This is a genomic window from Kitasatospora sp. NPDC093558, assembly GCF_040683475.1.
Lineage (GTDB): Bacteria > Actinomycetota > Actinomycetes > Streptomycetales > Streptomycetaceae > Kitasatospora.
Map to the genome: position 1 here is coordinate 1 of NZ_JBFBDY010000009.1, position 46,670 is coordinate 46,670.

General features: G+C 72.3%; 45 protein-coding genes and 1 riboswitch. Of the genes, 5 read left to right on the top strand and 40 right to left on the bottom strand.

The window, feature by feature from the left end; all coding sequences use genetic code 11:
• From AB0O00_RS02105 to pyrR, 16 genes are all read right to left on the bottom strand, one after another.
• On the bottom strand, positions 1-881 hold an 881-nt coding region (locus AB0O00_RS02105), incomplete at its 3' end, for an adenosylhomocysteinase (RefSeq protein ID WP_363648131.1).
• The gene (metF, locus tag AB0O00_RS02110; RefSeq protein ID WP_363648133.1) at positions 862-1,770 is read right to left on the bottom strand and encodes a methylenetetrahydrofolate reductase [NAD(P)H]; all 909 of its coding nucleotides are present in this window, start codon (positions 1,768-1,770) and stop codon (positions 862-864) included. The genes metF and AB0O00_RS02105, both read right to left, overlap by 20 nt.
• Entirely contained in the window at positions 1,767-5,255 is a 3,489-nt protein-coding gene (gene metH, locus AB0O00_RS02115) for a methionine synthase (protein WP_363648135.1), read from the bottom strand. The genes metF and metH overlap by 4 nt, the downstream gene beginning before the upstream one ends.
• Positions 5,256-5,303: 48 nt before the next feature.
• Complete coding sequence (gene metK, locus AB0O00_RS02120; protein ID WP_363648137.1) at positions 5,304-6,512, bottom strand: methionine adenosyltransferase; 1,209 nt, start codon at positions 6,510-6,512, stop codon at positions 5,304-5,306.
• Between the two features lie 157 nt (positions 6,513-6,669).
• Positions 6,670-7,929, bottom strand: a complete 1,260-nt coding sequence (gene coaBC, locus AB0O00_RS02125) for a bifunctional phosphopantothenoylcysteine decarboxylase/phosphopantothenate--cysteine ligase CoaBC (protein WP_363648139.1) — start codon at positions 7,927-7,929, stop codon at positions 6,670-6,672.
• Positions 7,930-8,100: 171 nt separating this feature from the next.
• Positions 8,101-8,367, bottom strand: a complete 267-nt coding sequence (rpoZ, locus tag AB0O00_RS02130) for a DNA-directed RNA polymerase subunit omega (RefSeq protein WP_045692880.1) — start codon at positions 8,365-8,367, stop codon at positions 8,101-8,103.
• A 37-nt stretch (positions 8,368-8,404) separates the two neighbouring features.
• Entirely contained in the window at positions 8,405-8,962 is a 558-nt protein-coding gene (gene gmk / locus AB0O00_RS02135) for a guanylate kinase (RefSeq protein ID WP_363648142.1), read from the bottom strand.
• Between the two features lie 49 nt (positions 8,963-9,011).
• Positions 9,012-9,338, bottom strand: a complete 327-nt coding sequence (gene mihF / locus AB0O00_RS02140; protein WP_030056187.1) for an integration host factor, actinobacterial type — start codon at positions 9,336-9,338, stop codon at positions 9,012-9,014.
• A 376-nt stretch (positions 9,339-9,714) separates the two neighbouring features.
• Positions 9,715-10,548 carry an orotidine-5'-phosphate decarboxylase gene (gene pyrF, locus AB0O00_RS02145; RefSeq protein ID WP_363648144.1) on the bottom strand — a complete coding sequence of 278 codons (834 nt, stop codon included), beginning with the start codon at positions 10,546-10,548 and terminating at the stop codon, positions 9,715-9,717.
• 35 nt (positions 10,549-10,583) lie between these two features.
• Positions 10,584-11,687: a quinone-dependent dihydroorotate dehydrogenase gene (locus AB0O00_RS02150; RefSeq protein ID WP_363648146.1), complete on the bottom strand. Its 1,104-nt coding sequence runs from the start codon at positions 11,685-11,687 to the stop codon at positions 10,584-10,586.
• Between the two features lie 137 nt (positions 11,688-11,824).
• On the bottom strand, positions 11,825-15,133 hold the full coding sequence (gene carB, locus AB0O00_RS02155; protein ID WP_363648149.1) for a carbamoyl-phosphate synthase large subunit: 3,309 nt from the start codon (positions 15,131-15,133) through the stop codon (positions 11,825-11,827).
• On the bottom strand, positions 15,126-16,310 hold the full coding sequence (carA, locus tag AB0O00_RS02160; RefSeq protein WP_363648151.1) for a glutamine-hydrolyzing carbamoyl-phosphate synthase small subunit: 1,185 nt from the start codon (positions 16,308-16,310) through the stop codon (positions 15,126-15,128). Before carA ends, carB begins: the two co-directional genes overlap by 8 nt.
• Entirely contained in the window at positions 16,307-16,891 is a 585-nt protein-coding gene (locus AB0O00_RS02165) for a hypothetical protein (RefSeq protein WP_363648153.1), read from the bottom strand. The genes carA and AB0O00_RS02165 overlap by 4 nt, the downstream gene beginning before the upstream one ends.
• The gene (locus AB0O00_RS02170) at positions 16,888-18,192 is read right to left on the bottom strand and encodes a dihydroorotase (protein WP_363648155.1); all 1,305 of its coding nucleotides are present in this window, start codon (positions 18,190-18,192) and stop codon (positions 16,888-16,890) included. Before AB0O00_RS02170 ends, AB0O00_RS02165 begins: the two co-directional genes overlap by 4 nt.
• Positions 18,189-19,178: an aspartate carbamoyltransferase catalytic subunit gene (locus AB0O00_RS02175; protein ID WP_363648157.1), complete on the bottom strand. Its 990-nt coding sequence runs from the start codon at positions 19,176-19,178 to the stop codon at positions 18,189-18,191. Before AB0O00_RS02175 ends, AB0O00_RS02170 begins: the two co-directional genes overlap by 4 nt.
• 7 nt (positions 19,179-19,185) lie before the next feature.
• Positions 19,186-19,797 (bottom strand): bifunctional pyr operon transcriptional regulator/uracil phosphoribosyltransferase PyrR, encoded by a 612-nt coding sequence (gene pyrR / locus AB0O00_RS02180; protein WP_363648159.1) that lies wholly within the window; start codon positions 19,795-19,797, stop codon positions 19,186-19,188.
• A gap of 329 nt (positions 19,798-20,126) precedes the next feature.
• Here pyrR and AB0O00_RS02185 point away from each other — a divergent pair, with 329 nt between their 5' ends.
• Positions 20,127-20,630, top strand: coding sequence for a transcriptional regulator (locus AB0O00_RS02185; RefSeq protein WP_329930432.1), 504 nt, complete (start codon positions 20,127-20,129; stop codon positions 20,628-20,630).
• A gap of 126 nt (positions 20,631-20,756) precedes the next feature.
• On the opposite strand, the gene AB0O00_RS02190 is transcribed toward AB0O00_RS02185, so the two are convergent.
• From AB0O00_RS02190 to rpmB, 10 genes are all read right to left on the bottom strand, one after another.
• The gene (locus AB0O00_RS02190; protein ID WP_363648161.1) at positions 20,757-21,722 is read right to left on the bottom strand and encodes a hypothetical protein; all 966 of its coding nucleotides are present in this window, start codon (positions 21,720-21,722) and stop codon (positions 20,757-20,759) included.
• A gap of 191 nt (positions 21,723-21,913) precedes the next feature.
• Positions 21,914-22,741: a thioesterase family protein gene (locus AB0O00_RS02195; RefSeq protein WP_363648163.1), complete on the bottom strand. Its 828-nt coding sequence runs from the start codon at positions 22,739-22,741 to the stop codon at positions 21,914-21,916.
• 168 nt (positions 22,742-22,909) lie between these two features.
• Positions 22,910-23,347 (bottom strand): transcription antitermination factor NusB, encoded by a 438-nt coding sequence (gene nusB / locus AB0O00_RS02200; protein ID WP_363648165.1) that lies wholly within the window; start codon positions 23,345-23,347, stop codon positions 22,910-22,912.
• A 4-nt stretch (positions 23,348-23,351) separates the two neighbouring features.
• The gene (efp, locus tag AB0O00_RS02205; RefSeq protein WP_363648167.1) at positions 23,352-23,915 is read right to left on the bottom strand and encodes an elongation factor P; all 564 of its coding nucleotides are present in this window, start codon (positions 23,913-23,915) and stop codon (positions 23,352-23,354) included.
• Positions 23,916-23,990: 75 nt separating this feature from the next.
• Entirely contained in the window at positions 23,991-25,097 is a 1,107-nt protein-coding gene (locus AB0O00_RS02210) for an aminopeptidase P family protein (RefSeq protein ID WP_363648169.1), read from the bottom strand.
• 93 nt (positions 25,098-25,190) lie between these two features.
• On the bottom strand, positions 25,191-25,364 hold the full coding sequence (rpmF, locus tag AB0O00_RS02215) for a 50S ribosomal protein L32 (RefSeq protein WP_363648171.1): 174 nt from the start codon (positions 25,362-25,364) through the stop codon (positions 25,191-25,193).
• 9 nt (positions 25,365-25,373) lie between these two features.
• Positions 25,374-25,601 (bottom strand): 30S ribosomal protein S18, encoded by a 228-nt coding sequence (gene rpsR, locus AB0O00_RS02220; protein WP_363648173.1) that lies wholly within the window; start codon positions 25,599-25,601, stop codon positions 25,374-25,376.
• Positions 25,602-25,613: 12 nt separating this feature from the next.
• Positions 25,614-26,789, bottom strand: a complete 1,176-nt coding sequence (locus tag AB0O00_RS02225) for a GTP-binding protein (RefSeq protein ID WP_363648175.1) — start codon at positions 26,787-26,789, stop codon at positions 25,614-25,616.
• Positions 26,786-27,091 carry a 30S ribosomal protein S14 gene (gene rpsN / locus AB0O00_RS02230; protein WP_363648177.1) on the bottom strand — a complete coding sequence of 102 codons (306 nt, stop codon included), beginning with the start codon at positions 27,089-27,091 and terminating at the stop codon, positions 26,786-26,788. The genes AB0O00_RS02225 and rpsN overlap by 4 nt, the downstream gene beginning before the upstream one ends.
• The gene (gene rpmB, locus AB0O00_RS02235; protein WP_363648179.1) at positions 27,091-27,327 is read right to left on the bottom strand and encodes a 50S ribosomal protein L28; all 237 of its coding nucleotides are present in this window, start codon (positions 27,325-27,327) and stop codon (positions 27,091-27,093) included. Before rpmB ends, rpsN begins: the two co-directional genes overlap by 1 nt.
• A gap of 131 nt (positions 27,328-27,458) precedes the next feature.
• On the opposite strand from rpmB, the gene rpmG reads away from it, so the two are divergent.
• Both rpmG and AB0O00_RS02245 read left to right on the top strand, forming a co-directional pair.
• Positions 27,459-27,623, top strand: a complete 165-nt coding sequence (gene rpmG, locus AB0O00_RS02240) for a 50S ribosomal protein L33 (RefSeq protein WP_363648209.1) — start codon at positions 27,459-27,461, stop codon at positions 27,621-27,623.
• A gap of 24 nt (positions 27,624-27,647) precedes the next feature.
• Complete coding sequence (locus tag AB0O00_RS02245) at positions 27,648-27,899, top strand: type B 50S ribosomal protein L31 (RefSeq protein WP_363648181.1); 252 nt, start codon at positions 27,648-27,650, stop codon at positions 27,897-27,899.
• A gap of 84 nt (positions 27,900-27,983) precedes the next feature.
• Here the strand turns inward: AB0O00_RS02245 and AB0O00_RS02250 are convergent, their stop codons facing one another.
• Complete coding sequence (locus AB0O00_RS02250; protein ID WP_363648183.1) at positions 27,984-29,093, bottom strand: HoxN/HupN/NixA family nickel/cobalt transporter; 1,110 nt, start codon at positions 29,091-29,093, stop codon at positions 27,984-27,986.
• Between the two features lie 31 nt (positions 29,094-29,124).
• Positions 29,125-29,317: riboswitch (cobalamin riboswitch) on the bottom strand.
• Between the two features lie 81 nt (positions 29,318-29,398).
• Here AB0O00_RS02250 and AB0O00_RS02255 point away from each other — a divergent pair.
• Together AB0O00_RS02255 and AB0O00_RS02260 are read left to right on the top strand one after the other, a co-directional pair.
• Positions 29,399-29,803, top strand: coding sequence for a metalloregulator ArsR/SmtB family transcription factor (locus AB0O00_RS02255; RefSeq protein ID WP_363648185.1), 405 nt, complete (start codon positions 29,399-29,401; stop codon positions 29,801-29,803).
• A 55-nt stretch (positions 29,804-29,858) separates the two neighbouring features.
• Complete coding sequence (locus tag AB0O00_RS02260) at positions 29,859-31,532, top strand: hypothetical protein (protein WP_363648187.1); 1,674 nt, start codon at positions 29,859-29,861, stop codon at positions 31,530-31,532.
• On the opposite strand, the gene AB0O00_RS02265 is transcribed toward AB0O00_RS02260, so the two are convergent.
• From AB0O00_RS02265 to AB0O00_RS02325, 13 genes are all read right to left on the bottom strand, one after another.
• Positions 31,529-33,523 (bottom strand): AAA family ATPase, encoded by a 1,995-nt coding sequence (locus tag AB0O00_RS02265; RefSeq protein ID WP_363648189.1) that lies wholly within the window; start codon positions 33,521-33,523, stop codon positions 31,529-31,531. The genes AB0O00_RS02260 and AB0O00_RS02265 overlap by 4 nt on opposite strands.
• Before the next feature lie 67 nt (positions 33,524-33,590).
• Positions 33,591-34,400, bottom strand: a complete 810-nt coding sequence (locus AB0O00_RS02270) for a DNA-formamidopyrimidine glycosylase family protein (RefSeq protein ID WP_363648191.1) — start codon at positions 34,398-34,400, stop codon at positions 33,591-33,593.
• A 79-nt stretch (positions 34,401-34,479) separates the two neighbouring features.
• Positions 34,480-35,298, bottom strand: coding sequence for an AAA family ATPase (locus tag AB0O00_RS02275; RefSeq protein ID WP_363648211.1), 819 nt, complete (start codon positions 35,296-35,298; stop codon positions 34,480-34,482).
• A gap of 129 nt (positions 35,299-35,427) precedes the next feature.
• The gene (gene aroQ / locus AB0O00_RS02280) at positions 35,428-35,856 is read right to left on the bottom strand and encodes a type II 3-dehydroquinate dehydratase (protein ID WP_363648213.1); all 429 of its coding nucleotides are present in this window, start codon (positions 35,854-35,856) and stop codon (positions 35,428-35,430) included.
• 8 nt (positions 35,857-35,864) lie between these two features.
• Positions 35,865-36,953 carry a 3-dehydroquinate synthase gene (gene aroB, locus AB0O00_RS02285; RefSeq protein ID WP_363648193.1) on the bottom strand — a complete coding sequence of 363 codons (1,089 nt, stop codon included), beginning with the start codon at positions 36,951-36,953 and terminating at the stop codon, positions 35,865-35,867.
• Positions 36,946-37,467 (bottom strand): shikimate kinase, encoded by a 522-nt coding sequence (locus AB0O00_RS02290; RefSeq protein WP_363648195.1) that lies wholly within the window; start codon positions 37,465-37,467, stop codon positions 36,946-36,948. Before AB0O00_RS02290 ends, aroB begins: the two co-directional genes overlap by 8 nt.
• Positions 37,464-38,648, bottom strand: coding sequence for a chorismate synthase (gene aroC, locus AB0O00_RS02295; protein WP_363648197.1), 1,185 nt, complete (start codon positions 38,646-38,648; stop codon positions 37,464-37,466). The genes AB0O00_RS02290 and aroC overlap by 4 nt, the downstream gene beginning before the upstream one ends.
• 197 nt (positions 38,649-38,845) lie before the next feature.
• Positions 38,846-39,676, bottom strand: a complete 831-nt coding sequence (locus AB0O00_RS02300) for a shikimate dehydrogenase (RefSeq protein WP_363648199.1) — start codon at positions 39,674-39,676, stop codon at positions 38,846-38,848.
• A gap of 34 nt (positions 39,677-39,710) precedes the next feature.
• Positions 39,711-41,585 (bottom strand): endolytic transglycosylase MltG, encoded by a 1,875-nt coding sequence (gene mltG / locus AB0O00_RS02305; protein ID WP_363648201.1) that lies wholly within the window; start codon positions 41,583-41,585, stop codon positions 39,711-39,713.
• A 150-nt stretch (positions 41,586-41,735) separates the two neighbouring features.
• Complete coding sequence (gene mltG, locus AB0O00_RS02310) at positions 41,736-42,989, bottom strand: endolytic transglycosylase MltG (RefSeq protein WP_363648203.1); 1,254 nt, start codon at positions 42,987-42,989, stop codon at positions 41,736-41,738.
• 94 nt (positions 42,990-43,083) lie between these two features.
• Complete coding sequence (gene ruvX, locus AB0O00_RS02315; protein WP_359973184.1) at positions 43,084-43,563, bottom strand: Holliday junction resolvase RuvX; 480 nt, start codon at positions 43,561-43,563, stop codon at positions 43,084-43,086.
• Entirely contained in the window at positions 43,563-46,232 is a 2,670-nt protein-coding gene (gene alaS, locus AB0O00_RS02320; protein ID WP_363648205.1) for an alanine--tRNA ligase, read from the bottom strand. The genes ruvX and alaS overlap by 1 nt, the downstream gene beginning before the upstream one ends.
• On the bottom strand, positions 46,232-46,654 hold the full coding sequence (locus tag AB0O00_RS02325) for a DUF6167 family protein (protein WP_363648207.1): 423 nt from the start codon (positions 46,652-46,654) through the stop codon (positions 46,232-46,234). The genes alaS and AB0O00_RS02325 overlap by 1 nt, the downstream gene beginning before the upstream one ends.
• Between the last annotated feature and the right edge of the window lie 16 nt (positions 46,655-46,670).

Genomic DNA, 46,670 nt, shown 5'->3' on the forward strand with positions numbered 1-46,670 from the left:
GCCTGCAGCGCGCAGATCGGGTCGATCTCGGTCACGATGACCCGCGCACCCTGGCCGCGCAGCGACTCCGCGCAGCCCTTGCCCACGTCGCCGTAACCGCACACGACCGCGACCTTGCCACCGATCAGCACGTCGGTCGCCCGGTTGATGCCGTCGATCAGCGAGTGCCGGCAGCCGTACTTGTTGTCGAACTTCGACTTCGTCACCGAGTCGTTCACGTTGATCGCCGGGAACAGCAGCTTGCCGTCACGGTGCATCTCGTACAGACGGTGCACACCCGTCGTGGTCTCCTCCGTCACGCCCTTGACGGAGGCCGCGATCGCGCCCCAGTCGAGGGCGGATCGGCCGAGCAGCTCCAGGACGATCCGGAACTCGTCGTTGTCGGCCGTCGACGGGTCCGGCACCTCGCCGGCCTTCTCGAACTCCACGCCCTTGTGGATCAGGAGGGTGGCGTCACCGCCGTCGTCCAGGATCATGTTCGGGGTCCCGCCGTCCGGCCAGGTCAGCGCCTGCTCGGTGCACCACCAGTACTCCTCCAGCGTCTCGCCCTTCCAGGCGAACACCGGGATGCCGGCCGCCGCGATCGCCGCGGCCGCGTGGTCCTGGGTGGAGAAGATGTTGCACGAGACCCACCGCACCTCGGCGCCCAGCGCCACCAGCGTCTCGATCAGCACGGCCGTCTGGATCGTCATGTGCAGCGAGCCGGTGATCCGGGCGCCGGCCAGCGGCTGCGCCCCGGCGTACTCGGCACGGATCGACATCAGGCCGGGCATCTCGTGCTCGGCCAGCTCGATCTCCTTGCGGCCGAGCGCGGCGAGGGAGAGGTCGGCGACCTTGAAGTCAGTGAACTCGGTGTCCTGCTCAGTGTCCTGCGTGGGCATGTCCGGTACTCCTGGAGGTGGCGGTCTGGACGTTCTGGTGGATCTCCACGGTCGCCGTGGAACGGTTCAGGGTGATGTAGTGCAGGCCGGGCGCGCCCTCGGCGAGCAGCCGGTCGGCCATCGCGGTGGCGTGCTCGACGCCGATCCGGTGGCCCTCGCGCGGGTCGTCCCGGGCGGCCTCCAGCCGGTGCGCCAGATCCTCGGGGAAGGCGGCGCCGCTGAGTTCGGCGAAGCGGGCGATCTGCCGGACGTCGGTGGCCGGCATGATCTCCGGGATGATCGGGGTGTCGCAGCCGGCCGCGGCGACCCGGTCGCGCAGCCGCAGGTAGTCCTCGACCCGGAAGAACATCTGGGTGATCGCGTAGTCGGCGCCGGCCCGGCACTTGGCGACGAAGTGCCGGATGTCGCTCGCCCAGTCCGGCGAACGCGGGTGCCGCTCGGGGAAGGCCGCCACGCCGATGGTGAACTCCCCCGACTCCCTTACCAGGCTCACGAGTTCGTGTGCGTGGCGGAAGCCGTCCGGGTGCGGGTGCCACTCGCCGCGCGGGTCGCCCGGCGGGTCACCGCGTAGCGCGAGCACGTCGCGCACCCCGGCGTCCGCGTACTGGCCGACGATGTGCCGCAGTTCGGCGCGCGAGTGGCCGACCGCGGTGAGGTGGGCCACCGGCCGCAGGGTGGTCTCGGCCGCGATCCGGCGGGTCATCTCGACCGTGCGGTCCCGCGAGCCGCCGCCGGCGCCGTAGGTGACGGAGACGAAGTCCGGGGCCAGCGGCTCGATCCGGCGGATCGCCTCCCACAGGGTGCGGGTGCCGGCGTCGGTCTTCGCCGGGAAGAACTCGAACGAGAACGTCGGCTCCCCGGACCGCAGGCGCTCCTTCAGCGTGCTCATGGGCGTCCTCCGATGTTGAAGTAGACGGCGTCGGGGTGGTGGACGACGATGGCGTCGGTCGACTGCTCCGGGTGCAGCTGGTACTCCTCGGAGAGCACGACGCCGATCCGCTCGGGCTCCAGGAGTTCGGCGATCTTGGCGCGGTCGGCGAGGTCCGGGCAGGCGCCGTAGCCGAGGGAGAAGCGGGCGCCGCGGTACTTCACCGCGAACATGTCCCGCATCGCCGCCGGGTCCTCGGCCGCGTAGCCCAGCTCGGAGCGCACCCGCGCGTGCCAGAACTCGGCCAGGGCCTCGGTGAGTTGGACGGACAGCCCGTGCAGTTCGAGGTAGTCGCGGTAGGCGTCGGCGGCGAACAGCTCGTTGGCCGCCTCCGACACCCGGCTGCCCATCGTGACCACCTGGAGGCCGACGACGTCCGTCTCCCCCGACTCCTCCGGGCGGAAGAAGTCGGCCAGGCAGAGCCGGCGGCCCCGCCCCTGGCGCGGGAAGGTGAAGCGCATCCGCTCGCCGCCCAGCTCGTCGAGGATCACCAGGTCGTCGCCCTTGGACACGCACGGGAAGTACCCGTACACCACCCCGGCGTCGAGCAGGTGCTCGGTCTGGACGCGTTCCAGCAGCGCCCGCAGCCGCGGCCGGCCCTCCGTCTCCACCAGTTCCTCGTAGTCCGGCCCGCCGGCGTTCCGGGCGGGCTTGAGCCCCCACTGCCCCTTGAACAGCGCGTCCTCGTCCAACCAGGAGGCATAGTCGCGGAGTTGGATCCCCCGCACCACCCGCGTGCCCCAGAACGGCGGCACCGGCACCGGGTTGTCCACGGCCACGTCGGAGCGCACCGGCCCGGCGGCCGGCTCGGACAGCACCTCGACCCGCGCGTGCCGGCGCTTGCGCAGTTCCGGCAGCACCGCGCCCGGCACTCCGCGCTTGATCCCGATCAGCGCGTCCATCAGCCGCAGGCCCTCGAACGCGTCCCGGGCGTAGCGGACTTCGCCCTCGTAGATCTCGTGGAGGTCCTGCTCGACGTACGCCCGGGTGAGGGCGGCGCCGCCGAGGATCACCGGGTAATCGGCCGCCAGCTCGCGCTGGTTGAGCTCCTCCAGGTTCTCCTTCATGATCACGGTCGACTTGACCAGCAGGCCGGACATCCCGATGACGTCGGCCTTGTGCTCCTGCGCGGCGTCCAGGATCGCCGAAACCGGCTGCTTGATGCCGAGGTTGACGACGTTGTAGCCGTTGTTGGACAGGATGATGTCGACCAGGTTCTTGCCGATGTCGTGCACGTCACCCTTGACGGTCGCCAGCACGATCGTGCCCTTGCCCGCGTCCTGCGAGCGCTCCATGTGCGGCTCCAGGTACGCCACCGCGGTCTTCATCACCTCGGCGGACTGGAGCACGAACGGCAGCTGCATCTGACCCGAGCCGAACAGCTCGCCGACCACCTTCATGCCGGACAGCAGCGTCTCGTTGACGATCTCCAGCGCGGGCCGCAGCGCCAGCGCCTCGTCCAGGTCGGCCTCCAGGCCGCCCCGCTCGCCGTCGACGATCCGGCGCTGCAACCGCTCGTCCAGCGGCAGCGCCGCCAGTTCCTCCGCCTTCGACGCCCGGACGGACGCCGCGCTCACGCCCTCGAACAGCTCCAGCAGGCGCTGCAACGGGTCGTAGCCGTCCCGGCGGCGGTCGTACACCAGGTCCAGGGCCGTCTCCCGCTGCTCCTCCGGGATGCGCGCCATCGGCAGGATCTTGGCGGCGTGCACGATCGCCGAATCCAGGCCGGCCTCCACACACTCGTGCAGGAACACCGAGTTGAGCACCTGCCGGGCCGCCGGGGAGAGGCCGAAGGAGATGTTGGACAGGCCCAGCGTGGTCTGCACGTCCGGGTGGCGGCGCTTGAGCTCGCGGATCGCCTCGATCGTCTCGATGCCGTCCCGCCGGGACTCCTCCTGGCCGGTGCCCAGCGTGAACGCCAGGCAGTCCACCAGGACGTCCTCTTCCCGGATCCCGTACTCGCGGCCCAGCTGCCCGATCAGGCGCTCGGCGATCCCGACCTTCTTCGCCGCGGTGCGGGCCTGGCCCTCCTCGTCGATGGTCAGCGCGATCAGCGCCGCGCCGTGCTCGCGGGCGAGGCCGGCCACCCGGCCGAAGCGGGTCTCCGGGCCGTCGCCGTCCTCGTAGTTCACGGAGTTGAGCACCGCGCGCCCGCCGAGCGCCTCCAGGCCGGCGCGCAGGACGTCCGGCTCGGTGGAGTCCAGGACGATCGGCAGGGTGGAGGCGGTGGCCAGGCGGCCGGCGATCTCCTTCATGTCGGCGACGCCGTCCCGGCCGACGTAGTCGACGCACAGGTCCAGCAGGTGCGCGCCCTCGCGGATCTGGTCGCGGGCGATCTCCACGCAGGCCTGCCAGTCGCCGGCCAGCATCGACTCGCGGAACTTCTTCGAGCCGTTGGCGTTGGTCCGCTCGCCGATCGCCAGGTACGAGGTGTCCTGGCGGAACGGCACCGCCTGGTACAGCGAGGCCGCCGACGCCTCCGGCCGCGGCGAGCGCGCCACGACCTCCCGGCCGCGCACCCGCTCCACCACGGCCCGCAAGTGTTCGGGCGTGGTGCCGCAGCACCCGCCGACCAGCGACAGCCCGTACTCCCGGACGAAGCCCTCCTGCGCCTGCGCGAGGCCGTCCGGGTCCAGCGGGAAGTACGCGCCATCCCTGCCGAGCACCGGCAGGCCCGCGTTCGGCATGCAGGACAGGCCGATCCGGGCGTGCCGGGCCAGGTAGCGCAGGTGCTCGCTCATCTCGGCCGGTCCGGTCGAGCAGTTCAGCCCGATCAGGTCGACGCCCATCGGCTCCAGCGCGGCCAGCGCCGCGCCGATCTCCGAACCCAGCAGCATCGTGCCGGTGGTCTCCATCGCGACCTGGACGATCAGCGGCAGGTCGACCCCGGCGTCCGCCATGGCCCGCCGAGCGCCCAGCAGCGCCGCCTTGACCTGGAGGAGGTCCTGGCTGGTCTCGACGAGCAGCGCGTCCGCCCCGCCCGCGACCAGCCCGGCCGCGTTGCGCTCGAAGCCGTCGCGCAGCACGTCGAACGGCAGGTGCCCGAGGGTGGGCAGCTTCGTGCCGGGCCCGATCGAGCCGAGCACCCAGCGCGGGCGCTCCGGGGTCGCGCAGGCGTCGGCCGCCTCGCGCGCCACCCGGGCACCCGCCTCGGACAGCTCGAAGATCCGGCCGGCGATCTCGTACTCGTTCAGCGCCGAGAAGTTGGCGCCGAACGTGTTGGTCTCCACGCAGTCCACGCCGACCGCGAAGTAGGCCTCGTGGACGCCGCGCACGATGTCCGGCCGGGTGAGGTTGAGGACCTCGTTGCAGCCCTCCAGGTCCTGGAAGTCCTCCAGCGACGGCTCCCGCGCCTGGAGCATGGTGCCCATCGCACCGTCGGCGACCACCACTCGGGTGGCGAACGCCTCGCGGAGCGCATCCGCCCTGCGCTGCTGACTGTCCATCACAACTGCTCTTCCCTCCGGAACTGAACGGGCACGGCGTCCGACGACTCAGCGCCCCGCGGCCTTGCCGAGCTGCTCGGCCCGGTCGGTGCGCTCCCAGGTGAAGTCCGGCAGCTCGCGGCCGAAGTGGCCGTACGCGGCGGTCTGGGAGTAGATCGGCCGCAGCAGGTCGAGGTCGCGGATGATCGCGGCCGGGCGCAGGTCGAAGACCTCGCTGACGGCCTTCTGGATGTCCAGGACCGGGACGGTCTCGGTGCCGAAGGTCTCGACGAACAGGCCGACCGGCTCGGCCTTGCCGATCGCGTAGGCGACCTGGACCTCGGCGCGGCGGGCGAGGCCGGCCGCGACGATGTTCTTGGCGACCCAGCGCATCGCGTACGCGGCCGAACGGTCCACCTTGGACGGGTCCTTGCCCGAGAAGGCGCCGCCGCCGTGGCGGGCCATGCCGCCGTACGTGTCGATGATGATCTTGCGGCCGGTCAGCCCGGCGTCGCCCATCGGGCCGCCGATCTCGAAGCGGCCGGTCGGGTTGACCAGCAGGCGGTAGCCGTCGGTCACGAGCTTGATGCCCTGCTCGGCGAGCGCCTTGAGCTCCGGCTCCACGACGAATTCGCGGACGTCCGGGGTGAGCAGCGACTCCAGGTCGATGTCCGAGGCGTGCTGCGTCGAGACGACCACGGTGTCGAGGCGGACGGCCTTGTCGCCGTCGTACTCGATGGTGACCTGGGTCTTGCCGTCGGGGCGCAGGTACGGGATGGTCCCGTTCTTGCGGACCTCGGTCAGGCGGCGCGACAGGCGGTGCGCGAGGGTGATCGGCAGCGGCATGAGCTCGGGGGTCTCGTCCGAGGCGTAGCCGAACATCAGGCCCTGGTCGCCGGCACCCTGCTTGTCGAGGTCATCCTCATCGCCCTCGACCCGAGCCTCGTACGCGGTGTCGACACCCTGCGCGATGTCGGCCGACTGCGCGCCGATGGACACCGACACGCCGCAGGAGGCGCCGTCGAAGCCCTTCTTCGAGCTGTCGTAACCGATCTCCAGGATCTTGTCCCGGACGAGCTGGGCGATCGGCGCGTACGCCTTCGTCGTCACCTCGCCGGCCACGTGGACCTGGCCGGTGGTGATGAGCGTCTCCACGGCGACCCGGGAGGTCGGGTCCTCCCGGAGGAGAGCGTCGAGGATGGTGTCGCTGATCTGGTCAGCGATCTTGTCGGGGTGTCCCTCGGTCACGGACTCCGAGGTGAACAGGCGGCGAGACACAGCGCTCCCTGGGGTTGCAGCGGCTGCTGACTGAAGGCCCCCGGCGAACCGGGGACATCCGGAAAGACTTGATTCCTGGAGTCTAACGGTCTGGTTCCGTCGAACGTCACCCGCTTCCGGAAAACGAGACCGTTATCAAGTGACTCTTTGACCGGGCTCATGCACCTTCCGGTCGCTTACCGACCGTTTCAAGCCGCTTTACGACCAGGTCCCAGACCACGTCCGCCAGGACCTCCTTGGGACCCACCGGAACGGGTGTCTCACTGCCGTCGGAGCCCAGCACCACGGCCTCGTTGACGTCCGTCCCGAAGGCCTTGCCGTTGCCGACCTCGTTGACGACGAGCAGGTCGCAGCCCTTGCGGGCGAGCTTGGCGCGGCCGTGCGCGAGCACGTCGTCGGTCTCCGCCGCGAAACCCACGACCAGTTGGCCCGAACGGGGGCGGTGGGCCGACAGCTCGGCCAGGACGTCCGGGTTTCGCACCAGCGCGACCGGCGCCGGCTCGACCCCCTCGACCTTCTTGATCTTGCCGGTGACGTACTCGGCGGGCCGGAAGTCGGCCACCGCCGCGGCCATGACCACGGCGTCCGCGTCCTCGGCCGCCTTCAGCGCGGCCTCCCGCAGCTCCAGCGCGGTCGACACGTGCACGACGTCGACCCCGGCCGGATCGGGCAGTTCCGCATTGGCCGAGACCAGTGTCACCCGCGCCCCACGCGCCGCAGCCGTCACGGCGAGCGCATAGCCCTGCTTGCCGGAGGAGCGGTTGCCGAGGAAGCGCACCGGGTCCAGCGGCTCCCTGGTGCCGCCGGCCGAGACCACCACGTGCCGCCCGGACAGGTCGGTCGGCACGGCGCCGCCGCGGCGCAGCACGGCCCGGCAGGCGTCGAAGATCGCGGACGGCTCGGGCAGCCGCCCCTTGCCGGTGTCCTTGCCGGTGAGCCGCCCGACGGCCGGCTCCAGCACGATGACGCCGCGGCGGCGCAGGGTCGCGACGTTCTCCCGGGTGGCCGGGTGCTCCCACATCTCGGTGTGCATGGCGGGCGCGATCACGACCGGACAGCGCGCGGTGAGCAGGGTGTTGGTGAGCAGGTCGTCGGCCAGGCCGTGCGCGGCCTTGGCGATCAGGTCCGCGGTGGCGGGGGCGACGACGACGAGGTCGGCCTGCTGGCCGATCCGCACGTGCGGCACCTCGTGGACGTTCTCCCAGGTCTCGGTGGCGGCCGGGCGCCCGGAGAGGGCGGCCCAGGTGGCCTCGCCGACGAAGTGCAGCGCCGCGGCGGTGGGCACCACGGTGACCTGGTGGCCGGACTCGGTGAACCGGCGGAGCAGCTCACACGCCTTGTAGGCGGCGATGCCGCCGCTGACACCGAGGACGATGCGCGGGGCGTCCGCGCCGGTCCGGTCCGAAGTCGCGCTCATGCTCCCGCTCTCCTCCACTCCAGGGGCCACTCCAAGGGCCACTCCCGGGACGTGCACACCCTACGGCCCCGCGACGATCACCCGCATACCGCCCACCAGCGGAACAACAGCGAAGGGCCCGGCGGAAACGATTCCGCCAGGCCCTTCCGGAGAGTTACGAGGTCGACCGACTCAGGCGGTCTCGACCGCCTCGGCGGTCAGCATGCCGGCGTTGATCTCGCGCAGCGCGATCGACAGCGGCTTCTCGTGGACGTGGGTGTCGACCAGCGGGCCGACGTACTCCAGCAGGCCCTCGCCGAGCTGGGAGTAGTACGCGTTGATCTGGCGCGCACGCTTGGCGGCGTAGATCACCAGGCTGTACTTGGAGTCGGTGGCCTCGAGCAGCTCGTCGATCGGCGGGTTGATGATGCCCTCGGGCGCGGTCATGGAAGAGGACACGCGAAAACCTTCCGAAAGGGTGGAAAAGACAGACAGGTCAGCCTACACCGAGCAAGGCTAGCAGTTCGGCCGCTACCTGCTCGACGGAGGTGTTGACAAGAGTCGTGTCGAACTCCGGCTCCGCCGCGAGCTCGACCTTGGCGGCCTCCAGCCGCTTCTCGATGACGTCCTGCGGCTCGGTGCCCCGGCCGGTCAGCCGGCGGACCAGCTCGTCCCAGCTCGGCGGGGCCAGGAAGACCAGCTGCGCCTCGGGCATCGACTCGCGCACCTGGCGGGCGCCCTGCAGATCGATCTCCAGCAGGACGGGCTCGCCGCGCTCCAGCTTCTCCAGCACCGCCGCGCGCGGGGTGCCGTAGCGGTTGCCGGCGAAGACGGCCCACTCCAGCAGCTCGCCGTTGGCGATCAGCTTGTCGAACTCGTCGTTGTCGACGAAGTGGTACTGGACCCCGTCCTGCTCGCCCGGCCTCGGGTGGCGGGTCGTCGCCGACACCGAGAGCCAGACCTCGGGGTGCTGCTTCCTCATATGAGCGACGACCGTGCTCTTGCCGACCCCCGAAGGGCCGGAGAGCACGGTCAGCCGCGGACGCTCACTCATGCACCGATTATCCCGGATCGCGGACGATCCCGGGACCACGGGGGCACGGTCAGGCGGCACCGCCGCCGAACTCCCGCTCCAGGGAAGCGATCTGGTTCGTGCCGAGACCGCGGACCCGACGGCTCTCGCTGATGCCGAGGCGCTCCATGATCTGCTTGGCCCGGACCTTGCCGACGCCCGGGAGCGACTCCAGCAGGGCGGAGACCTTCATCTTGCCGATGACGTCGTTGTCGGCCTTGCCGGCCTTGATCACCTCGTGCAGGGAGGCGCCGGAGTGCTTGAGCCGGTTCTTGACCTCGGCGCGCTCCCGGCGAGCCTCGGCGGCCTTGGCGAGCGCGGCGGTGCGCTGTTCAGGGGTAAGGGGCGGAAGAGCCACGCCGTTCACCTCAGGGTGTGGAAGGAAGGGATTGAGCTATGACTGGTTTGGTTCTCCAGGACACCTCCGCAAGTGGAACCCCAGGGCCCTGACCTGCGGGAGCTACGAGAATCGCGGCTCTTCGATGACCTATCGCCGGACACTACCCGGATTGCGGCGCCGCGTCAGGAAAAGAACACGAAAAGTCCTGGTCAGCCAAGGCCGACCAGGACTTTCCGGGGCAAAATGACCGCGATTGCGAGACTTTGGCACCGCCGATGTGACGGCGCTCACGTCAAGCGCGAGCCCGGTCGAGCGGCACCGCCAGGTCCTGCGCACACTGCACAGGGTCACCGATCGGCTACCGACCAAGCCCTGAACGCCAATTCACCGCGTCCTACTTCACCGCGTCCGCGTACTCCCCCACGAACCGCTCGGCCGCCTCGCGCAGCGCCGGCACCGACGGGCCGTGCTTGAGGACGTCCCGGCTCACGCTCGGCACGACGTTGCGCACCGAGGCGCCGAACACCCGCGGCAGGTCCGCCATGGTCGCCCCCTGGGCGCCGATGCCGGGGGCCAGCAGCGGGCCGTTGATCGCGAGGTCCACGCCGGCGTCGGCGAGCGTCGCGCCGACCACCGCGCCGAACGAGCCGAGCGGCTCGGCCCCGGCGTTCTCGGCCGCCAGCTGCCGCAGCACCGAGGCCGCGACCGGCTCGCCGCCGGCGCCGACGGCGCGCTGCACCTCGCCGCCCTCCGGGTTGGAGGTGAGCGCCAGCGCGAACGCCCCGCAGCCGTGCTCGCGCGCGAGGTCGAGCGCCGGGCGCAGCGAGCCGAAGCCGAGGTAGGGGCTGACGGTGAGGGCGTCGGAGAACAGCGGGCTGCCGGGCGCGAGGAAGGCCTCGGCGTAGGCGGCCATGGTGGAGCCGATGTCGCCGCGCTTGGCGTCCATCAGGACCAGCGCACCGGCCGCGCGGGCCTCCTCGACGGTCTTCTCCAGCACCGCGACGCCCTTGCTGCCGAAGCGCTCGAAGAACGCGGCCTGCGGCTTGAGCACGGCGACCCGGTCGGCCAGCGCCTCGACCACGGTGCGGCTGAAGGTCTCCAGGCCGGCGACGTCGTCGCCGAGTCCCCAGGCGGAGAGCAGGGAGGCGTGCGGGTCGATGCCGACGCAGAGCTGGCCGCGGGTGTCCATGGCCTGGCGCAGGCGGGCGCCGAACGGGGCGAGGGTCATGTCGTCTCCGGGGTTGGCGGTGGCGGTACGGGGGTTCACGAGGGGCGGACGGCGCTGCCGACCGCCGCGGCCAGGTTGCGGAAGCCCGCGTCCCGGATCCGGGCGGAGAGGCCCTTGTGGATGCGGCGGCACCAGAACGGGCCCTCGTAGATGAAGGCGCTGTAGCCCTGGACGAGGTCGGCGCCGTGGATGATCCGCTGCCAGGCGTCCTCGGCGGTCTCCACGCCGCCGACGGAGACGAGCGTCAGCCGGCCGCCGGTGCGGGCGCGCAGCCGCTGGAGGACCTCCAGGGCGCGGGCCTTGAGCGGGGCGCCGGACAGGCCGCCCATGCCGATCTCCTCGACGCGCGCGGCGTCGGCCCGCAGTCCCTCGCGGCCGATCGTGGTGTTGGTGGCGATGATGCCGTCCAGGCCCAGTTCCAGGGCGAGGTCGGCGACGGCGTCGACGTCCTCGTCGGCGAGGTCCGGGGCGATCTTCACCAGCAGCGGCACGTGGTGCGCGGTGGTGCGGTCGGCGGCCTCGCGGACGGCGGCGAGCAGCGGGCGGAGGTGGTCGACGGCCTGCAGGTTGCGCAGTCCCGGGGTGTTCGGCGAGCTGACGTTGACGACCAGGTAGTCGGCGTAACGGGCCAGCCGCTCGGTCGACTTGACGTAGTCGGCGACGGCGTCGGCCTCCTCGACCACCTTGGTCTTGCCGATGTTGACGCCGATCACCGGGGTGGAGCTGGTGTGCGGGCGGGCGGCGAGGCGGGCGGCGACCCGGGCCGAGCCCTGGTTGTTGAAGCCCATCCGGTTGATCAGCGCGCGGTCCTCGACCAGGCGGAACAGCCGCGGCGCCGGGTTGCCCGGCTGGGCCTCGCCGGTGATGGTGCCGATCTCGACGTAGTCGAAGCCAAGCATGGCGAGGCCGTCGATGCCGACGCCGTTCTTGTCGAAGCCGGCCGCGAGCCCGAACGGGCCCGGCAGGTCGAGGCCGAGGGCGCGGGTGCGCAACGCCCGGTCCTGCGGCGCGAGCACCAGCCGGACGAGGGCGCGCAGGCCAGGGACCGAGGAGGCGAGGCGGATCCAGAAGAAGGCGAGGTGGTGGGCCTTCTCGGGGTCCATCTTCTTGAAGACGAGGTCGAACAGAAGCTTGTACAAGGGGGTCAACTCCCGGAGCAAAAACCGAAATTAGGAGCGCGGGCGCAGCCCGTCGAAAGAAGGGTGGCGGCGGGTGACGGGCGGGCATGGAAGTGGGGGGCACCCGACTGGCTTCGGTGCCCCCCACTGCGGTGGTGCTACTTGCGGCCGGCGTTGATCAGCTCGGCGTGCTCCTGGAGCGACATCACCCCGACCTCGTCGCGCAGCAGCCGGTCGATGCCCTGGACGGCCGCGCCCATCGCCTGGACGGTGGTCAGGCACGGCACCCCGCGCGAGACGGCCGCGGTGCGGATCTCGTAGCCGTCGAGGCGCCCGCCGGTGCCGTACGGCGTGTTGATGATGAGGTCGACCTCGCCGTCGTGGATCAGCTGGACGATGGTCTTCTCGCCGTTCGGGCCCTCGCCCTCGCTGTGCTTGCGCACCAGCGTGGACGGGATGCCGCCGCGCTGCAGCACCTCGGCGGTGCCGGCGGTGGCGAGCAGCTCGAAGCCGAGGCCGACCAGCGCGCGGGCCGGGAAGACGAGGTTGCGCTTGTCGCGGTTGGCGACCGAGACGAAGACCTTGCCCTTGGTCGGCAGCGCGCCGTAGGCGCCGGTCTGGGCCTTGGCGTAGGCGGTGCCGAAGACCTTGTCGATGCCCATGACCTCGCCGGTCGAGCGCATCTCCGGGCCGAGCACGGTGTCCACGCCGCGGCCGTGGATGTCGCGGAAGCGGCTCCACGGCATCACGGCCTCCTTGACCGCGATCGGCGCGTCGGCGGGCAGCGTGCCGCCGTCGCCCTCGGCCGGGAGCAGGCCCTCGGCGCGCAGCTCGGCGATGGTGGCGCCGAGCGAGACCCGGGCGGCCGCCTTGGCGAGCGGCACCGCGGTGGCCTTGGAGGTGAACGGGACGGTCCGGGAGGCGCGCGGGTTGGCCTCCAGGACGTAGAGGATGTCCCCGGCCAGCGCGAACTGGATGTTGATCAGGCCGCGGACGCCGACACCGCGCGCGATGGCCTCGGTGGAGGTGCGCAGGCGCTTGATGTCGAAGCCGCCGAGGGTGATCGGGGGCAGCGCGCAGGCGGAGTCGCCGGAGTGGATGCCGGCCTCCTCGATGTGCTCCATGACGCCGCCGAGGTAGAGCTCGGTGCCGTCGTAGAGGGCGTCGACGTCGATCTCCACCGCGTCGTCGAGGAAGCGGTCGATGAGCACCGGGTGCTCGGAGATCAGGCCGGCGTGGCGCTCCAGGTAGGAGGCGAGGGAGGCCTCGTCGTAGACGATCTCCATGCCGCGGCCGCCGAGCACGTAGGACGGGCGGGCGAGCACCGGGTAGCCGATCTCGTCGGCGATCGCCTTGGCCTCGTCGAAGGAGAAGGCGGTGCCGTGCTTGGGGGCCGGCAGGCCGGCGTCGCGCAGGACGCGGCCGAAGGCGCCGCGCTCCTCGGCGAGGTCGATCGCCTCGGGCTGGGTGCCGACGATCGGTACGCCGTTGTCCTTGAGCGCCTGGGCCAGGCCGAGCGGGGTCTGGCCGCCGAGCTGGACGATGACGCCCGCGAGCGGTCCGGCCTGCTGCTCGGCGTGGACGATCTCCAGGACGTCCTCCAGGGTGAGCGGCTCGAAGTAGAGCCGGTCGGAGGTGTCGTAGTCGGTGGAGACGGTCTCCGGGTTGCAGTTGACCATGACGGTCTCGTACCCGGCGTCGGCCAGCGCGAAGGACGCGTGGACGCAGGAGTAGTCGAACTCGATGCCCTGGCCGATGCGGTTGGGGCCGGAGCCGAGGATGATCACCGCGGGCTTGGTGCGCGGGGCGACCTCGTTCTCCTCGTCGTAGGACGAGTAGAAGTACGGGGTCTTGGCGGCGAACTCGGCGGCGCACGTGTCGACGGTCTTGAACACCGGGCGGATGCCGAGCGCGTGGCGCACCTCTCGGACGACGTCCGGCTTGAGGCCGCGGATCTCGCCGATCTGCTGGTCGGAGAAGCCGTGCCGCTTGGCGTGGCGCAGCAGGTCCGGGGTGAGCTCGGCGGCGTCGGCGAGCTCGCCGGCGATCTCGTCGAGCAGGAAGAGCTGGTCGACGAACCACGGGTCGATCTTGGTGGCCTCGAACACCTCCTCCGGGGTGGCGCCGGCCCGGATGGCGTCCATCACGGTGTTGATCCGGCCGTCGGTCGGCACGACCGCCTTGGCCAGCAGCTCCGCCTTGTCCCCGACCGGAGTGGTCCAGGAGAACTGCGAGCCCTTCTTCTCCAGCGAGCGCAGCGCCTTCTGCAGCGCCTCGGGGAAGTTGCGGCCGAGGGCCATGGCCTCGCCGACGGACTTCATGGTCGTGGTGAGGGTGGCGTCGGCGCTCGGGAACTTCTCGAACGCGAAGCGCGGCACCTTGACGACGACGTAGTCGAGGGTCGGCTCGAAGGAGGCCGGGGTCTCCTCGGTGATGTCGTTGGGGATCTCGTCGAGCGTGTAGCCGACGGCCAGCTTGGCGGCGATCTTGGCGATCGGGAAGCCGGTGGCCTTGGAGGCGAGCGCGGAGGAGCGGGACACGCGCGGGTTCATCTCGATGACGATGACCCGGCCGTCGTCGGGGTTGACCGCGAACTGGATGTTGCAGCCGCCGGTGTCGACGCCGACCTCGCGGATGACGGCGATGCCGATGTCGCGCAGGATCTGGTACTCGCGGTCGGTGAGCGTCATCGCCGGGGCGACGGTGATCGAGTCACCGGTGTGGACGCCCATCGGGTCGAAGTTCTCGATGGAGCAGACGACCACGACGTTGTCGTGCTTGTCGCGCATCAGCTCCAGCTCGTACTCCTTCCAGCCGAGGATGGACTCCTCCAGGAGCACCTCGGTGGTCGGCGAGAGGGTCAGGCCCTGGCCGGCGATGCGGCGCAGGTCCTCCTCGTTGTGGGCGAAGCCGGAGCCGGCGCCGCCCATGGTGAAGGAGGGGCGCACGACGACGGGGTAGCCGCCGAGGGTGTCGACGCCGGCCAGCACCTCGTCCATGGTGTGGCAGATGACCGAGCGGGCGGACTCGCCGTGGCCGATCTTGGCGTTGACGGCCTCGACGACGCCCTTGAAGAGGTCGCGGTCCTCGCCCTTGTTGATCGCCTCGACGTCGGCGCCGATCAGTTCGACGCCGTACTTCTCGAGGGTGCCGGCCGCGTGCAGGGAGATCGCGGTGTTGAGCGCGGTCTGCCCGCCGAGGGTCGGCAGCAGCGCGTCGGGGCGCTCCTTGGCGATGATCTTCTCGACGAACTCCGGGGTGATCGGCTCGACGTAGGTGGCGTCGGCGATCTCCGGGTCGGTCATGATCGTGGCCGGGTTGGAGTTGACCAGCACGACCCGCAGGCCCTCGGCCTTGAGGACGCGGCAGGCCTGCGTGCCCGAGTAGTCGAACTCGGCGGCCTGGCCGATCACGATCGGGCCGGAGCCGATGACCAGGACGGACTTGATGTCGGTGCGCTTAGGCACGCTGGCCCTCCATAAGGCTCACGAAGCGGTCGAACAGGTAGGCGGCGTCGTGCGGGCCGGCGGCCGCTTCGGGGTGGTACTGCACGCTGAAGGCGGGCACGTCGAGCGCCTGGAGGCCCTCGACCACGTCGTCGTTGAGGCAGACGTGGGAGACCTCGACCCGCCCGTAGGGGGTGTCGCTCACCTTGTCCAGCGGTGCGTTCACGGCGAAGCCGTGGTTGTGGGCGGTCACCTCGACCTTGCCGGTGGTGCGGTCCTGCACCGGCTGGTTGATGCCGCGGTGGCCGTACTTGAGCTTGTAGGTGCCGAAGCCCAGGGCGCGGCCGAGGATCTGGTTGCCGAAGCAGATCCCGAAGAACGGGGTCTTGCGCTCCAGCACGCCCTTCGCGACGGCGACCTGGTGGTCGGCGGTGGCCGGGTCGCCCGGGCCGTTGGAGAAGAAGACGCCGTCCGGGTTGACGGCGTAGACGTCCTCCAGGGTGGCGTTGGCCGGCAGCACGTGCACCTCGATGCCGCGCTCGGCCATCCGCTGGGGGGTCATCGCCTTGATGCCGAGGTCCAGCGCGGCGACGGTGAACTTCGCAGTGCCGATGGGCAAGGCTTCGCCGCCGGGACCGATGGCCGGGACGATGTAGGGCTCGGTGGTGGCGACCTCGGCGCACAGGTCGGCGCCCTTCATCTCGGGCGCCTGCTGCACCCGGGCGAGCAGGGCGGCCGGGTCGGCGAGCGCCGGGCCGGAGAAGATGCCGCAGCGCATCGCGCCGCGGTCGCGCAGGTGCCGGGTGAGCGCGCGGGTGTCGATGCCGCTGATGCCGACGACGCCCTGGCGGACGAGCTCCTCGTCCAGCGAGCGCCGCGAGCGCCAGTTGGAGGCGACCCGGGCGGGGTCGCGCACGACGTACCCGGCGACCCAGATCCGCTTGGACTCGTCGTCCTCGTCGTTCCAGCCGGTGTTGCCGATCTGCGGGGCGGTCATCGCGACCACCTGGCGGTGGTACGACGGGTCGGTGAGGGTCTCCTGGTAGCCGGACATGCCGGTGTTGAAGACCGCCTCGCCGAAGGTCTCGCCGACGGCGCCGTAGGCCTGGCCGCGGAAGGTCCGGCCGTCCTCCAGGACGAGCACGGCCGGGACGCGTTCCCGCCGTTGGCGCTGCGTGGTGGGGGCAGGTGCGGTCATTGCGCGGCCTCTTCCGTCTTCGTCTTCGTACGTGTTGCGAGTTGAGCGACCGCCTCGACCCAGGCGGCGTGCTCGTCGGGGTGGTCGGCCCGGAATCCCGAGTCCAGCTCGGTGCCCTCGTGCGTCCAGGTGACGACGAGGAGCCCGGCCGGGACGACCTTGCCGGCGATTCCGGAGTCCGTGCGGGCACCGGTCAGGTGCCCGGCCGGGATCCAGAGGTCGACGTCGCCGGGACGGCGCACCAGCAGGCCGTCCTCGCCGAGGGTGAGGTCGGCGCGGCTGCGGGTGCCCAGGCCGTGCGCGACGACCCGGTCGAGCCAGTTCCCGGCGGTGGTGGTGCCGTGGTACCGGCCGCTGGTCTCCAGGATGGTCCGGCCGGCGCCGGCCGGCACGGCGGGCAGCGGCGGAATCCCGGACTGCAGGGTGCGCCGCCAGTTCCAGCCCTGGCGCATCAGCCAGTAGACGAGCCCGATCACGATCAGCAGGCCGACGGCCCAGCCGATGTACCCGGGCCAGTTGTGGACCTTGGCCTGCTCCTGGGCCAGCGGCGTGAGCGGAGCGAGCGTGCGGTTCGGACTCACGCCTCGACGCCCTGCTCGACGAGGTCGCCGGCCAGGACGGTGGCCCGCCCGCGCAGGAAGGTGGCGTGCACCCGTCCGGGCAGGTCCAGGCCCTTGTACGGGGTGTTGCGGCTGCGGGTGGCGAAGCTGTCCGGGTTCACGGCACCACGGTACGCGGGATCGAACAGCACCAGGTTCGCCGGCTCACCGACCGAGACGGGCCGGCCGTGCCCGGCGAGACGGCCGATCCGGGCCGGGCGGTGCGACATCCGGTCGGCGACGCCCTCCCAGTTCAGCAGGCCGGTGTCGACCATGGTCTGCTGCACGACCGACAGCGCGGTCTCCAGGCCGACCATGCCCATCGCGGCGACGGCCCACTCGCAGTCCTTGTCCTCGGCCGGGTGCGGCGCGTGGTCGGTCGCGACGGCGTCGATGGTGCCGTCGGCGAGCGCCTTGCGCAGCGCCTGGACGTCCTCGGCGGTGCGCAGCGGCGGGTTCACCTTGTAGACCGGGTCGTAGGAGCGGACCAGCTCGTCGGTGAGCAGCAGGTGGTGCGGGGTGACCTCGGCGGTGACGTCCCAGCCCTTGGCCTTGGCCCAGCGGATGATCTCGACCGAGCCGGCGGTGGAGACGTGGCACACGTGCAGCCGGGAGCCGACGTGCGCGGCGAGCAGCACGTCGCGGGCGATGATCGACTCCTCGGCGACGGCCGGCCAGCCGCCGAGCCCGAGCTCGCCGGAGACCTGGCCCTCGTTCATCTGCGCGCCCTCGGTGAGCCGCGGCTCCTGGGCGTGCTGGGCGACGACGCCGTCGAAGGCCTTGACGTACTCCAGCGCACGGCGCATCAGCACCGCGTCGTCGACGCACTTGCCGTCGTCGGAGAAGACCCGGACGTTCGCGGCGGACTCGTGCATGGCGCCGAGCTCGGCGAGCTTCTTGCCCTCCAGGCCGACGGTGACGGCGCCGACGGGCTGCACGTCGCAGAAGCCGGCCTCCTGGCCGAGGCGCCAGACCTGCTCGACGACGCCGGCGGTGTCGGCCACCGGGGTGGTGTTGGCCATCGCGTGCACGGCGGTGAAGCCGCCCATCGCGGCGGCCTGGGTGCCGGTGAGGACGGTCTCGGCGTCCTCGCGGCCGGGCTCGCGCAGGTGGGTGTGCAGGTCGACCAGGCCGGGCAGCACGATCAGGCCGGTGGCGTCGATCTCGATGTCGGCCTCGACGGCCAGGCCGGTGCCGATCTCCTTGATCACGCCGTCGGCGAGGTGGAGGTCCTGCGGGGCGCCGCCGGCGATCTGGGCGTTGCGGATCAGGTAGGTGGTCACTGACTGGTCTCCACGGATTCGGTACGGGCGGCGGCGTCGTTCGGGCCGTCGGCGAAGACGGCCCCGCCGAGGAGCAGGTACAGCACGGCCATGCGGACCGACACGCCGTTGGCGACCTGCTCGACCACGGTGCAGCGCGGCGAGTCGGCGACCTCGGCGGTGATCTCCATGCCGCGGACCATCGGGCCGGGGTGCATGACGATCGCGTGGTCGGGCAGCTGGGTCATCCGCGGGCCGTTCATGCCGTAGCGGCGGCTGTACTCGCGCTCGGTCGGGAAGAACGCGGCGTTCATGCGCTCGCGCTGCACCCGGAGCATCATCAGCGCGTCCGTCTTGGGGAGCACGCTCTCCAGGTCGTAGCTGACCTCGCAGGGCCAGTTCTCGATGCCGATCGGCAGCAGCGTCGGCGGGGCGACGAAGGTGACCTGGGCACCGAGGGTGGTCAGCAGGTGCACGTTGGAGCGCGCGACCCGGCTGTGCAGGACGTCGCCGACGATCGTCACCCGGCGGCCCGCGAGGTCGTGGCCGGTGCCCGGGTTGAGGTGGCGGCGCATGGTGAAGGCGTCGAGCAGCGCCTGGGTGGGGTGCTCGTGGGTGCCGTCACCGGCGTTGATGACGCTGCCGTGCAGCCAGTCGGACTGCGCCAGGCGGGCCGGCGCGCCGGAGGCGTGGTGGCGGATGACGACCGCGTCGGCGCCCATGGCCTGCAGGGTCAGCGCGGTGTCCTTGAGGCTCTCGCCCTTGGAGACGGACGAGCCCTTGGCGGAGAAGTTGATGACGTCCGCCGAGAGTCGCTTCTCGGCGACCTCGAAGGAGGTCTTGGTACGGGTCGAGTCCTCGAAGAAGAGGTTGACGACGGTTCGGCCGCGCAGCGTGGGCAGCTTCTTCACGGCCCGTCCGGAGAGCTGGGCCAGCTCTTCGGCGGTGTCGAGGATCAGCAGCGCGTCGTCGCGGGTGAGATCGGCGGCGGAGACGAGGTGGCGCATGACGCGGCTACTCCGGAAGGTGCGGTTCGGTCAGGGCCTGCGACGAGCGCTGGGTGTGGTCGCGGTCGCCGACCAGGACGGCGTCGACGCCGTCGGTGTCGGCGAGGCGCACCTGCACGGCCTCGCGCAGCGAGGTGGGCAGGTTCTTGCCCACGTAGTCGGCGCGGATCGGCAGCTCGCGGTGGCCGCGGTCGACCAGGACGGCCAGCTGGACGGCGCGCGGGCGGCCGATGTCGCCGAGCGCGTCGAGCGCGGCGCGGATGGTGCGGCCGGAGAAGAGCACGTCGTCGACGAGGATCACGAGCTTGCCGTCGATGCCGCCGGCCGGGATCTCGGTGTGCTCCAGGGCGCGGGCGGGCTTGAGCCGCAGGTCGTCCCGGTACATCGTGATGTCCAGGGTGCCGAGCGGGATCTCGCGGCCGGTGATCTGGGCCAGCCGGTCGCGCAGGCGGCGGGCGAGGTGGACGCCGCGGGTGTGGATGCCGAGCAGCACGACGTCCTCCGCGCCCTTGGCGCGCTCGACGATCTCGTGCGCTATCCGGGTGACGACCCGGGCGATGTCCGCGCCGTCCAGCACCTGGTGCGGTGCTCGGGGTGACGGATCCTGGTGTGTGGTCATGCCGAAGCGGACCTCCTTCCCCGCCTCACGGGACGGGCCTTAAAGGATGTCTGGGATGGCCCCCGCCGACCGGGCGCGGGCTTCGGGCAATCCTATCAGCGCGCAAGCGGGCAAACGGACCTCCACGATTCCGCTTCACCGGGTTAACGCCCCCGACGCACCCCGGACGCAGGCCATTCGCACGACTGCCCCATTCGGCTTGACGCGACACCTTACTCTACGTAACCTCACAGTGAGTTACGAGACGGACGTCGAACCCACCGGTAACGACGTCGGCAATCGCCCGTGACCCACCACTGAACGCGAAGCAATCTCGTCCGGGGAGATCAATGTCCAGCGACTACGCGAAGCAACTCGGAGGCAAGCTCCGAGCGATCCGCACTCAGCAGGGTCTCTCCCTGCACGGTGTCGAGGAGAAGTCCCAGGGGCGCTGGAAGGCAGTCGTCGTCGGCTCGTACGAGCGCGGCGACCGTGCGGTCACCGTGCAGCGGCTGGCCGAGCTGGCGGAGTTCTACGGCGTCCCGGTGCAGGAGCTGCTGCCCGGCGGCACCCCCGGCGGCGCGGCCGAGCCGCCGCCGCGCCTGGTCCTCGACCTCGAGAGACTGACCCAGGTCCCGTCCGAGAAGGCCGGCCCGCTGCAGCGCTACGCGGCGACCATCCAGAGCCAGCGCGGCGACTACAACGGCAAGGTGCTGTCGATCCGCCAGGACGACCTGCGCACCCTGGCCGTCATCTACGACCAGTCGCCGTCCATCCTTACCGAGCAGCTGATCTCGTGGGGTGTGCTCAACCCCGACGCGCGCCGCGCGGTGCGCGAGGAGGAGACGAGCTGACGCTCCCCGCACCGGCTCCCGCCAGCGGAAACGAGGCTCGTACCGCCCTATCGGGCAAGCAGAAACGTCACGGCGCGGCACCCAGAACCCGGGGGCCGCGCCGTGGCGTTTCGTACACGCCGCTCCTCAGCAGACCGTGCCCAGGCTGTACCCGGGCTGCGCCGCCACGCCGTCCAGCCGCACCGGCCGGGCCGCCGGCGCCCAGTCCGGCCCGCCGCTCGACCACGCCCACGCGGCCGGCCGGAAGTGTCTGTCAGCGGCTCCGCCGCGGGGTTCCTCAGTGACTCCGCCACGGGCCCCGCAGGCCGCCGCCGACCCCTGCGAGCCGTGCAGCACGGCCACGCCCGGCAGCTCCAGCGCCAGCCCGGCGCAGAGCACCGCGCAGACCAGCTCCAGGTCCTCGTCGTTGATCCGCACGACGCCGTCCTCCCACTGGAGCACGCGCGCCGCGGCGCTCAGCTTCCCGCCCGGCGCGTCCACCCGCACCCGCAGCTCGTACACCCCGGCGCCCGCGCCGACCAGCATCCGGCGCAGCACCTCCGCGCCGCGCTGGTGGGCGGTGCGCACCCAGCGGCCGTGCTCCTCGTCCGCCTCGCCGGTGCCGCCGTACAGCCCGCCGTCGAGGATCAGGTCGGCGTGGCTGAGCGTCAGCCCGTTCTCCCGGGCGCGGACCAGGCGCGGCACGAAGTCCCCGGCGAGCTCCTCGCCCTGGTAGGCGAGCAGCTGGGTCTGCAGCGCGGGGTTGACCAGGTAGCGGTCGCGCGAGGCGGGCTCGGCCGGGTCGAGGCCGTGCAGGACGCAGAACTCGGCGAAGTCCTGCGGGTGGAACATCCGCGCCCGGACGGTCTCGAAGCGCCGCAGCGCGTCGGCGAGCAGGTCGGCCGTGTCGGCCAGGTAGCGCTCGAAGTCGGGGGCGTCGGTCACCCGCCAGGCGCGGGCCCGATCGAAGTCCGCGGCGCTGGTCAGCACGCCGATGACGAAGGCCTGGTCGGCGCCCTCCCCGCCGCTCCGCTGGTGCGGGGCACGGGCGCTCGGGCGGGAGCCGCCGGCAGTGCAGTCGGAGATGCGGCGAGGGCGCCTATTGCGGCTCATCGGTAGCTCCTGGCGTCGGCGGGAGACCGCCCGGAAGGGGCGACGGTCGGCGGCGGGGGCCGCCGCTGACCGTGTTACTCCCCAGTCCCGAGCGCCGCACACGTACGGCGTGTCACAGGAATGTAACCACCGGTAATACGCCGATTCTCGCGCCGGTTCTCACGCCGACCGGCCCTCACGCCGACCGGTCCTCACGCGGGCCGTGGCACCCGGGCGAGCTGGCGGGACTGCGCGACCAGGCGGCCGGACTCGTCCCAGACCTCGGCGTCCTCCTCGAAGTACCCGCCGGCCAGGTTGCGGGTGGCGTGGGTGACCCGCAGCCAGCCCGGCACCGGCCTGGCCCGCAGGTGGACGGTCAGTTCGACGGTCGGTGCCCAGCCCGGCATCCCCAGGTCGAAGGTGACCGGCGGCAGCGCGTCGGCGACCAGCAGGAGCAGCAGCGGGTCGGGCTCGCGGCCGTCGGCGAGCCGGAACCAGCCCTGGATCCGCCCGTTGCCGGAGGGCTGCCCGAGCGCCCAGCCGATCGTGGCCGGGTCGAGCCGCAGGTCGAAGCGCTCCAGCAGGGCGGCCTGGGCGATGAGCTCCTTGGGCGCGTGCTCGACGCCGACGCACTGGTCCGGCGGCGGCAGCTGCGGCGGCTGCGCGCTGGTGCGCACCTCGCCGTCGGCGGCCGAGAGGTCCCCGTGGCTGGCGACGACGCGCAGCCGTTCGACGCCGTCCTGGCTGAGCGAGGCGGTGCCGGTGGACAGGCCCCGGCCGGAGCGCAGCACCTCGGTGCGGACGGTGGCCGGGCCGGGCACCGAGGCGGACAGGTAGTAACCGCTGATCGACACCGGGTCGGGGTGGTCGCCGTGCTCCAGCGACAGCGCGTGTCCGGCGACGGCGAGCAGCAGCCCGCCGTTGACGCCGCCGCCGATCTGCCAGCCCGCGCCGAGCTCGCCGTCGTAGCGGCCGGGCTCCTCGGGGTGTCTGCTCAGCGCGATGCCCTGGTCGAACTCGCTGCGGATCGCCGTGGTCATGGGGGTGGCCTGCCCTTCACTGCGGACGTGCGTGGGATACCTGAGGCGCTCGAACGGTAAGTTACCGGCGAGTAGGATCCCAACATACGCCACCCGGGTGAAACGCGCGACGGCCGCCGGACCCTCGTTCGGGTCCGGCGGCCGTTCGCGGGCGAGGCCCGTGCGCGCCTAGCGGCGGATGCTCGGCTTCAGCTCCAGGAAGCGGGCGAGCAGGCCGTTGACGAAGGCCGGGGAGTCGTCCGTGGAGAACTCCTTGGCGATCTCGACGGCCTCGTCCAGGACGACGGCGTCCGGGACGCCGTCCTCCCAGATCAGCTCGTAGGCGCCGAGCCGCAGGACGTTGCGGTCCACGATCGGCATCCGGTCGAGGGTCCAGCCCACCGCGTACTGGGAGATCAGGTCGTCGATCCGGCGGGCGTGCTGGACGTAACCCTCGATCAGCTCCATCGTGTACTCGGCGACCTGGGGGGTGCCCTCGTCGGGCTTGGGCTCGCGGGCGCGGGCCACCCAGTCGGCGAGGACCTGCTGCGGGTCGACCCCGCGGTGGTCGGCCTCGAAGAGGATCTGGAAGGCCCGGGTGCGGGCCTTGGTGCGTGCGGCCGACACGGACTTACTTCACCCGGCCGAGGTAGCTGCCGTCGCGGGTGTCGACCTTGACCTTCTCGCCGGTGACGACGAAGAGCGGGACCTGGATCTCGGCACCGGTCTCAAGGGTGGCCGGCTTGGTGCCACCGGTCGAGCGGTCGCCCTGGACGCCCGGCTCGGTGTGCTCGATGACCAGCTCGACGGAGGTCGGGAGCTCGATGTAGAGGACGGCGCCCTCGTTGGTGGCGACCAGGGCCTCGAAGCCCTCCAGTAGGTACTTGGCGGCGTCGCCGACGACGGCCGGCTCGACGGTCAGCTGGTCGTAGGTGTCCATGTCCATGAACACGAAGTTCTCGCCGTCCTTGTACGAGAACTGCATGCCGCGCTTGTCGACGTTGGCGGTCTCGACCTTGGTGCCGGCGTTGAAGGTCTTGTCGACGACCTTGCCCGTCAGGACCTCCTTGAGCTTCGTACGCACGAAGGCCGGGCCCTTGCCGGGCTTGACGTGCTGGAACTCGACGACGGACCAGAGCTTGCCGCCCTCCAGCTTGAGGACCATGCCGTTCTTGAGATCGTTCGTGGAAGCCACGGGCGCACTTACTCCTGGATATAGCTGTCAAGGAACCAAGGGTCGCGTCCTGCCGCCGGCGGCCCGGGGCCGCCGTCACAGGGCGAGGAGCTCCTTGGTGGTGATGGTGAGCAGCTCGGGCCCGCCCTCTTCGAGGGGGCGCACGACGAGCGTGTCCTCGATCCGGACCCCGCCCTTGCCCGGGATGTGTACCCCCGGACCGACGGTGACCGGTACGCGGCTGTCCAGTTTACCCATGTCCGCCGGACCGAGGCGCGGCGCCTCCCGCATCTCCAGCCCGATGCCGTGGCCCACCGGGTGCGGCGAGGCCTCCGGGTAGCCGGCCGCGTCCAGGATCTGCCGGGCCGCCCGGTCGGGTACGCACTGCTCCACGCCCGGTCCGAGCGCCTCCCGCGCGGCCCGCTGGGCGCGGAACACCAGCCGGTGCAGCTCGACCTGCCAGGGCGCGGGGGCGGCCCCGATGACGAAGGTCCTGGCGGTCGACACGCCGTAGCCGCGGTACTGGGCGCCGAGCACCACGGTCAGGAAGTCGCCCTCCTCGACCCGGCGGTCGGTCGGCTGGTGGGCGGGCTGGCCGGAGTGACTGCCGGTGCCGACCGAGACCGGGAAGGCCGCCCGGTCGGCACCGTGGTCGATCATCCGGCGCTCCAGCTCCATCGCCAGGTGCCGCTCGGTGCGGCCCACCAGGATCGACTCCAGCAGCTCGCCGAGCGCCTGGTCGGCGATCTCGGCGGCGATCCGCAGGTCGGCGATCTCGTGCTCGTCCTTGATCACCCGCAGCCGCTCGACGACCTGCCCCAGCTCGGCCAGCCGTACCCCCTCGGCCAGGCTCGCCACCGCGCGGTGGCGCAGGACGGTCAGGTCGTGCTCCTCCACCGCCATGGCCCGCACCCGCAGCCGGGAGGCCTCGGCCGCGGCGGCCAGCGCGGTGTCCGCCCCGGCCGGGACGGGCACCTGGGTGACGTCGGCGGCGATCAGGTGCTCCCCGGTGTCGTCCGGGGGCAGGTCGTCCGGCAGCGTCAGCAGCACCCGCTCCCTGGTGAGCAGCAGGGTCGCGCCGCAGGGGGCACAGCCGGTCAGGTACCGCACGTTGGCCGGCCGGGTGATCAGCGCCGCATCGGCCCCGGCCGCACTGCAGTGCTCCCGCAGCCGCTCCCGCCGACCCGCGTACGCATCAGACATGCGTCGAGCCTACGAACCCCGCCCCCGATCCGCCCGCCGAGCACCCCCGACGGGGGCGCGACCCCACCCCCCCTCACGCCCCCGGCGGCGCCGTCACCCGCCGTCGGGTTCGATGAGCCCCCGGCGGTAGGCGGGCACGAGGTTCTGCGGGACGAGCAGGTCCCGCCCGTTCAGCGTGATCGGGACCAGCTTCGGCGCGCTCGCCTTCCACTGGGCCCGGCGGTGCCTGGTGTTGCTGCGGGACGTCTTGCGCTTGGGCACGGCCATCGGGATCTCCTATCGGGTGGCGTACGGGAGCAGGGCCATCTCCCGGGCGTTCTTGATCGCCCGGGCCATCGCCCGCTGCTGCTGGACGGTCAGCCGGGTGATGCGCCGGTTCCGGATCTTGCCGCGGTCGGAGACGAACTTCCGCAGGAGATCGGTGTCCTTGTAGTCGATGTACTCGATACCGGCAGTGACCAGCGGGTTGGGCCGGGGCTTCGGCGAGTTGAGTCGTTTACGCACAGTAGTTGTTCCTCAGGCGACGGGGTCGAGCAGGTCGTGGAAGGCGTCGGGCAGGGCCTTCCAGCCGGATTCGCCGGCGGCGAGTTCGGTGTCGGTGAGCAGGCAGGAGTCGAGGAGGTGGGTGATCCCGTCCACGTCCAGGCCCTCGGCCGTGAAGCTGAGCTGCTGTACGCGGTCCCCGTGGACGGGGTGCCAGTCGAGGGCGGCGGCGGCCCGGCGGGCGGGCGGGTAGAGGTCCCAGGCCGCGTCGGGCAGCGCGGTCAGCCACGGCCCGCACTCCTCGACCGCGAGGTTCGCCCCGGCCGCGTCCCAGGCCAGCATCAGGTCGGGCCGGTTGGCGAGCCAGAACCGGCCGCGGCTGCGCTGGGCCGCCGGGACGAGCAGTTCGAGCGCCTCGTGCAGCCGCTCGGGGTGCAGCGGCCTGCGCCGCTCCCACACCATCGTGGTGACGCCGCCCTCGTCGTGCTCCTGCGGCAGCAGCGCGAGCGCCGGGTTGACCCGGTCGCGGGCGGCCGCGACGTCGAAGCCGCCGAGCGCGGCCCGGGTGAGCGCGCCGGTGGCGAGGCGCACGACGCGGGCGGTGGGGTGGAGCTGACGGAGCATCGCGAGCCCCGGCGCGTGCGCGGTCGTGCGCGGGACGGCCAGGGTGGTGGCGTACTCGATCTGGTGGGCGAGGGCCTCCGCGCGGGTGCGGGGGTCCTCGGCGGCGGTGTGCTCGCCGTGCTCCACGAGGTCGTCGGGGACGGAGAGTTCGCCCGTGAGCCGGTCGGGGTCGACGGCGGTGACGACGCCCGCGAGCTCGACGGCCTCCGCCAGGGGCCGGCCGTCGACCTCGCCCGCGGCGATGACCTCGACGGCCGGGTGCGGGTCGCTGCCGCCCCACAGCTCGACGACCGCGAGCCCGTGCCGGCCCTCGTCGGCGATGCGCAGCAGCCGCGGCAGCAGGTCCTCCCGCAGGGCGCAGCACGGGCAGTCGTTGAGCAGCGGCACGTCGGCCGGGTCGAACTCGCCGTCCGCGTCGCGCAGCCGGCGGTGGACGACGCCGAGCGAGGCGTCGCGCAGGTCGTGGTGGAGGACGACGGCGTCGACCGCGCCGCTCACCAGCTCCCCGACGGTCCGGCGCCGGTGGCCGGCGTGCAGGCCGGCGACGACCACGACGGGCAGCCTTGTCCCGTCCGCGCCGCTCACCAGCTGGCCTTGCGGACGCCGGGCAGGTGGCCCGCGTGGGCGAGGGTGCGCAGGTTGATCCGGGAGAGGCCGAAGGCGCGGAGGTGGCCGCGCGGGCGGCCGTCGAGGGCGTCGCGGTTGCGGACCCGGGTGGCGCTGGCGTCGCGCGGCTGGCGGGCGAGCTCGGCCTGGGCGGCGGCGCGCTCGGCGGGGCCGGTGGCGGGGTGGGCGATGATCCGCTTGAGCTCGGCGCGGCGCCCGGCGTACCGGGCGACGGTCGCGCGGCGCTGCTCGTTCTTGGCGATCTTGCTCTGCTTGGCCATCAGACCTTGCCCCCTCGGGCGCGGATCCGGGCGACGGCGGCCTCGACGCCGATCGCGTCGACCGTGCGGATCCCCTTGGCGCTGAGCGTGAGCCGGACGTACCGGCCCTCACCGGGCAGCCAGTAGCGCTTGCGCTGGATGTTGGGGTCGAAGCGGCGCGGGGTGCGGCGGTGCGAGTGCGAGATCGCGTTGCCGAAGCCCGGCTTGCGGCCGGTGAGCTGGCAGTGGGCGGACATGGAGGCCCCCAGGAGGTCCGGGAATGGGCGGGACGGTGGTCACGTTACACCAGATGAAAATGACATCCATTTCGGTGTACGGTTCCAGCCCGGCCCCGAACCGCCGCACCACCGACCCCCGGGAGGACCCCGTGGCCCGCAGCGAACTGCGCCCCGTCATCAAGCTCCGCTCCACCGCAGGCACCGGCTACACGTACGTGACCCGCAAGAACCGCCGGAACGACCCGGACCGGATGGTGCTGCGCAAGTACGACCCGGTCGCCCGCGAGCACGTCGACTTCCGCGAAGAGCGCTGACCCCCGCCGAGGAGGCACCCACCCATGAAGCCCGGAATCCACCCCGCCTACCGGCCCGTCGTCTTCCGCGACAAGGTCGGCGGCCTCGCCTTCCTCACTCGCTCGACAGTCACCAGCGACCGCACGGTCGAGTGGGAGGACGGCAACACCTACCCCGTCATCGACGTCGAGATCTCCTCGGCGAGCCACCCCTTCTACACCGGCCAGTCCCGCGTGCTCGACACGGCGGGCCGCGTCGAGCGCTTCCGTCAGCGCTACGGCGACCGGCACAGCTGAGCCGGCCCGGCCGCAGCAGCACACGGCCCCGAACGCCGAACGGCGCCTCCCCGCCCAGGGGAGGCGCCGTCGCGGCAGGCGTGCTCAGGAGCCCTCGGCGCCCCAGCGCTTCTCGACCCCGGCCAGCTTCCAGTACGCGATCGCCACGGCCCACACGACGACGAACAGCCCGGCGATCGCGTACCCGACGTTGTCGAGCGAGATGTCCGCGATCCAGCCGGTGACCGGGTCGGTCAGGTCCAGCTTCTCGTGCAGCACGCCAACCAGCTCGATCGTGCCGATGATGAACGCCACCGCGATCGACAGCCCGGTGATCGTCAGGTTGTAGTACACCTTGCGCACCGGGTTGGAGAACGCCCACTGGTACGCGAAGTTCATGAACGTCCCGTCCAGCGTGTCGAACAGGCTCATCCCCGCCGCGAACAGCAGCGGCAGGCAGACGATCGCGTACCAGGGCAGACCGGCCGCCGCGCCCGAGCCGGCCATCACCATCAGGGTCACCTCGGTCGCGGTGTCGAAGCCGAGGCCGAGCACCATGCCCACCGGGAACATCTGGCCGGGCCGGGTGATCGACTTGGTCGCCCGGTTCAGCACCCGGGCCATGAAGCCGCGCGAGTCCAGGTGCTGCTCCAGCTCCGCCTCGTCGTACTGCCCGGCGCGCATCGCCCGGAACACCTTCAGGATGCCCAGCAGCGCCGCCAGGTTGAGCGCGCCGATCAGGTACAGGAACACACCGGAGGTGGTGGTGCCGATCATGCCGAGCCACTGGTGGGTGGTCGACTCGTCGTCCATCAGCGTGTTCGCCAGTTGCGCGCCGCCCGCGACCAGTGCGGCCATGATGACCACCATCGACGAGTGCCCGAGGGCGAACCAGAAGCCCACCGAGACCGGCCGCTTGCCGTCCGCCATCAGCTTGCGGGTGGTGTTGTCGATCACCGCGATGTGGTCGGCGTCGAACGCGTGCCGCATCCCGAGCGTGTACGCCGTGATGCCGAGGCCCACCCCGAAGACCTGGGTGCCGACGGCGTAGTTGTGGGGCGCCACCAGGAAGACGAGGGTCCCGAACGCCACCACGTGCATGGCCAGGATCACCCCCATCAGCCCGGCGGTGCGGACGGTGTCCTCTCTCCTCCACCTGAAGGTGGGCAGCACGGCGGGCGCGGCCTCGGGGGCGGCGGTTTCGGGCAGGGTCATCTTCGGATCACGCTCCAGCACCTCGTGGAAACACTTCGTGAGATGCCGTGGCCGGTCTCCTGGCTGACGGGGCTCCCGTACCCGCCTTCCCAGGCGCGCGAAGCGCCCAGTGGCGTCTGGGTACGGGCGGACTCCCCCGATCACAGTGGCGAGGGCCGCTCCGGACTGGGACCCCTGAGGGTCCGTCACCGGTCTTCCCGAGCACCACGGCGGGGAACACCGTAGGGGCCAGGACCCACTCATGCAAGGCTGCGCACCTGCGCAGGTGTCCAGGATCACAGGTCGTGAGCTGCCAGAATGTCCGCATGCATCTCGTACCGGCCGACCGCGCGGGCCACCGCACCATCGACGGACACCGGGTCTGCGAGGCCATCGCCGCGATCGGCGACACCGCGCACGTCCGCTCGTGGTCCGAGCGGTTCTCCCTGCTCGCCGACCCCGGACGGCTGGCGATCCTGCTCGCCCTGCACCGCGCGGGACCGCTCGCCGTCACCGACCTCGCCGTCGCCACCGGCATGCGCGACCCGGCCGTCTCCCAGGCCCTGCGGTTGCTGCGCACGGCCGGCGTCGTCACCGGCGACAAGGACGGACGCGTCGTGCGCTACCGGCTCGTCGACGACAGCATGCGCCCCCTCCTCGACGAGTGCGCCGCCGCCGACCACGAGGAGCCCGCCTCCGACCACGAAGAGCCCACCGCCGCGGCGGGCTGACAGGCCCTTCTCCGGAATCACCGCGGGGAACGGACCCGATGAGTACGATCATGGCGTGCCGACCCACCCCCACGCCTGGCCCGCCGACCGCTGGAACACCCGGCCGGTCAGAGCGCGCGTGCTGGCGGTCGCCCGCACCCTCACCTCGGCCACCCGGGTCCTCGACGTCCTCACCCTGCTGAACCGCGACGGCATCGAGCACTACGCCACCGTCAACCCCGGCTCCGCCTTCGCCGACGGCCTCGACGACTACCTGCGCGGCCTGCCCGGCATCACCCTCCTCGACTGGGAGGACGCCGTCCGGCACCACTTCGACCTGGCCGTCGCCTGCGCCGTCCACTCCTCCATGCACCGCCTCGACGCCCGGCTCGTCGTCCTCCCCCACGGCGCCGGCTACAACCGCCTGGTGACCGAGTCCACCGGCGACACCGTCAGCGCAGCCGGCCTCTCCCGCAACGAACTCACCCACCACGGCCGGGTCTTCGTCGACGTCCTCGGCCTCTCCCACCCCGAACAGCTCGACCGGCTGCGGATCTCCTGCCCCGAGGCGCTGGACGTCGCCCAGGTCGTCGGCGACCCCTGCTTCGACCGGATGCTCCGCAGCGAGCGCCTGCGCGACGGCTACCGCGCGGCCCTCGGCGCCGTGGACGGCCGGCGGCTCGTCGTCGTCAACTCCACCTGGAGCGAGCACTCGTTATTCGGCCGCCGCCCCGACCTGCCCCGCCGCCTCGTCCGCCAGCTCCCCGCCGACGAGTACGCGGTCGCCGTCGTCCTCCACCCCAACATCTGGAACCGGCACGACCCCGAGGCCCTGCTCGACGACGCCCGGCGCATGGGCCTGCACCTCGTCCCGCCCCACCAGGGCTGGCAGGCCGCCCTCGTCGCCGCCGACTGCCTGATCGGCGACCACGGCTCGGTGTCCGTCTACGGCGCCGCCCTGGAACGCCCCACCCTGCTCGTCGCCACCGGCGCCGCCGAACTCGACCCGCGCTCCCCCAGCCACGCCTTCGGCCAGGCCGCCCCCGCGCTCGACCCCGACGGCGACCTCGCCGCCCAGCTCGAACAGGCCCTGCAGAAGCAGGACCCGACCGCCCTGCGCCCGGTCACCGACCTCTCCCTCGCCCACCGCGGCCGCTCGGCCGAGGTGCTGCGCCCCCTGCTCTACTCCTTCCTCGACGGGCTGGACGAACCGGACGACGAACCGCTCCTGCCGCCCTACCCGAAGCCCGTCCCCCGCGCCGGCACCCCCGAACGCCCGACGGCCTACGACGTCACGGGCGCGAGCGAGGGCACCGAGGTCAGCCTGCGGCGCTACCCCATCGACCCCGGCGACCACACCCCGCGCGGCTTCCACGCACTCACCGACGAACACCCGGGCGACGCCCTCCGCTACACCGCCGAAGTCCTGGCCCGGACCGAGACGCGCGCCGAACTCCCCGCCACCCGCTGGCTCGCCGACACCGCCGCCGAACTCCCCGGCCTCGCCGTCGCGGTGGCCGCCCTCGGCCCGGCCCGCCACCTCGTCCGGCTGCGCACCGGTCTCCTGCTGGAAGCCCACGCCGAACGGCCCTGGGGCAGCGCCGAACCCCACCTCGACCCGCTGCTCCTCGGCTCCGCCCTGGCCCAGTGGCTCGCCGAAGGCGGCACCCCGGCCGACCTCCCCGAACACGGCCTCACCATCCGCGCGGGAGACCACCGGGTCCGGGTCTCGTTCACCACCGGTCCCTAGCGCCCCTGGAGTTCCCGCAGCCGCGCCCGGCTGCGCTCCGCGAGCGCCGCGTCGCCCAGCTCCTCCGCGAGCTCGACCAGCAGCGTGTGCGCCTGCGCCTCCTTCGCGTACTGGCTCAGCACCTCCGCCCGCTCCACACACTCGGCGGCGTCCGCGACCGCGAGGTCCAGCCGTCCCAGCGCGCGGTGCGCCCGGGCCCGCACCAGCGGCAGCTTCATCAGCATGTCGGTGTCCTTGGTGGCGACGGCCCTCTCGCGAGCCTCGTCGAGGACGGTCAGCGCCTGCTCCGGCCGGCCGTCCGCGATCAGCGCCTGCGCGACGTTGTAGCTCTGCACGATCTCGCCGTGCACGTCACCCCGGTTCTCCTCCAGGGCCAGGGTGAACCGCTCGACCGCCCGCGCCGTCCGCCCGTCGGCGAGGCAGAGCAGGCCGTCCGTCTCGTGGAGCGCCCCCACCAGCGGCCGGTGCGCCACCCGCGGCACCTGCTCCGCGGCGAGCTCCAACTGTTCCTCGGCGAGCGCGAATTCCTTCCGCTCGAGGTGCGCGCGGGCGAGCTGGTTGCGCATCCGGACGACGGCGTCGGGCTGGTTGTCCCACAGCGCCGACTCGACGCCGAGCCGGTGGGTGGCGATCCAGTCCTGGTAGAGCTTGCGGTCGTGGTACAGCCGCCACAGCGACTCGCAGAGCCGCCACACCTCGCCGTGCCACCCCTGGCCGGCCGCCGCCTCCACCGCCGATCGCAGGTCGGCCCGTTCGGCGTACAGCCACTCCAGTGCCTCCGCGTACGAGGCGAAGCCCGGCAGCTCGTCGCCACTCGGCTCCTGCACCCGCAGCCTCGACCCCATGGCCCGGTCCGCCACCGATGCCCGGCCTCGGAAGTAGGCCACGACGCGGGCGAGGAGCTCGGTCCGGCCGGGCAGTTCGCGGGTGTGGTGGTGGGCGTGCGACCGGACCACATCATGGGCCCGGTAGAGCTCGTCCGGCCCGCTGTCCACCACCTCGTCCAGCAGATGGACGTCACGCAGTTCCTTCAGCGCGGCCACGGCCCGCTCGACGCCCGCCGCCCTGGCCAGTTCGGCCGAGACGAACGGGCCGGAGTGCACGCCGATCACGTGGTAGAGCGCCCGGCCGTGCGGCGTCAGCCGCTCGTAGACCAGGTCGTAGGTCGGACGGAGGTCCCCCTCCTCGTCGTTGAGCACGGCCGACTTGCCCTCCCGGTCCCGAAGTTCGGCCACCACCCGGCCCACCGCCACGTGGTCGCGGTCCAGCAGCTGGCTCCCGACCACGCTCAGCGCGAGCGGCAGCCCGCCGCACAGCTCGACCAGCTCGGCCAGTTCCCCGTCGGTACCCCGCCCGGAGTCCAGCCACGTCCGCACCAGGTCGGCGCCGGCCGTCGTGCTCAGCGGTCCCAGCTGCCGCACATCGGCGCCGTCCATCCGCAGGGCGGCCAGGCGGCGCCGGCTCGCGACCACCACCAGCCCGCTGGACGGCAGCAGCGCGCGGACCTCGGCGGCGTGCTCGACGTTGTCCAGGACGAACAGGCAGCGGCGCCCGGCGGTGGCCGTCCGGAACTCCGTGAACCGCTCGGCCTCCGCAGCCGGGGGCTTCACCCCGAGGGCGCGCAGGAAACCGCCCAGCAGCGCGGGGAGGTCCACGCCGCCCTGGTGCCGGTAGGCCTGGAGGTCGGCGTAGAGGTCACCGTCCGGGAAGTGCGCCCGGGACTCGTCGGTGAACTTGGCGATCAGCTCGGTCTTCCCGACGCCACCGAGCCCGGTGAGCACCACGATCCCGCGCCGGCCCTCGTCCACCGGGACCAACGCGGCCGTGAGCGCCGCCAGTTCGGCCTCGCGGTTGACGAAGGGACCGTTCGGCCGACGGACCTGATGCGGAGTCCGGTGCTTCGCCCCCATGTGGACCGTGACGTTCCCGCCCTGGAACACGTTCCCGTGCACCGTGCCCGAAACCCTGTTGGACACCTCGAAGCCGTCCACCCGTCCGCTCCCTCCGCCGGCCCGGGCCCAGCCTACGGCGTGCCGGCCTCCGCCACCTGAATCCGGCTCAGGCCGCCTGGCAGGTCGGGCACCAGAACAGGTTGCGCGCCGCGTGCGACTCCGTCCGCACGTCCGTGCCGCAGACCAGGCAGGGCATCGCGGCGCGGCGGTAGACGTAGACCTCGCCGCCGTGGTCGTCCACGCGCGGCGGGCGGCCCATCGCCTCGGGGGTGTGCTCGGGGCGGACGGTGTCGATCCGGCCGGCGCCGACGCCCTCGCGCATCAGGCCGACCAGGTCCGCCCAGATCGCGTCCCACTCGGCCCGCCCGAGGTCGCGGCCGGCCCGGTGCGGGGCGATGCCGTGCCGGAAGAGCACCTCGGCGCGGTAGACGTTGCCCACCCCGGCCAGCACCTTCTGGTCCATCAGCAGGGCCGCGACGGTCGTGCGGCTGGCCGATATCCGGCGCCAGGCGGCGTCCGGGTCGGCGTCGGAGCGCAGCGGGTCGGGGCCGAGGCGCGCGGCGACGGCGGCCTTCTCGGCGCCGGTGATCAGCGCGCAGGTGTTGGGGCCGCGCAGGTCGGCGTGGGCGTCGTCGCCCTCCAGGCGCAGCCGGATCAGGCCGACGGGCGCCGGCGCGGGCCCAGCGCCGAAGGTCAAGCCGCCGTAGAGGCCGAGGTGGACGTGGACCCAGGCGCCCTCCTCGAAGCCGAGGAAGAGGTGCTTGCCGATGGCCTCCGCCCCGGCCAGGACCTGCCCGTCGATGAGCTTGGCGTCGTCGGCGAACCGGCCCTGCGGGCTGGACACCCGGACGGGACGGCCGCCGAAGGCCTCGGTGCTCTCGGCCGCGAGGCGGTGGATGATGTGGCCTTCCGGCACGGGCTCGGCTCCCCAGGGACGGATCAACTCGACCCGCCCATCATCGCAGCCGCCACCGACAACCCGGCGAACGCGCAGGTCAGCGGACCGGCATCCCCATGAGCCTGGCCAGGATCACCCGGTCGAGCTCGGCCGCCGTCGCGGCGACGTCCAGGTACGAGTTGTCGATGATCGGCAGCCCGGAGTTGTACCAGCCGGCCATCCGCCCGTGGATGCGGGCGACCTCCTCGTCGCCCAGCCGCCGGTTGCCGCTGCGCCGGGCGTTGCGGCCGAGCACCGAGTCGAGGCTGGGCAGGAGCACGACGGGCAGCATGCCGGGGCCGATGTGCCGCTTCCAGCCGCCGAGGCCGATGGCCGGACGGTCGGGGAAGACGGCGTCGTCGATGATGCAGGAGATGCCGTTGGCGAGGTAGTTGCGGCAGGCGAAGCCGCAGGTGCGGCGGGCCAGCCGGTACTGGGCCTCGGAGGCGTTGTTCCAGCCGGTCTGCGGGTTGGCGAAGCCGGACTGCACCCACTCGCGGACGTCGTCCAGGCTGATGTGCGCGGTCGGGGTGTGCCGCCGCTCGGCCCAGTACCGGGCGACGGTGGTCTTGCCGGCGCCGGCGGGCCCGATCAGCAGGACGGCGATCGGTCCGGCGGGCGCGTGCCGCTGCGAGGGGTGGGCCGGGAGCTGGACGGGCGCGCCGGAGGGGAGGACGAAGTGCCCGGTGGCCCCGGCCGGCATCGGCGCTGCAGGAGCGGGAGCGGGAGCCGGCGCAGGAGCCGGAGAACCCGGCACCGGCGCGGGCGGGACGGGCGGCGGCACGCGCCCGCCGAACGGCACCGGACCGGGGGACGTCGCGGCCGTGGCGGCCCCGGCAGCCGACCGGACCGGCGGAGCAACAGGACGAGGGGGCACCTGTCCACCCCCGGCGTACTGCGTCACGGTCACCTCCCGACTTCTCCCAGCGGGGACACTACACGGAGGCCCGGCGACGGGCACAGTCCGCCGCCGGGCCGCCGCCCGTCCGAGCCCTCCGGGCCTCCGTCAGCGCGTGGTGAGCTGCTCCGCCAGGGCGCGCAGGGCGAGTTCGTACGAGCCGAGCCCGAACCCGGCGATGGTGCCGGAGGCGACGGCGGCGATGACCGAGGTGTGCCGGAAGGTCTCGCGCGCGTACGGGTTGGAGATGTGCACCTCGATGAGCGGCGCGGTGCGCTGGGCCGCCGCGTCCCGCATCGCGTACGAGTAGTGCGTGAACGCGCCCGGGTTGATCACCACGGGCACCTTGCCGTCGGCCGCCTCGTGCAGCCACTCGACCATCTGCTGCTCGGAGTTGGTCTCGTGCACCTCGACCTCGAAGCCGAACTCCGCGCCGAGCGCCGTGCAGCGCTCGACCAGCCCGGCGTACGAGGTGGCGCCGTAGACGTCCGGCTCGCGGCTGCCGAGGCGCCCGAGGTTGGGGCCGTTGAGCACCATGACCCTGGTCACGCCGAGACCTCCGCGTAGGCGGCGACGAGCAGCGACGGGTCGGGGCCCTCCAGGACGGACGTCTTGCCGAGGCCGTCCAGGACGATGAAGCGGATCAGGTCGCCGCGCGACTTCTTGTCGATCTTCATGGCGTCCAGCAGCTTCGGCCAGGCGTCCGCCCGGTAGGTCAGCGGCAGGCCGACGGAGGCCAGCACGCTGCGGTGCCGGTCGGCCGTCTCGTCGTCCAACCGCCCGGCCAGGCGGCCGAGTTCGGCGGCGTAGACCATGCCGATGGAGATCGCGGCGCCGTGCCGCCACTTGTAGCGCTCGTTGCGCTCGATGGCGTGGCCCAGCGTGTGGCCGTAGTTGAGGATCTCCCGCTGACCGGACTCCTTGAGGTCGCCGGAGACCACGTCGGCCTTGACCTGGATGGCGCGCCGGATCAGCTCGACGGTGTGCGGGCCGGCCGGCGTCCTGGCGCCCTCCGGGTCGGCCTCGATCAGGTCGAGGATCGCCGGGTCGGCGATGAAGCCGCACTTGATGACCTCGGCGAGGCCGGAGACGTAGTCGTGCGTGGGCACGGTCTCCAGGGTGCCCAGGTCGGCCAGCACGCCCACCGGCGGGTGGAAGGCGCCGACCATGTTCTTGCCCTCGGCGATGTTGATGCCGGTCTTGCCGCCGACGGCCGCGTCGACCATGCCGAGCAGGGTGGTCGGCATCGACACCCAGCGCACCCCGCGCAGCCAGGTCGCGGCGACGAAGCCGGCCAGGTCGGTGGTGGCGCCGCCGCCGAGGCCGACGATGACGTCGCTGCGGGTGAACCCGGTCTGCCCGAGCACCGACCAGCAGTACGCGGCGACCTCGGCGCTCTTCGCCTCCTCGGCGTTCGGCACCTGGAGCGCGATCGCCTCGTAGCCCTCGCCGAGCAGGTCGTCGCGGATGGCGTCGGCGGTGGCAGCGAGCGCCTCGGGGTGGATGATCGCGACCCGCTTCGCACGGGTGCCGATCAGCGGCGCCAGCTCGCCGAGCAGCTGGTGCCCGATCAGCACGTCGTACGGGTCGTGGCCGGCGCTGCCGCCGACGTGAATCCTGACGGTGTCAGTCATGGGGGGTCTTCAGCTCCAGTGCTTCCAGTACGGCGTCCGCGACCTGCTCGGGAGTGCGGCCCGCGGTGTCGACGACGGCGGTGGCCACCTCGAGGTAGAGGGGGCGGCGGGCGTCCATCAGCTCGCGCCAGCGGGCCCGCGGGTTGACGGCCAGCAGCGGCCGCGGGGCGTCCAGGCCGACCCGCTTGACGGCGTCGCCCAGCGGGACCTCCAGGAACACCACGGGCAGCTCGCGCAGCAGCGCGCGGGTGGCCTCGGCCATCACCGCGCCGCCGCCGAGCGCGAGCACCCCGTCGTGGCCCTCGACGGCCGCGCGCACGGCGCCGACCTCCAGCTCGCGGAAGTACGGCTCGCCCTCGTCGATGAAGATCTCGGGGATCGGCTTGCCGGCCAGCGCCTCGATGTCGGCGTCGGTGTCCCGGTAGCCGACGCCGAGGCGCTCGGCCAGGGCCCGCCCGACGGTGGACTTGCCACTGCCGGGCGGGCCGACCAGCACGACGACCGGCATCGTCATCGGACGATCAGGTGGTCGAGGTAGCCCTGCACGTTGCGCCGCGTCTCGGAGACGTGGTCGCCGCCGAACTTCTCGTTGACCGCGTCGGCCAGCACCAGGGCGACCATCGCCTCGGCCACGATGCCCGCGGCGGGCACCGCGCAGACGTCCGAGCGCTGGTGGTGCGCCTTGGCCGGCTCGCCGGTGCGCACGTCCAGCGTCTGCAGGGCGCGCGGCACGGTCGCGATCGGCTTCATCGCGGCGCGCACGCGCAGCAGCTCGCCGGTGGACAGACCGCCCTCGGTGCCGCCCGAGCGGCCGGTGGTGCGCTTGACGCCCTCGGCGGTCGGGACGATCTCGTCGTGCGCCTTCGAGCCGGGCACCCGGGCCAGCTCGAAGCCGTCGCCGACCTCGACGCCCTTGATCGCCTGGATGCCCATCAGCGCGGCGGCCAGCCGGGCGTCCAGGCGGCGGTCCCAGTGCACGTGCGAGCCGAGGCCCACCGGCACCCCGTACGCCAGCACCTCGACGACGCCGCCGAGCGTGTCGCCGTCCTTGTGGGCCTGGTCGATCTCGGCGACCATCGCCTTCGACGCGTCGGCGTCCAGGCAGCGCACCGGGTCCTCGTCCAGCCGCGCCTCGTCCGAGGGCAGCGGCAGCACGCCGGCCGGCGCCTTGGCCGCGGCCAGCTCGACGACGTGGCTGACGATCTCGATCCCGCAGGTCTCCTTCAGGTACGCGCGGGCGACGGCGCCGAGCGCGACCCGGGCGGCCGTCTCGCGGGCGCTCGCGCGCTCCAGGATCGGGCGGGCCTCCTCGATCGAGTACTTCTGCATGCCGGCGAGGTCGGCGTGGCCCGGGCGCGGGCGGGTGAGCGCCTCGTTGCGGGCGAGGCCTGCGAGCACCTCGGGGTCGACCGGGTCGGCCGACATGACCTGGTCCCACTTCGGCCACTCGGTGTTGCCGACCATGATGGCCACCGGGCTGCCCATGGTCAGACCGTGCCGGACGCCACCGAGGAAGGTCACCTCGTCCTGCTCGAACTTCATCCGCGCGCCGCGGCCGTAACCGAGCCGGCGGCGCGCCAGCGCGTCGGCCACCACAGCGGTGGTGACCGGTACACCAGCGGGCAGGCCCTCCAGCGTCGCGACCAGTGCGGGGCCGTGCGACTCCCCCGCCGTCAGCCAACGCAACGTACCCAATGGAGCTCCTTCATCAGCGGGCCGGCCCACGGGCCGCCCAGGGCGTGCCTTCCGATCGAATCCTTTCATGCCCCGGCGCCGCCCGGGGGGCCGGTCCGCGTGACGGACGAGGACCGAGGGGTCAATGGGGCGGACGGGGCCGAACGGGCGAGTCGGGACCAGAGCGGACAAGCCGGCCACGGACGGAGCGCGGCGCCTCAGCGCCCGGCGAGCGCCTTCTCCCCCGCCTCCCGCATGGCCGCGAGCGGCCCGGGCGTCCGTCCCGTGAACGCCTCGCTCTGCAGGACCGCCTGGTGAACCAGCAGGTCGAGCCCTCCGAGGACGGTGGCCCCGCGCCCGGCGCACGCGGCGGCCAGCGCTGTCGGCCAGGGGTGGTAGAGCACGTCGAACAGCGCCCCGGGCGCGGCGGGCAGCGCCGCGGCGAACCCGTCCGTGGCACCGACCGGCGTGGTGGAGACGGTCAGCGGCTGCGCCAGCGCCTCCGCGCCGCGCTCCCAGTCGGCCGTCCGCACGACGACGCCGAGCCGCTCGCCGAGCTCGGCCATCTCCCGAGCCCGCTCGGCGCTGCGCACGTAGACCGTCACCTCGCCGGTGCAGATCTGTGCCAGCGCCGCCAGCGCCGAGGACGCGGTGGCCCCCGCGCCCAGCACCGCCGCGCCCGGCACCTCGGTGATGCCGCGCTCGCGCAGCGCGTTCACCAGACCGGGGACGTCGGTGTTGTCGCCGGTGCGCCGCCCGTCGGCGGTGAACACCACGGTGTTCACGGCGTCCACCGCGCGCGCCGTCGCACTGACCTCGTCGAGCAGCGGGATGACCGCCCGCTTCAACGGCATGGTCAGCGACAGGCCCGCCCACTCCTGCTCGTCCAGCCCGGCGACGAACCCGGGCAGCGCGGCCTCGTCCAGCTCGAACCGGTCGTAGCGCCAGCCGTCCAGCCCGAGCGCCGCGAAGGCGGCCCGGTGCAGGTCCGGCGAGAGCGAGTGGGCGATCGGCGAGCCGAGGACGGCGGCCCGGTGCTTGGTGGTCAACGCAGCTTCTCCGTGGGCGGGTTACCGGTGCGGACTACTTGGTGGTGCAGTGGCCGCGGGCCTCGTCGAAGTTCTGGCCGGCCGCCTGGCAGTACTCCTTGACGTTGGCGTAGTGCTCCTTGGCCGTCTCGGCGAAGCGGGTCTCGGTCGGGGACATCGCGATGAAGTACAGCCACTTGCCGTCCGCCGGGTGCAGCACCGCGTTGATCGCCCCGTCGCCGGGGTTGGAGATCGGCGTCGGCGGCAGGCCGGGGTTGAGGTAGGTGTTGTACTTGTTGGACGCGTTGTCCATGTCCTGCTTGTTGAGGTCCTTGCGGCCCAGCGAGTACTGCAGCGTGGTGTCCATGCCGAGGCGGTGGTGGGTCTCGGGCTCGTTGGCCAGGCGGTTCTGGATGGTCTTGGCCATCTTCGCGAAGTCCGCCGGGTTGTTGCCCTCGCGCTGCAGGATGCTCGCCTCGGTGATCACCTCGTAGCCGTTCTTGAGGCCCACCGAGGCGGCCTGGCCGTCCAGGTTCGCGTACTTGTCGACGGCGTTCTTCACCATCTGCTTGAGCAGGTCCTCGGGCTTCATGCCGTCGGCGATGTTGTAGCGGGTCGGCCAGAGGAAGCCCTCGATGTTGCCGTTCGCATACGCCGGCAGGCCGAGGTCGTTGAGGTGGGCCTTGGCTACGCCCGCCGTAGTGCCCGTCTGGAGCTTCAGCTTATCGTCGATCTTGGCGTAGATCTCGGAGGAGTTCTTGCCCTCCGGGAACACGATGGTCGCGCCGCCCGCCTGGTCGAGCAGCTCCTTGAGCGCCGCGGCGGCCGGCATCTCCTTCTTCAGCGTGTAGAAGCCCGGCTGCACGGTCGTGCACTTCGACTCGGCGTCACAGGCCTTGCTGTACGCGTCGACGCTCTTGACCACGCCGGCGTTCTTCAGCGCGAGGCCGACCTGGGCGCCGACCGCGCCCGGCTTGACCTCGACCTGGACGGATCCGGTGCCCTCGCCCGTGAAGTCCGGCGGCGGGCCGAAGTGGTCCTTGTAGAAGCCGTAGCCCCACCAGCCGGCCCCGGCCATGGCGCCGACCAGCACCAGCGCGACCACCAGGCAGGCACCGCTGTTGCGGCGGCCCGACTTCTTGCCCTTCTCCTTGCGCTTCTTCTGCGCCTCCCGGGAGACGTCCTCCTCGCCGAGGAAGCCGATCTCCCCGTGCTCGCCGGCCTCCTCGGGGTACTCGCCGTCCCCGTGGTGGCCGTCGTCGTGGTGGCCCTCCTCGAAGTGGTCGTCCCACTCCTCCTCGGCCGGCTCGTGCCCGGCCACCGGAGCGGCACCCGCCTCCAGCGCGGCGGCCTCCGCCTCCCAGTCGATCCCGTCCGGCCCGGGCCCGGAGACGGGCTCGGCCTGCTGGGGTACGGGCTGCGCGGCCTGCCGGGGCGCCTGCTGCTGCATCTGCTGCGGGGGAACCTGCTGCTGGTACTGCTCCTGCTGCGGGTAGCCCTGCTGGCCCATCTGCTGCTGGCCCATGGGCTGCTGCGGCATCTGCTGCTGGGGGTACTGCCCCTGCTGCGGGAAGCCCTGCTGACCCATCGGCTGCTGGCCCATCGGCTGCTGGTACTGCCCCTGCTGGGGGTACTGGCCGTGCTGCTGCCCCTGCTGCTGGTACTGCTCCTGACCCGGGTAGCCCTGGCCGTACCCCTGCTGCTGGAAGCCCTGCGGGTCCTGGTAACCCTGCTGGCCCATGCCCTGCTGACCCATGCCCTGCTGGGCCATCTGCTGCTGGTACTGCTCCTGCTGCGGGTAGCCCTGCTGGCCCATGTGCTGCTGGGCCGTCTGCTGCCACTGGCCGTCCTGCTGTCCGCCGTAGGCGGGATCACCGGGGTGCCACGGCTCGGCGCCCTGGGGGCCGTAGCCCCGACCCAGATCGGTCATGGATCCCCTTACCCGACGGAGACGGCCGGCGGATCGGACCGGCCGCGCGGGACGGCGTCCCGGCTGATTGTCGAACCGGCGTGCTAGCGCAACGCCTGGGAGGAGACGTTACCGTACCGCAGACATACCGCCGTAAAGGCGAAAGCTCCGTCAGCGCCCGCCCTGACCTGCCGGGGCTCCGCCCGGCTGGGAGGCCGCCGCCGGTGAGGGCGTGCCCGAGGCCGCCGCCGAGGCGCTCGCCTGCGCCGCCCGGTAGGCGTTGAAGTCCACCACGTTGCGCTGCTGCACGTCGAAGCTGTCGGTGAAGCGGGTGTCGCCCGGCTTCACGGTGACGAAGTACAGCCAGTCGCCGGGCGCCGGGTCCAGCGCGGCCATGATCGCCTGCCGTCCGGGGTTGGAGATCGGCGACGGCGGCAGCCCGGGGTGCAGGTAGGTGTTGTAGGGCGAGTCCAGCCTGGTGTCGGTCACCGTGGTGTTCAGGGTGGACCTGCCGAGCGCGTAGTTGATGGTGGAGTCCAGCTGGAGCGGCATCTTCTTCGCCAACCGGTTGTAGATCACCCGCGCGACCTTGGCCATGTCCTCGGTGTTGTCGGCCTCGCCCTGGACCATGCTCGCCACCGTGACCAGCCCGTACAGGCTCTGCCCGAGGGTCTGGGCGACGACGTTCGCGTCGTCCCGGGTGTACTCCTTGCCGGCCCGCTCGACCATCTGCTTCAGCAGGTCGAGGGCGGTGGTCCCGTCCGTGACGCTGTACTTGGCGGGGAAGAGGTAGCCCTCGGGGCTGCCGTTGGCGAAATCCGGCAGGCCGAGCTCGGCGCCCTGCTCCTGTGCGGTGCGCTGGGTGGTGCCGGCCGGGAGGTTCAGCTTCTTGTCGATCGCCGCGAAGACCTGGTAGTCGCGCCAGCCCTCGGGAATGGTCAGGCCGTTGGCGTTCGCCGGGTCGATCAGGACGGCCAGCGCCGCCGCGGCCGACATCTTCTGCTTCAGCGTGTACGTGCCGGGCTGGATCCGCCCGGCCGCCGCCGCGCTGCCCTTGGCCGCCCGGGTGAAGGCGAGCGAGCTCGCCACGACGCCGTTGCGCACCAGCGCCGACGCGATCTGCGACAGGCCCGCGCCCTCCGGCACCGAGACCTGGACGTCCCCGGCGCCCTGCCCCGCGTAGTCCGCGGCGGCCGGCGGCTTGCGCTGCCCCTGCACCCAGGTCCACCCGGCCAGTCCCGCCCCGCCGAAGACGGCCACCAGGGCGAGCGCGGTGAGCCCGCAGGCCAGCCCGTTACGCCATCGGTGGGGATCCGGTGCATCGGGGCGCGGGCGGGGCGCGCCCGGCGGACGGCCCTCCGGTTCCAGCACCGGCGCACCGAGGTGACCGGGCGTGAGCCCAGGGTGGAAGTCCTGGTCGGTCATGGCGCGCGCCCCCTCGGCGGTCCCGGAAGAAACGAAGGGGGTCCGTGCGGACGCGTCCGCACGGACCCCTCTCCGGGACGTTAGAGCAGGCCGGTCAGCCCGCCGCCTCGACGCTCTCACCGGGCGGGCGTCCGCTCACCCGTTCGGACTCAAGCGCGGACTGCAGGATCACGACCGCGGCGGCCTGGTCGACCACCGAGCGCCCCTTCTTCGCCTTGACGCCCGAGGCCCGCAGCCCGTGGGTCGCGGTGACGGTGGACATCCGCTCGTCGACCAGCCGGACCGGCACCGGGTACACCCGGTTGGCCAGCCGCGCCGCGTACGCGCGGACCTTCTCCGCCGCCGGACCCTCCTTGCCGCTGAGCGAGCGCGGCAGCCCGACGACCACCTCGATCGCGCCGTACTCGTCGACGATCGCGGCGATCCTGGCCTGCGACTTCACACCGGCCGGGACGGTCTCCACCGGGGTGGCGAGCACCCCGTCGGGGTCGCAGGACGCGACCCCGATCCGGGCGTCACCGACGTCGACGGCGATCCGCCGCCCACGTCTGAAGGGCCTCTCCTCGAACTCCATCAGGAGGCGCGCTCCGCGACCAGGCCGCGCACCGCGGCGATGGCCTCGCCGACCGCGGCCGGGTTGGACCCGCCGCCCTGGGCGACGTCGTCCTTGCCGCCACCGCCGCCGCCGAGGGTCTTGGCGGCGACGCGGACGAGCTCACCGGCCTTGATACCGCGGCCACGGGCGTCCTCGTTGGTGGCGATCACGGTCAGCGGGCGGTCGTTCGCCACGGTGAAGGCGGCAACCACGGCCGGGCGCGAGCCGAGGCGGCCGCGCACGTCCAGGACCAGCTTGCGCAGCTCGTCCGCGCCGACCCCGTCGGCGACCTGGGCGGCCACCACGGAGATGCCGTGCACGTCCTCGGCCGAGTCGGCGAGGCCCGCCGCGGCGGCCAGCACCTTCTCGGCGCGGAAGCGCTCGATCTCCTTCTCGGCGTCCTTGAGCTTGGTGAGCATGCCCGAGATCTTCTCCGGCAGCTCCTCCGGGCGGCCCTTGACCAGCTCGGTGAGCTGGGAGACCACGGTGTGCTCGCGGGCCAGGAACTTGTACGCGTCGACGCCGACCAGCGCCTCGACGCGGCGCACGCCGGAGCCGATCGAGGACTCGCCGAGCAGCTTCACCAGGCCCAGCTGGGCGGTGTTGCCGACGTGGGTGCCACCGCACAGCTCCTTGGAGAAGTCGCCGATGGTGACGACCCGGACCTCGTCGCCGTACTTCTCGCCGAACATCGCGATGGCGCCGGCCTTGCGGGCCTGGTCCATCGTCATGATCTCGGCGGTGACCTCCAGTTCGCGGGTCAGCACGTCGTTGATCTTCTGCTCGACGTCGGTCAGCACGCTGCCGGGCACGGCGGACGGCGAGCCGAAGTCGAAGCGGAAGCGGCCCGGGGCGTTCTCGGAGCCGGCCTGGGCGGCCGTCGGGCCGAGCGCGTCGCGCAGCGCCTGGTGGGTCAGGTGGGTCGCCGAGTGGGCGCGGGCGATCGCCCGGCGGCGGTCCGTGTCGATCGTGGCGTACGCGGACGCGCCGAGCACGACCTCGCCGAACAGCACCCCGCCGGAGTGGACGATCACGCCGGGGACGGGCTGCTGCACGTCGCGGATCTCGACGACCGCGCCGGACTCCAGCCGGATCCGGCCGTGGTCGGCGAGCTGGCCGCCGCCCTCGGCGTAGAACGGGGTGCGGTCGAGGATGATCTCGACCTCGTCGCCCTCGGAGGCGGCCGGCGCCGGGACGCCGTCCACCAGCAGGCCGACCACGGTGGCCTCGCCCTCGGTGAGGGTGTAGCCGGTGAACCGGCTCGCGCCGGCCTGGTCGGCGACCTCGCGGTACGCGGCGACGTCGGCGTGGCCCATCTTCTTGGCCTTGGCGTCGGCCTTGGCGCGGTCCCGCTGCTCCTGCATCAGGCGGCGGAAGCCGGCCTCGTCGACCTGGAGGCCCTGCTCCTCGGCCATCTCCAGGGTCAGGTCGATCGGGAAGCCGTACGTGTCGTGCAGCTTGAACGCCTGGTCGCCGGAGAGGACGATGCCGCCGGCCTGCTTGGTCTCGGTGACCGCCGCGTCCAGCAGGTTGGTGCCGGCCTTCAGCGTCTGCAGGAAGGCCGACTCCTCGCCGACGACGACCGTCTCGATGCGCTTGCGGTCGGCCTCCAGCTCCGGGTACTGCGGCGCCATCGCCTTGATGGCGATGTCGATCAGGTCCTTGGCGACCGGACCGGTGGCACCCAGCAGGCGCATGTTGCGGATGGCGCGGCGCAGGATGCGGCGCAGCACGTAGCCGCGGCCCTCGTTGCCGGGGGAGACGCCGTCGCCGACGAGCATCAGCGCGGTGCGGATGTGGTCGGTGACCACGCGCAGCGACACGTCCGACTTGTGGTCGGCGCCGTAGGTGTGGCCGGTGAGCTCGGCGGCGCGGTCGAGGATCATCCGGCTGGTGTCGATCTCGAAGAGGTTGTCGACGTCCTGCAGGATGGCGGCGAGGCGCTCCAGGCCGAGGCCGGTGTCGATGTTCTTGCTCGGCAGGTCGCCGAGGATCTCGAAGCCGTCCTTGCCGTCGCCGTGGCCGCGCTCGTACTGCATGAAGACCAGGTTCCAGATCTCCAGGTAGCGCTCGCCGTTGACGGCCGGGCCGCCCTCCTCGCCGTAGGCGGGGCCGCGGTCGTAGTTGATCTCCGAGCACGGGCCGCACGGGCCGGGGACGCCCATCGACCAGAAGTTGTCCTTCATGCCCAGGCGCTGGATGCGCTCCGAGGGCACGCCGATGACGTCACGCCAGATCTGCTCGGCCTCGTCGTCGTCCTTGTAGACGGTGATCCAGAGCTTCTCCTTCTCCAGGCCGTAGCCGCCGTCCGCGACGGGAGTGGTGAGCAGCTCCCAGGCGAACTTGATGGCTCCTTCCTTGAAGTAGTCGCCGAAGGAGAAGTTGCCGCACATCTGGAAGAAGGAGCCGTGCCGGGTGGTCTTCCCGACCTCCTCGATGTCCAGGGTGCGCACGCACTTCTGGACGCTGGTGGCGCGCGAGAACTGCGGCTTGACCTCGCCCAGGAAGTAGGGCTTGAACGGCACCATGCCGGCGTTGACCAGCAGCAGGGTGGGGTCGTCGGCGACCAGGGACGCCGACGGAACGACGGTGTGGCCGCGCTCCTCGAAGAAGCGCAGCCAGCGGCGGCGGATCTCAGCCGACTCCATTAGTGGTCCTTCCGGTTCGGGGTGCCACCCCGCGGCGGCAGGGCGCGGCGGGGCGTTTCTTCAATGGCTTGGGTGGTGCGGGCTCTGCGGGCTGGAGGCAGGGCGGCGGCCGGGCTGCCGGGCGCCGCCGAGATAGCTCGGTACTGCGGCTCGCCCCGCAGGGCAGGGCGCTCGCGCCGAGGCTCGACGACGGCCGTGCCGTGGAGTCCGAGGTCGTCGCGCAGCTGGTCCTCACGCTCGGCCATGCCGGCCTTCACGTCCTTGGCGAACTGCTTGGCCAGGTCGCCCAGGTGCAGCGCACCGCGCGCGGCGGTGCCGGAGAGGCTGTCCGGGGTGAGCCGGTGCACGGCCTCGTTGGCCTTGTTCATGGCCCAGACGGTGGCGCCGGCGCCGACCGCCATCCAGAAGATGCGTCGCACCATGGCGTCAGCCCCTCAC

What these genes read in the sequence shown, in the direction of transcription:
- metF (WP_363648133.1), bottom strand. Translation starts at nt 1,770, where the DNA reads ATGAGCACGCTGAAGGAGCGCCTGCGGTCCGGGGAGCCGACGTTCTCG.
- metH (WP_363648135.1), bottom strand. Translation starts at nt 5,255, where the DNA reads ATGGACAGTCAGCAGCGCAGGGCGGATGCGCTCCGCGAGGCGTTCGCC.
- coaBC (WP_363648139.1), bottom strand. Translation starts at nt 7,929, where the DNA reads ATGAGCGCGACTTCGGACCGGACCGGCGCGGACGCCCCGCGCATCGTC.
- gmk (WP_363648142.1), bottom strand. Translation starts at nt 8,962, where the DNA reads ATGAGTGAGCGTCCGCGGCTGACCGTGCTCTCCGGCCCTTCGGGGGTC.
- pyrF (WP_363648144.1), bottom strand. Translation starts at nt 10,548, where the DNA reads ATGACCCTCGCCCCGTTCGGCGCCCGCCTGCGCCAGGCCATGGACACC.
- carA (WP_363648151.1), bottom strand. Translation starts at nt 16,310, where the DNA reads ATGACCGCACCTGCCCCCACCACGCAGCGCCAACGGCGGGAACGCGTC.
- AB0O00_RS02175 (WP_363648157.1), bottom strand. Translation starts at nt 19,178, where the DNA reads ATGCGCCACCTCGTCTCCGCCGCCGATCTCACCCGCGACGACGCGCTG.
- pyrR (WP_363648159.1), bottom strand. Translation starts at nt 19,797, where the DNA reads ATGACCACACACCAGGATCCGTCACCCCGAGCACCGCACCAGGTGCTG.
- AB0O00_RS02185 (WP_329930432.1), top strand. Translation starts at nt 20,127, where the DNA reads ATGTCCAGCGACTACGCGAAGCAACTCGGAGGCAAGCTCCGAGCGATC.
- AB0O00_RS02190 (WP_363648161.1), bottom strand. Translation starts at nt 21,722, where the DNA reads ATGAGCCGCAATAGGCGCCCTCGCCGCATCTCCGACTGCACTGCCGGC.
- AB0O00_RS02195 (WP_363648163.1), bottom strand. Translation starts at nt 22,741, where the DNA reads ATGACCACGGCGATCCGCAGCGAGTTCGACCAGGGCATCGCGCTGAGC.
- AB0O00_RS02210 (WP_363648169.1), bottom strand. Translation starts at nt 25,097, where the DNA reads ATGTCTGATGCGTACGCGGGTCGGCGGGAGCGGCTGCGGGAGCACTGC.
- rpmF (WP_363648171.1), bottom strand. Translation starts at nt 25,364, where the DNA reads ATGGCCGTGCCCAAGCGCAAGACGTCCCGCAGCAACACCAGGCACCGC.
- rpsN (WP_363648177.1), bottom strand. Translation starts at nt 27,091, where the DNA reads ATGGCCAAGCAGAGCAAGATCGCCAAGAACGAGCAGCGCCGCGCGACC.
- rpmB (WP_363648179.1), bottom strand. Translation starts at nt 27,327, where the DNA reads ATGTCCGCCCACTGCCAGCTCACCGGCCGCAAGCCGGGCTTCGGCAAC.
- AB0O00_RS02245 (WP_363648181.1), top strand. Translation starts at nt 27,648, where the DNA reads ATGAAGCCCGGAATCCACCCCGCCTACCGGCCCGTCGTCTTCCGCGAC.
- AB0O00_RS02250 (WP_363648183.1), bottom strand. Translation starts at nt 29,093, where the DNA reads ATGACCCTGCCCGAAACCGCCGCCCCCGAGGCCGCGCCCGCCGTGCTG.
- AB0O00_RS02255 (WP_363648185.1), top strand. Translation starts at nt 29,399, where the DNA reads ATGCATCTCGTACCGGCCGACCGCGCGGGCCACCGCACCATCGACGGA.
- aroQ (WP_363648213.1), bottom strand. Translation starts at nt 35,856, where the DNA reads ATGGTGCTCAACGGCCCCAACCTCGGGCGCCTCGGCAGCCGCGAGCCG.
- aroB (WP_363648193.1), bottom strand. Translation starts at nt 36,953, where the DNA reads ATGACTGACACCGTCAGGATTCACGTCGGCGGCAGCGCCGGCCACGAC.
- AB0O00_RS02290 (WP_363648195.1), bottom strand. Translation starts at nt 37,467, where the DNA reads ATGACGATGCCGGTCGTCGTGCTGGTCGGCCCGCCCGGCAGTGGCAAG.
- mltG (WP_363648201.1), bottom strand. Translation starts at nt 41,585, where the DNA reads ATGACCGATCTGGGTCGGGGCTACGGCCCCCAGGGCGCCGAGCCGTGG.
- mltG (WP_363648203.1), bottom strand. Translation starts at nt 42,989, where the DNA reads ATGACCGACCAGGACTTCCACCCTGGGCTCACGCCCGGTCACCTCGGT.
- ruvX (WP_359973184.1), bottom strand. Translation starts at nt 43,563, where the DNA reads ATGGAGTTCGAGGAGAGGCCCTTCAGACGTGGGCGGCGGATCGCCGTC.
- alaS (WP_363648205.1), bottom strand. Translation starts at nt 46,232, where the DNA reads ATGGAGTCGGCTGAGATCCGCCGCCGCTGGCTGCGCTTCTTCGAGGAG.
- AB0O00_RS02325 (WP_363648207.1), bottom strand. Translation starts at nt 46,654, where the DNA reads ATGGTGCGACGCATCTTCTGGATGGCGGTCGGCGCCGGCGCCACCGTC.